This window comes from Caballeronia fortuita, assembly GCF_001544835.2.
GTDB lineage: Bacteria > Pseudomonadota > Gammaproteobacteria > Burkholderiales > Burkholderiaceae > Caballeronia > Caballeronia fortuita.
Window position 1 is genome coordinate 54,511 of the sequence record NZ_FCNX02000013.1, and the last position, 54,205, is coordinate 108,715.

General features: G+C 61.4%; 64 protein-coding genes and 1 pseudogene (2 of these 65 running past the window's edge). 17 read left to right on the forward strand and 48 right to left on the reverse strand.

Going from position 1 to position 54,205, the window contains the following annotated elements:
* The 30 genes from AWB77_RS23585 to AWB77_RS37055 form a co-directional block, all read right to left on the reverse strand.
* On the reverse strand, window positions 1–1,052 hold the 5' portion of the coding sequence (locus tag AWB77_RS23585; protein ID WP_061136860.1) for an acyltransferase family protein. The gene continues 58 nt to the left of window position 1, outside the view; 1,052 of the gene's 1,110 nt are visible here — the first part of the coding sequence; the start codon lies at window positions 1,050–1,052; its stop codon lies beyond the left edge, outside the window.
* Window positions 1,053–1,057: 5 nt separating this feature from the next.
* The gene (locus AWB77_RS23590) at window positions 1,058–1,294 is read right to left on the reverse strand and encodes a hypothetical protein (protein ID WP_061136861.1); all 237 of its coding nucleotides are present in this window, start codon (window positions 1,292–1,294) and stop codon (window positions 1,058–1,060) included.
* A gap of 11 nt (window positions 1,295–1,305) precedes the next feature.
* Entirely contained in the window at window positions 1,306–2,280 is a 975-nt protein-coding gene (locus AWB77_RS23595) for a hypothetical protein (protein WP_061136862.1), read from the reverse strand.
* An 8-nt stretch (window positions 2,281–2,288) separates the two neighbouring features.
* A complete protein-coding gene (locus AWB77_RS23600; protein WP_061136863.1) occupies window positions 2,289–2,885 on the reverse strand; it encodes a YmfQ family protein in 597 nt (198 codons plus the stop codon).
* A 7-nt stretch (window positions 2,886–2,892) separates the two neighbouring features.
* A complete protein-coding gene (locus AWB77_RS23605; RefSeq protein ID WP_244158627.1) occupies window positions 2,893–4,026 on the reverse strand; it encodes a baseplate J/gp47 family protein in 1,134 nt (377 codons plus the stop codon).
* A gap of 31 nt (window positions 4,027–4,057) precedes the next feature.
* Window positions 4,058–4,504: a phage GP46 family protein gene (locus AWB77_RS23610; RefSeq protein WP_034473985.1), complete on the reverse strand. Its 447-nt coding sequence runs from the start codon at window positions 4,502–4,504 to the stop codon at window positions 4,058–4,060.
* A 3-nt stretch (window positions 4,505–4,507) separates the two neighbouring features.
* Window positions 4,508–5,071, reverse strand: a complete 564-nt coding sequence (locus AWB77_RS23615) for a phage baseplate assembly protein V (RefSeq protein ID WP_063936552.1) — start codon at window positions 5,069–5,071, stop codon at window positions 4,508–4,510.
* An 11-nt stretch (window positions 5,072–5,082) separates the two neighbouring features.
* Window positions 5,083–6,165, reverse strand: coding sequence for a phage baseplate assembly protein (locus AWB77_RS23620; protein ID WP_157694909.1), 1,083 nt, complete (start codon window positions 6,163–6,165; stop codon window positions 5,083–5,085).
* A 14-nt stretch (window positions 6,166–6,179) separates the two neighbouring features.
* Window positions 6,180–7,793, reverse strand: a complete 1,614-nt coding sequence (locus AWB77_RS23625) for a phage tail tip lysozyme (RefSeq protein WP_061136866.1) — start codon at window positions 7,791–7,793, stop codon at window positions 6,180–6,182.
* 3 nt (window positions 7,794–7,796) lie between these two features.
* Complete coding sequence (locus tag AWB77_RS23630; protein ID WP_061136867.1) at window positions 7,797–9,224, reverse strand: DNA circularization protein; 1,428 nt, start codon at window positions 9,222–9,224, stop codon at window positions 7,797–7,799.
* Window positions 9,225–9,387: 163 nt separating this feature from the next.
* Complete coding sequence (locus AWB77_RS23635) at window positions 9,388–9,948, reverse strand: phage tail assembly protein (RefSeq protein ID WP_061136868.1); 561 nt, start codon at window positions 9,946–9,948, stop codon at window positions 9,388–9,390.
* Window positions 9,949–9,951: 3 nt separating this feature from the next.
* Window positions 9,952–10,326, reverse strand: coding sequence for a phage tail tube protein (locus AWB77_RS23640; RefSeq protein ID WP_061136869.1), 375 nt, complete (start codon window positions 10,324–10,326; stop codon window positions 9,952–9,954).
* 68 nt (window positions 10,327–10,394) lie between these two features.
* Entirely contained in the window at window positions 10,395–10,793 is a 399-nt protein-coding gene (locus tag AWB77_RS36090; protein ID WP_157694911.1) for a hypothetical protein, read from the reverse strand.
* A 318-nt stretch (window positions 10,794–11,111) separates the two neighbouring features.
* On the reverse strand, window positions 11,112–12,599 hold the full coding sequence (locus AWB77_RS23655) for a phage tail sheath subtilisin-like domain-containing protein (RefSeq protein ID WP_061136872.1): 1,488 nt from the start codon (window positions 12,597–12,599) through the stop codon (window positions 11,112–11,114).
* Window positions 12,596–12,892: a DUF2635 domain-containing protein gene (locus AWB77_RS35190; RefSeq protein ID WP_061136873.1), complete on the reverse strand. Its 297-nt coding sequence runs from the start codon at window positions 12,890–12,892 to the stop codon at window positions 12,596–12,598. Before AWB77_RS35190 ends, AWB77_RS23655 begins: the two co-directional genes overlap by 4 nt.
* Before the next feature lie 9 nt (window positions 12,893–12,901).
* The gene (locus AWB77_RS23665) at window positions 12,902–13,555 is read right to left on the reverse strand and encodes a hypothetical protein (RefSeq protein ID WP_157694912.1); all 654 of its coding nucleotides are present in this window, start codon (window positions 13,553–13,555) and stop codon (window positions 12,902–12,904) included.
* Entirely contained in the window at window positions 13,500–13,838 is a 339-nt protein-coding gene (locus tag AWB77_RS23670; protein ID WP_061136875.1) for a head-tail joining protein, read from the reverse strand. Before AWB77_RS23670 ends, AWB77_RS23665 begins: the two co-directional genes overlap by 56 nt.
* 3 nt (window positions 13,839–13,841) lie before the next feature.
* A complete protein-coding gene (locus AWB77_RS23675) occupies window positions 13,842–14,087 on the reverse strand; it encodes a hypothetical protein (RefSeq protein WP_157694913.1) in 246 nt (81 codons plus the stop codon).
* Between the two features lie 7 nt (window positions 14,088–14,094).
* Window positions 14,095–15,141, reverse strand: coding sequence for a major capsid protein (locus tag AWB77_RS23680; protein ID WP_061136877.1), 1,047 nt, complete (start codon window positions 15,139–15,141; stop codon window positions 14,095–14,097).
* 77 nt (window positions 15,142–15,218) lie between these two features.
* Window positions 15,219–15,632 (reverse strand): head decoration protein, encoded by a 414-nt coding sequence (locus tag AWB77_RS23685; protein ID WP_061136878.1) that lies wholly within the window; start codon window positions 15,630–15,632, stop codon window positions 15,219–15,221.
* Window positions 15,633–15,659: 27 nt separating this feature from the next.
* Window positions 15,660–16,256: a hypothetical protein gene (locus tag AWB77_RS23690; protein ID WP_061136879.1), complete on the reverse strand. Its 597-nt coding sequence runs from the start codon at window positions 16,254–16,256 to the stop codon at window positions 15,660–15,662.
* A 23-nt stretch (window positions 16,257–16,279) separates the two neighbouring features.
* Window positions 16,280–17,164: a S49 family peptidase gene (locus AWB77_RS23695; RefSeq protein ID WP_244158628.1), complete on the reverse strand. Its 885-nt coding sequence runs from the start codon at window positions 17,162–17,164 to the stop codon at window positions 16,280–16,282.
* A gap of 25 nt (window positions 17,165–17,189) precedes the next feature.
* The gene (locus tag AWB77_RS23700) at window positions 17,190–18,848 is read right to left on the reverse strand and encodes a phage portal protein (RefSeq protein ID WP_061136881.1); all 1,659 of its coding nucleotides are present in this window, start codon (window positions 18,846–18,848) and stop codon (window positions 17,190–17,192) included.
* A 3-nt stretch (window positions 18,849–18,851) separates the two neighbouring features.
* Window positions 18,852–19,127 carry a gpW family head-tail joining protein gene (gpW, locus tag AWB77_RS23705; protein WP_244158629.1) on the reverse strand — a complete coding sequence of 92 codons (276 nt, stop codon included), beginning with the start codon at window positions 19,125–19,127 and terminating at the stop codon, window positions 18,852–18,854.
* A 17-nt stretch (window positions 19,128–19,144) separates the two neighbouring features.
* Window positions 19,145–21,166 (reverse strand): phage terminase large subunit family protein, encoded by a 2,022-nt coding sequence (locus AWB77_RS23710; protein WP_244158630.1) that lies wholly within the window; start codon window positions 21,164–21,166, stop codon window positions 19,145–19,147.
* Window positions 21,144–21,722 (reverse strand): hypothetical protein, encoded by a 579-nt coding sequence (locus tag AWB77_RS23715; RefSeq protein WP_061136884.1) that lies wholly within the window; start codon window positions 21,720–21,722, stop codon window positions 21,144–21,146. The genes AWB77_RS23710 and AWB77_RS23715 overlap by 23 nt, the downstream gene beginning before the upstream one ends.
* Window positions 21,719–22,372, reverse strand: a complete 654-nt coding sequence (locus AWB77_RS23720; RefSeq protein ID WP_061136885.1) for a hypothetical protein — start codon at window positions 22,370–22,372, stop codon at window positions 21,719–21,721. The genes AWB77_RS23715 and AWB77_RS23720 overlap by 4 nt, the downstream gene beginning before the upstream one ends.
* A gap of 8 nt (window positions 22,373–22,380) precedes the next feature.
* Window positions 22,381–23,070, reverse strand: coding sequence for a hypothetical protein (locus AWB77_RS23725; protein ID WP_063936554.1), 690 nt, complete (start codon window positions 23,068–23,070; stop codon window positions 22,381–22,383).
* The gene (locus tag AWB77_RS23730) at window positions 23,070–23,819 is read right to left on the reverse strand and encodes a hypothetical protein (RefSeq protein WP_061136886.1); all 750 of its coding nucleotides are present in this window, start codon (window positions 23,817–23,819) and stop codon (window positions 23,070–23,072) included. Before AWB77_RS23730 ends, AWB77_RS23725 begins: the two co-directional genes overlap by 1 nt.
* 111 nt (window positions 23,820–23,930) lie before the next feature.
* Complete coding sequence (locus AWB77_RS37055; protein ID WP_157694914.1) at window positions 23,931–24,521, reverse strand: hypothetical protein; 591 nt, start codon at window positions 24,519–24,521, stop codon at window positions 23,931–23,933.
* A 470-nt stretch (window positions 24,522–24,991) separates the two neighbouring features.
* Between AWB77_RS37055 and AWB77_RS23735 the strand changes: the two genes are divergently transcribed.
* A complete protein-coding gene (locus AWB77_RS23735) occupies window positions 24,992–25,762 on the forward strand; it encodes a hypothetical protein (protein ID WP_157694915.1) in 771 nt (256 codons plus the stop codon).
* 110 nt (window positions 25,763–25,872) lie between these two features.
* Here AWB77_RS23735 and AWB77_RS23740 read toward each other — a convergent pair whose 3' ends face one another.
* The 9 genes from AWB77_RS23740 to AWB77_RS23780 form a co-directional block, all read right to left on the reverse strand.
* On the reverse strand, window positions 25,873–26,133 hold the full coding sequence (locus AWB77_RS23740) for a BrnA antitoxin family protein (RefSeq protein WP_082852752.1): 261 nt from the start codon (window positions 26,131–26,133) through the stop codon (window positions 25,873–25,875).
* 7 nt (window positions 26,134–26,140) lie between these two features.
* Window positions 26,141–26,407, reverse strand: coding sequence for a BrnT family toxin (locus AWB77_RS23745; RefSeq protein WP_061136889.1), 267 nt, complete (start codon window positions 26,405–26,407; stop codon window positions 26,141–26,143).
* A gap of 60 nt (window positions 26,408–26,467) precedes the next feature.
* A complete protein-coding gene (locus AWB77_RS23750) occupies window positions 26,468–27,133 on the reverse strand; it encodes a hypothetical protein (protein WP_061136890.1) in 666 nt (221 codons plus the stop codon).
* A 584-nt stretch (window positions 27,134–27,717) separates the two neighbouring features.
* Window positions 27,718–27,957: a hypothetical protein gene (locus AWB77_RS23760; RefSeq protein ID WP_061136892.1), complete on the reverse strand. Its 240-nt coding sequence runs from the start codon at window positions 27,955–27,957 to the stop codon at window positions 27,718–27,720.
* Window positions 27,958–27,980: 23 nt separating this feature from the next.
* Window positions 27,981–28,169, reverse strand: coding sequence for a DUF5710 domain-containing protein (locus AWB77_RS37520; RefSeq protein WP_374728712.1), 189 nt, complete (start codon window positions 28,167–28,169; stop codon window positions 27,981–27,983).
* Window positions 28,170–28,540: 371 nt separating this feature from the next.
* Window positions 28,541–29,371, reverse strand: a complete 831-nt coding sequence (locus tag AWB77_RS23765) for a primase/helicase family protein (protein ID WP_061136893.1) — start codon at window positions 29,369–29,371, stop codon at window positions 28,541–28,543.
* Window positions 29,361–30,899, reverse strand: a complete 1,539-nt coding sequence (locus AWB77_RS23770; protein ID WP_061136894.1) for a DEAD/DEAH box helicase — start codon at window positions 30,897–30,899, stop codon at window positions 29,361–29,363. Before AWB77_RS23770 ends, AWB77_RS23765 begins: the two co-directional genes overlap by 11 nt.
* Entirely contained in the window at window positions 30,892–31,803 is a 912-nt protein-coding gene (locus AWB77_RS23775) for a hypothetical protein (RefSeq protein ID WP_061136895.1), read from the reverse strand. The genes AWB77_RS23770 and AWB77_RS23775 overlap by 8 nt, the downstream gene beginning before the upstream one ends.
* A complete protein-coding gene (locus AWB77_RS23780; protein WP_061136896.1) occupies window positions 31,800–32,048 on the reverse strand; it encodes a helix-turn-helix domain-containing protein in 249 nt (82 codons plus the stop codon). Before AWB77_RS23780 ends, AWB77_RS23775 begins: the two co-directional genes overlap by 4 nt.
* A gap of 98 nt (window positions 32,049–32,146) precedes the next feature.
* On the opposite strand from AWB77_RS23780, the gene AWB77_RS23785 reads away from it, so the two are divergent.
* The 8 genes from AWB77_RS23785 (at window position 32,147) to AWB77_RS23820 (ending at window position 36,583) form a co-directional block, all read left to right on the forward strand.
* Window positions 32,147–32,851, forward strand: a complete 705-nt coding sequence (locus AWB77_RS23785; RefSeq protein WP_167354175.1) for an XRE family transcriptional regulator — start codon at window positions 32,147–32,149, stop codon at window positions 32,849–32,851.
* Window positions 32,852–33,125: 274 nt separating this feature from the next.
* The gene (locus tag AWB77_RS23790) at window positions 33,126–33,536 is read left to right on the forward strand and encodes a FadR/GntR family transcriptional regulator (protein WP_061136898.1); all 411 of its coding nucleotides are present in this window, start codon (window positions 33,126–33,128) and stop codon (window positions 33,534–33,536) included.
* A 124-nt stretch (window positions 33,537–33,660) separates the two neighbouring features.
* Window positions 33,661–34,083 carry a hypothetical protein gene (locus AWB77_RS23795; protein ID WP_061136899.1) on the forward strand — a complete coding sequence of 141 codons (423 nt, stop codon included), beginning with the start codon at window positions 33,661–33,663 and terminating at the stop codon, window positions 34,081–34,083.
* Between the two features lie 179 nt (window positions 34,084–34,262).
* Complete coding sequence (locus AWB77_RS23800; protein WP_061136900.1) at window positions 34,263–34,781, forward strand: hypothetical protein; 519 nt, start codon at window positions 34,263–34,265, stop codon at window positions 34,779–34,781.
* Window positions 34,774–35,061 (forward strand): hypothetical protein, encoded by a 288-nt coding sequence (locus tag AWB77_RS36100; RefSeq protein WP_061136901.1) that lies wholly within the window; start codon window positions 34,774–34,776, stop codon window positions 35,059–35,061. Before AWB77_RS23800 ends, AWB77_RS36100 begins: the two co-directional genes overlap by 8 nt.
* A complete protein-coding gene (locus AWB77_RS23810) occupies window positions 35,054–35,368 on the forward strand; it encodes a S24 family peptidase (RefSeq protein ID WP_063936555.1) in 315 nt (104 codons plus the stop codon). The genes AWB77_RS36100 and AWB77_RS23810 overlap by 8 nt, the downstream gene beginning before the upstream one ends.
* A 105-nt stretch (window positions 35,369–35,473) precedes the next feature.
* On the forward strand, window positions 35,474–35,677 hold the full coding sequence (locus AWB77_RS23815; protein WP_061136903.1) for a hypothetical protein: 204 nt from the start codon (window positions 35,474–35,476) through the stop codon (window positions 35,675–35,677).
* Between the two features lie 27 nt (window positions 35,678–35,704).
* Window positions 35,705–36,583, forward strand: coding sequence for a prohibitin family protein (locus AWB77_RS23820; RefSeq protein WP_061136904.1), 879 nt, complete (start codon window positions 35,705–35,707; stop codon window positions 36,581–36,583).
* A gap of 73 nt (window positions 36,584–36,656) precedes the next feature.
* On the opposite strand, the gene AWB77_RS23825 is transcribed toward AWB77_RS23820, so the two are convergent.
* Window positions 36,657–36,896 carry a hypothetical protein gene (locus tag AWB77_RS23825; protein ID WP_063936559.1) on the reverse strand — a complete coding sequence of 80 codons (240 nt, stop codon included), beginning with the start codon at window positions 36,894–36,896 and terminating at the stop codon, window positions 36,657–36,659.
* Window positions 36,897–37,481: 585 nt separating this feature from the next.
* Here AWB77_RS23825 and AWB77_RS37575 point away from each other — a divergent pair.
* A pseudogene (locus AWB77_RS37575) lies at window positions 37,482–37,550 on the forward strand (DUF4399 domain-containing protein); the annotation flags it as partial.
* Between the two features lie 109 nt (window positions 37,551–37,659).
* Here the strand turns inward: AWB77_RS37575 and AWB77_RS23835 are convergent.
* Together AWB77_RS23835 and AWB77_RS23840 are read right to left on the reverse strand one after the other, a co-directional pair.
* On the reverse strand, window positions 37,660–37,899 hold the full coding sequence (locus AWB77_RS23835; RefSeq protein ID WP_061136907.1) for a hypothetical protein: 240 nt from the start codon (window positions 37,897–37,899) through the stop codon (window positions 37,660–37,662).
* Between the two features lie 62 nt (window positions 37,900–37,961).
* A complete protein-coding gene (locus AWB77_RS23840) occupies window positions 37,962–38,228 on the reverse strand; it encodes a hypothetical protein (RefSeq protein ID WP_061136908.1) in 267 nt (88 codons plus the stop codon).
* Between the two features lie 45 nt (window positions 38,229–38,273).
* Here AWB77_RS23840 and AWB77_RS23845 point away from each other — a divergent pair, with 45 nt between their 5' ends.
* Window positions 38,274–38,507, forward strand: a complete 234-nt coding sequence (locus AWB77_RS23845) for a helix-turn-helix transcriptional regulator (RefSeq protein WP_074168957.1) — start codon at window positions 38,274–38,276, stop codon at window positions 38,505–38,507.
* Here AWB77_RS23845 and AWB77_RS23850 read toward each other — a convergent pair.
* From AWB77_RS23850 to AWB77_RS23860, 3 genes are all read right to left on the reverse strand, one after another.
* Window positions 38,491–39,753, reverse strand: a complete 1,263-nt coding sequence (locus AWB77_RS23850; RefSeq protein ID WP_061136910.1) for a tyrosine-type recombinase/integrase — start codon at window positions 39,751–39,753, stop codon at window positions 38,491–38,493. The genes AWB77_RS23845 and AWB77_RS23850 overlap by 17 nt on opposite strands.
* Window positions 39,754–39,974: 221 nt before the next feature.
* Window positions 39,975–40,643 carry a GTP cyclohydrolase II gene (gene ribA, locus AWB77_RS23855; RefSeq protein WP_061136911.1) on the reverse strand — a complete coding sequence of 223 codons (669 nt, stop codon included), beginning with the start codon at window positions 40,641–40,643 and terminating at the stop codon, window positions 39,975–39,977.
* A 154-nt stretch (window positions 40,644–40,797) separates the two neighbouring features.
* Complete coding sequence (locus tag AWB77_RS23860) at window positions 40,798–41,493, reverse strand: NADPH-dependent F420 reductase (RefSeq protein WP_061136912.1); 696 nt, start codon at window positions 41,491–41,493, stop codon at window positions 40,798–40,800.
* Between the two features lie 216 nt (window positions 41,494–41,709).
* On the opposite strand from AWB77_RS23860, the gene ahpC reads away from it, so the two are divergent.
* Entirely contained in the window at window positions 41,710–42,273 is a 564-nt protein-coding gene (gene ahpC, locus AWB77_RS23865; protein WP_061136913.1) for an alkyl hydroperoxide reductase subunit C, read from the forward strand.
* 145 nt (window positions 42,274–42,418) lie between these two features.
* Window positions 42,419–44,005, forward strand: a complete 1,587-nt coding sequence (gene ahpF / locus AWB77_RS23870; RefSeq protein WP_061136914.1) for an alkyl hydroperoxide reductase subunit F — start codon at window positions 42,419–42,421, stop codon at window positions 44,003–44,005.
* 58 nt (window positions 44,006–44,063) lie between these two features.
* Here the strand turns inward: ahpF and AWB77_RS23875 are convergent, their stop codons facing one another.
* Complete coding sequence (locus tag AWB77_RS23875) at window positions 44,064–45,293, reverse strand: sensor histidine kinase (RefSeq protein WP_061136915.1); 1,230 nt, start codon at window positions 45,291–45,293, stop codon at window positions 44,064–44,066.
* A gap of 315 nt (window positions 45,294–45,608) precedes the next feature.
* On the opposite strand from AWB77_RS23875, the gene tam reads away from it, so the two are divergent.
* The gene (tam, locus tag AWB77_RS23880) at window positions 45,609–46,388 is read left to right on the forward strand and encodes a trans-aconitate 2-methyltransferase (RefSeq protein WP_061136916.1); all 780 of its coding nucleotides are present in this window, start codon (window positions 45,609–45,611) and stop codon (window positions 46,386–46,388) included.
* A gap of 3 nt (window positions 46,389–46,391) precedes the next feature.
* Here the strand turns inward: tam and AWB77_RS23885 are convergent, their stop codons facing one another.
* A complete protein-coding gene (locus AWB77_RS23885; RefSeq protein ID WP_061136917.1) occupies window positions 46,392–47,327 on the reverse strand; it encodes a LysR family transcriptional regulator in 936 nt (311 codons plus the stop codon).
* Window positions 47,328–47,475: 148 nt separating this feature from the next.
* Here AWB77_RS23885 and AWB77_RS23890 point away from each other — a divergent pair, with 148 nt between their 5' ends.
* The 3 genes from AWB77_RS23890 to AWB77_RS23900 all read left to right on the forward strand — a co-directional run bounded on the left by AWB77_RS23890 (window position 47,476) and on the right by AWB77_RS23900 (window position 52,857).
* Entirely contained in the window at window positions 47,476–49,059 is a 1,584-nt protein-coding gene (locus tag AWB77_RS23890; protein WP_061136918.1) for an aldehyde dehydrogenase (NADP(+)), read from the forward strand.
* A 543-nt stretch (window positions 49,060–49,602) separates the two neighbouring features.
* Window positions 49,603–51,516 (forward strand): zinc ribbon domain-containing protein, encoded by a 1,914-nt coding sequence (locus tag AWB77_RS23895; protein ID WP_061136919.1) that lies wholly within the window; start codon window positions 49,603–49,605, stop codon window positions 51,514–51,516.
* 204 nt (window positions 51,517–51,720) lie between these two features.
* Window positions 51,721–52,857 carry a TAXI family TRAP transporter solute-binding subunit gene (locus AWB77_RS23900; RefSeq protein WP_082852747.1) on the forward strand — a complete coding sequence of 379 codons (1,137 nt, stop codon included), beginning with the start codon at window positions 51,721–51,723 and terminating at the stop codon, window positions 52,855–52,857.
* Window positions 52,858–52,867: 10 nt separating this feature from the next.
* Here AWB77_RS23900 and pdxR read toward each other — a convergent pair whose 3' ends face one another.
* Window positions 52,868–54,205: the 3' portion of a MocR-like pyridoxine biosynthesis transcription factor PdxR gene (pdxR, locus tag AWB77_RS23905; protein ID WP_061136920.1), read on the reverse strand. 114 nt of this gene lie beyond the right edge of the window; the window shows 1,338 of its 1,452 coding nt (coding positions 115–1,452); its start codon lies off the right edge, out of view; its stop codon occupies window positions 52,868–52,870.

Genomic DNA, 54,205 nt, shown 5'->3' on the forward strand with positions numbered 1-54,205 from the left:
CGGCCAACCACGTACCGGTCAATCAGTAATGGAACGACTACCCCGAAGATGACGTAAAGCGGCCATGTTTTTTCTGTATGCCACTGGAAATACTGCCCGGTAATATCTCCGGGTCTTATAAAACCAAGACCACACAAGATCAGGTTGAGCACAAAAAAACCGAACAACTGATGCAGCACAATCGGCAACCCTTTCCCCCCGATGTAGGCCAGCGGACTCGCACCACGATGAGCAGCAATCAGTTGCGATATGCCGAAGAAGAATGCAACGCCAGTCAGACTGGTCACGATTGGCAAGATGGGACTCTCGAACTTCATGATCTGCATCCAAAAATCGAGAACTGTCCCCGTTGCCCAGAGGTGTTGCTGAATTACATATAGGGCGAAGAGCACGAAGACACCGGCCATATACCGCTGCAATCGATACTTCGCGCAGACGAACCCGAAATAGTAAAAGAATGACGCGAAGGTGATATGTAGGATCCCGATCTTGATCAAGCTCATCGACTTGACCGCATACAACTCGCGAGACAGCACAATAGACCCGACCGACATCGACAAATACGCGAGGAGGAATAACCCTTCCACAATTGCCAGCGACCGTCCTGTCCCGCCGCCGGTGAGGCGGATGAGACGTGTATGAACGCCCCCGAAATACACCCGAACAAGAAAAAGGCTTGGGATGAACCAGTATGGCGACGTAAAAGGGTATGCCCCAGAGGTGCTGAACTGCGTAAGGAAGAGATTCGTGAGCGTTATCGGACGATCTAGCGCAGCAAATCCAAACGCTGCCAAAAGCTTACACAGGAACGCGTAAAACACAATGCACGCCGTGGTAGGCAACAAAAAGGTCTTGATGTGCGCGGCAAGCGATCGAGCGCCCTCGATCTCTCCCTCGCGGAAAAACATTCCAGAAAGAAAGAAGAAGAGCGGCATATGAAAAGAGTAAGGGGAAAAAGGCGCCAGGCCCATCCCGCTACTTGCATGCCCAGCCACCACAGCGATGATGCCGATGCCGCGAAGCACGTCTACACTTCTGTCCCGCTCTTTCATGACGATCAATCCCGTTTGGAAACGGGATTATATCCGCCTATGAGAACCTCATTCGCACCGCCGCCGCCGAGAAGAGAGCTGACGTCGAACTGATCTGGAAGCCCGTTTTGGAACGCCTCAAGGCGGGGATCGTCGTCGCCAACTTGGCCTTGATTAGGCCAGACGCTCGGATCCTGCTCGCAACCGAAGACAGACACAATCCTTTTCTCCGTCGAGTCAGCGAATTGAACGAACACAGTCATCGCGTTGCTCCTCAGAAATCGTAATTGTTTAGCGAGATCGTAAACGCTGGCGTCCCCGCCCCATTGCTCGATGTGTAGAAAAGCCGTTGCGGAGTGCTAATACCGAGGCGCTCGAAAGGAACTGCCTGAGACTGCCCAGCTCCCACGTTCGCCGCCATGATCTTTCCGCCAAGGGCAACAGACGTGGGGTACACCGCGATGCCGACGGCGGAAGCTGCCGTTGATCCTGCCTGGATAAATCCGCCTACGGTCTTGGCGTTCATCGGGATCACTAACGCATTGACTATCGTCGGACTCGCATTAACGACGGCCGATGAGGTGAGTATGTTCGACCCGCCGAAGGCCACGTTTCGGTCATTTTGGAAAACCGGAGAGAACTGCGAGCTCGCGTTAGTCGGGACGACCGAAACAAGCGCCGAGGCGGTGTATCCGAGGCTAGGGATCGCCGATCCGTTGTTGTAGATGTTCGGCAACAGTACATTTGCGCCCTGTGCGACGAGCGCACTCGCTCCGGTGGTCGGGTTGTAGATCGCGTATATGCCTACAAATCCGCTCGCCGGAACAGTGCCGGCATAGTCAATCCCACCAGGCCCCGTGGTCGCCAAATTGATCGTCTTGTTGAAGCCTGCCAGCTTATACGTCTGACCACCAAGCGCGCTCTCGACGATGATCTCATCTGCCGTAAGCGTCGCTGTGCTGCTGGCAGTCGCGATGGCCATCGACAAATTGCGAGCAGTCCCGACGACAGGCGAGAACATCGAGCGGATCGCTGTCAGCACTTGGTTATATGTCGTCTTACTGGGCGTCAACCCGCCCGCGACAACAACCGCGCGTAACTCTTCCTGAACCATGTTGAGCCACGACCCGCGGACGTTCGTCGCAGGCGTGCCCGCCGCGGGATTCCCCTCTGTGAAATAGCCCTCGGTGCCCGCAGCTTCCGGCGTCGGCAGTGAAGTTGCCGCAGTTACGTCGTCGATTCGAAACATGTTGCCTCTTATGCGTAAGCAAAAATTGGGATCGTGTGTGCCGGCATCACCGCGCGAAACTCACACTCAAGAACTGCGTTGCCCCACGACGCGAGTGGATCACCTGCCGCCATCGAACCCGCGACCGCCCTCACCACCGTATTGAGCGGCGCAGCGATCTTCCACGCGAAGTTCCAGTCGTAGCCGTTTACTGGCTGCCCGGCACGCAGCATTCCGGCGCGTGCCTGCGTGTATTGCGTGATCGTGACCGTGTAGCCAAGCGACGCCGCGAACGCGGTGAGCTGCGGGATGGATGCGCCACCCATTGCGGTAAGTCGCGCTATTACCTGCGCGCGGCGCGCCGGAATTGTCGGCGCCGTGCCCGCGCACGGATCAGGCAGCCCTAGCGTTGACTCCCATTCCGGCAGCAGCTCGTACGTCGTCGTAGGGAAGGCGTCGATAAGCAGATAGTTCGCGCGCGCGGTCTGACGCTCGTATGAAGGTGCGAGCCCCGAAAGCACCTTCGTCTGAACGGCATCCGGATCGCGCGGCCAGACGCGCCCGCGCGGCAATAGCGCCTGCATCGCGGCGAGGAAATCAGCCGCCTTGAAGTTCGGTGCAAGCATGGACGCCTCAAACGTAATTCACGCCGGCAAGCACCGCAAGCTGACCGAAGCCGCTCGTGATGTTTCCCGGGTAAGTCGTCGTCGTTGTGCCGACCACGCCTTGAACGAGCGTAATGACGAACCCACTTGTGCCGGACACTGACGCGATCGCTGACTCGATGTCGGAGCGATTGATCGTGCCGCCGCGCGGATCGCCATTTCGGAAAAGCACGTCGGAGATCGCTGCAGCGATTGCCGCGCGTGTCGCAGTCGACGCGCTCAACAGGCCCGACAGCGTGAACGTCAGATTGTTCGCGAGCGGAGCGCACGAATACACGAGCGCGGTCACGGGCTGCTCATTGACGATGGCGTCAGCGACGACGAGCTGATCACCGGTCGCGACAGTGCCGCGCGGCACGCCGCCTGGCCCCTTGTCATACTGCGAGCATCCGTTCGTTCCCTGAGGGAAGCCGCCGTGTGACGCCTCGGCCACATCCCACATGGTGTAGATGACGACTGTTCCGGCGCCAAAGCCATTGGGCGCGACCCACGCGCGCGTCACACCCGGCACGGCCAGCGCCCACCCGACATAGTCGTTCAGGTCGCCACCCTGTGGCGTGTTTTGGTACGCCGCGAGCATCCGATTGCGCAACGAGTCGTTATCTTCAACGTCAGCGCCCGACGAAACTGTTCCCGTGATTGCTCCGGACGACTGCAGCCCGGGCACCGCAGCGCCGAGCGCGACCGTCGTGCCCGGGTCGGCGTTGCCGGCCGCACCGGCCGTGGTCGCGACGATTGTCACTGAAAGAGTCCCAGTGCCGCCCGCCGTTGCTGTTGCAGCCGTCGTATATGTCGCGCCATCGCTGCGTACGACCGGAGTCCCCGCATTGAGCACTGTTCCCGTGACGCCAGCGAACGACGCAGCTAGCTGGGCGGGCGTCGCGGCCTTGCGATACACCTTCTTCAGCGCCGCCCACCCTTCAAGGTATTCGTCCTCTGCGGTGAACGGAACCGCCTGCTTCGCGATCCAGTCGAGGTAGCCCATCTGCAGGTTCGACATGCCGGCCTGCACTTTGCCGACGACCTTGAGAACCGTGCGCCGCAGCGTTGCATCAGCACCCTGCAAGGCCGAGTTGATGTCGGCCGCCACCTCGCTGATCAAGGTGGAGAGCGTTTTTCGTTGGAATGGCATATCAGGTGAGCTGTTGCCACGCCCATGCGTACGTCAGTGAGACGCTCGGGCCGGCAGGTTGATAGAGCGTGATCTGCGCGCCGAGAAACGTGTCGCGCGTCCATTCCGTCTGAACATCCATGCTCGCGACGACACCGTCATCGACGAGCCATTGCAACGCCTCGACGATGTAATCGCGCGCGTTGTTGAGCACTTCTTGCGTCTGCTTCGAGCGATCGAGCAGCCAAAGCCGCGAGCCGATCGGGCTGTCCTCATCGAGATCGCCCCACCAGCCGCGCGGGTCGCCGGTGCCATCAGGAATGACGTCGTCGGCATTCGCCGCGCGGTCGGTGAAGAGGCTCAGCAGAACAGCGGTTTGCAGATCATTCCCGGTCAGCAGATCGGGGCCGAGCTGCTGCCAATCACCGCGGCTGTTCGCGGTATCCCAGACGATGCTGATGTCAGGCATCTATTACTCCGGCTGTGTCGGCGGTTGCGTGTTGATCGTGCTGGTGCCCGTCTGCACGTTCGTGATCGGATGCGTGTGCAGATTGGCTACTGCTCGCATGCCCGCCATCGTGCGGGTGTTCGTGTTGCAGTTATCGATGATGTCGCCGGTGCACTTCAGCATTGGCGTGTCTGCGAGGATGTCAGGTGTGTTCGTGATCGTTACAGGCTTACCTCCGCCGTCGAGGACCATGCCGGCCTGCGATAAATAGACCTTCTGCCCCGAGTTGTCGTGGATGCATACCTCGCCCGACTTCAGCGCCGTCACTCGGAACTCGGCATTCGAGGTTGCTATCACGAACCCGTTCGTCCGCTCGCCGTTGCCGAAGATCATCAGGACTTCGGACCCTGTCGGCGGATTTGACGTGAATCCATATTCCGCATAGCGGGGCATGTCCCCGGTGGTTTCGACCGCGTTGATCCGCGCCTGGACGTATTGCACGGTGCGCGTGTCATCGACGAATGAGATCACCGCGCGACTCACGAACAGACGAATCCGTCGTGAGAGCGCGTTCAGTGCGTCGAGCATTTAAGGTGTCCTCAGGCCGGCGCGATGTCCGGATCAATGCGTTGGAGAACGAGCGGCTCCGGCAGATACGCCTGGCGCGGCGCGAGCAGAAGCTCGGTATGAGTTCCGTTCTCGTCAAGAATGAAGCTGATCTCGGTGATGAGCAGAAGCGTCTTCTCCGGAATCTTGAGCAGCGGCATGGTGACCGGCACCTGATAATTCAGATACCACGGAGAGCCGCTCGAATCAGTCCAACTGTCCACAAGCACGCGCACCTGCCGAGACATGCCGTACGCACGCGCAATCTGCCAATCGACGCGCCGCTGCAAATACGTTCGGTCGGACGAAGGTTGTTCGGACACGATGAACTTCGGCCGGTACCGCTTCACGCCGGGGTCGTATGCCGTGTACTCGGGCAGCAAATTAACGCCGATGTCAGTCGCGTTGTTGTAGTTCGTCAGCACCCCGGAGACGCGCGAGAAACGACCGAGCGAACTCTTCACGGACACCGCGGACTCGACGTTCTTCCCGATTTCAAGCCCGGTCGAGCCAAGCGCGTCGCCGGCCAGTGCGAGGCATAGCGAGCCGTCCTCGAGCTCGAACGCGAGCACGCCGCTATAGCGGCAGCACCGTTCGATGATTTCCCACGGCGTTTCTGTGATCGAGATCAGTTGAAAGGGGATCGTGGGCAAGTCGTCGATGACCGCCTGCAAGCTCGCACTCACGACGACATCAATCTTTTGCGTTTTAGATTCGCCGAAGTTCTGCACCAATTCGCGGCACACGGCATCGATGCGGCTGTTCGCCAGAATCCGATCGACCGGCGCACTACAGTCGATCAGATCTTGGCATCTGCCGCGACCCGTCGCGCGGACTAGATGCTCGTGCGGCGTGATGATGTACTCGACAGTATCGACATAGCCCGTCAGCAACAGATTGTCGGCATCAATAGCGATTCGAATTGGCGTGCCGCCGATCAGTGAAGCTTCGTCAACCTCTTCTGGAAAGCGCTCTGTCATTTCCAACACGAACGAGCCGGTGCAGCTCTCGATCGAGCGCGTGACGCGCGCGCTTTTCCATCCGGTGATCGAGATATTCGATTCCGGCAGCGTCACAACGAGCGAATTCATCAGTACGTCGCTCCAAGCGCGAATTGACTGGTTGAGCCGGTTGAGCCTCGCTCTACCGTCGATTTCACGTTCGGCGTACCCGACACTTCGGCGCGCGATCCCTTCGGCAAGTTGCCTAGTTCGACCTTGACGCGAAGCTCGCCGTCCGAACGCGCTGGTGACGCGTCTTGCTGTGCCGCGCTTGGCGCTTGTCCGCCAGAATAAAGCCCAGCGATACGGCCGGCCGTGGCTGCGCGCCGATCAGCTTCTGCTGCTCCACCCGCCGGCCGCTCATACAAAAGCGATGCGATTCGGGCTGCCTCCTCCGGCGTCTTGGCCATCTCCAACATCGCGCCCGCGCGCTGCTCCTGAGGCCCACCGTGATAAAGCTCTTGCATCACGTATGCGAGCTGCTCATCGAGCGTAGAAGTCCGCAACGAGTGCCCAGCAAATTTTTCGAATCCTGCGGCACGGTCAGCATGCCACTGCGCAGCGCCGTATGCCTTTCCGTTGTCACCCTCCGCGAACGGATCGAGTTGGCTCTCGTGCAAGAGACTAGCCGTCATTCCGATCGCCGCCGCGCGGGTCATTCCGTGGCGCTGGAAGTAGTCGATCGCATATGGGACGTTCTTGTTCGGCTCCGCACCGACTTGCGCATTCGTGCGCGCGCCGTTCCCGCGCAAGAAGTTGCCGAACTTCTCAAGCCCATCGATCGCACGGTCGCCCAAGTTCGTTGCGGGCGGTGCGTCCGGCGACGAAGCAGGAACATTGCTGCTACCGTTCCAGCGCGTCGGTACAAAGTCCTGTCCGTTCACGCGCGCGATAACGCGCTCGACGCCTTCCAGAAATGTCGTCAACGCGGGAGCAAGCCCGCCGAGTATGGTCTGCTTCGTCTTGTCGAACTGCGCGTCGAGTCGGCCCATCGCTTCGGCATAGTCGTTTGCGTGACGAATATCGTCCTCGCTGGGGGCAAGCGCGACGCCACGCGCGTAACGATCGCGCACGCCACCAGCCCCCTTATTCAATAGATCTTCCAGGCCCCCAGCGTCCAGCGCTTCAAACAGGCGATGGCGCGCGAGTGGACCGTTTCGGCCGTTCACACTTTCGCCGGCTGCAGCGATCTGTTCGAGCAGCCGCTCGGAACTGAACTGCCCGCGTTCGTCCAGCCCGTTGATCCCGTACGCCTGATAGATCATCCGCTTCTGCGGATCGCGACCCTGCGTCGACTCATAGTACCCGCGCGTCACACCCTCCACCGACGAGGTAGCCTGCTCCGCGCTCAGGCCGACCGACTTCGCCGCGTTCTGAATGCCAAAAAGCTGCTTGGCGTCGATGCCGAGCGTCAGCGACTTGTTGCTGACGCTGCGGACGGTGTTCGCCCATGCCGATTCGATCGAAAGAATCTTCGACGTGACGAGCGCAGCCGCGCCCACAACGCCCGCGAGCAACGCGCCGCTAAGCGCGCTCGCGCGCGTCGCGCCGGTCACGAAGCTTTGCACTGCCGTCATGCGCTGCGAAGAGCGCGTCGTGCGCATCATCGCCTGATCGATGGCGCGAAGGTTCCGGTTCGCCGAAGCGAAGCCTGAGCCCGTCCTGTCGAGCGCGGAGATTACGATCGTCAGGTTGTTTGCCATAGATCAGGTTGCCAGTGCCTTGAAGCTAGTCGGGAAAAATGCAGGGTGGACCGGATCCGCCTGCGAAACCAGTTCGTCCGCTCGCGCCGCGTCGCGATAGATGCGATTCGCGAGCGTCAGAGACGGCAGCGGCGTTGCGAACGCGAAGGTCCGCATCGCCGGCAAGCTCGCTCCGCGCTGATTCAAGTCCGATACAACGGCATGCCGCAGAGAGCGCAGGGCGTCATACGTCTCATCGTCGCCTTGATCGCCCGATATGGTCATCTCTGCGTCGATCAGATCGAGCACCTGACTGCGCACGCGCGCCGCGTCGTCGCTCGACGTAGGCTCGTAATTCGATGCGGCCACCGCGATCGAAGCGATGGTCGCGCGCCGGAACAGATCGGAGCATGCGGCTTGCATCGTCGCCATCGCAGTGCCAATCGTCGACGCCGTTGTCGCGCCACTCGGCTCATATCCGGCCAGCGAAGTGAGCAAGCGCATCGAATCAGCCGGATCTGGCGTCGCCGCCAACATCGCGCTCGTGACCCCTTGTACTGCCGTGGTGAATTCGTCAATCGTCGAGGCGTCAAGATTTCTCGCCGCCGAGTCGAGCGTCGCGGACGCTGCGTCGACATTCGCGCGCGCGAGGGTCGCCGCCTGGGTGAGGCTTTCGACGGTTGCGCCGCTCGTGTCCACTGACGAGCTCGGGAACTTGCTGAACGTTGGCACCGTGGCACTTCCGGCGAACCGACCAAAGTCACCAGGCAGGTTCGTCAGAAGCCGGAAGAGGTTCCGCGCGTCGCCAACGAAGTTCTTTGCCGCCGTGTACCAGCCGACGGCCGTGCTCACCGCCGAGCCAAGCACCGCCGCGCCATAAGCGATCGCGGTCAGCGCCGTGCGAGCGAAGTTGAGCGCGGCCGCGACGTTCAGGTCGCTTGCGGCGCTTTCGACAAGACTTCCGCCCGCCACCGACGTCGCAGGGAAGACACGCGGGCCGCCCTCGATAAATTCGAACTCGAACTCGAAGTATCGGCCCTTCTCCCACCGCTCGATCCAGCGGCTGTCCATCAAACTGACGTCTCGCCGACCGTACGTCGGATGCACGAGCGAGCCAGCGCCTTCCTTCTCGCAGGCTGCAATCAGCAGGTCGCGCTGCGCGATGACGTCGTCGCCAACGACGAACCCGAAGACACGGAAGCGACGGGTACCGCGCCCGAGATCCTCGACCCACGGCGTGTCGCGCAGCACGTATTCATGCACCTCGTTTCGGCGCCCGAAGGCGCCTTCGCCACCAAGCGATACGAAGGGCACCCCACGAAATGACGCGGGCCGCAACTGATCGAAGTACGAGCCCGCGGATCCGCCGAGCCGCGCGGCCAGCGAACTCGCCAGATTGGAGATGCCCGAGGTGGTGCCGAGCACTGCGCCTGCGCCGCCTCCAATGTTCATGCCTTTGCTCCAATCTGTTGTTTCATGCGCTTGGCCTGATCAAGCCAACGCAATGTCTCGGAAAACGTCATGCCGTCGGTGTCGTTCGGCCCCCACCGCATGAAATGCGTCAACTCGGCGAGGACATCATCCCAGCCCTCCGGCATGGCCGTGACGGCGGCAATCAGTCGTCCGAGTTCGCTGTCCGCCGAAGCTGAAAACCGTTGAAGTACGCGCACGCGGCCATGAAGTCGCGCGCGGTCAGCGCGCGCACTGCGTTCTTCGGCACTTTCGACACGATGCTGATCAGCGCGATACTCGAGGCGAACGTGCCTCCAGCGGCCGACGCTTTACGTTTCTGCTGATTCGTCGGCTCGCTCAATTCGAGAGAAGCGACATTCAACGGGCTCTCGTCGGCCGTGAGTTTTACCGGCGACCGGAGAACGAGCTCGAACTCGTCGGCGCTCGCCTTCATACCGCTGATGGCTTCCTTGCCGAAGGAACCGACGAAGTCAGCCGCCTCGTCGATCTGGCTCGTGTACATCTGATCGATCACATCGACCGGCACGCCGCTAAGCAGCGCGATGAGGGCGATCTGCAGACCGTAGACACCGGCCGCATTTTCCGCCTTCTCGTACTCGCCTGCGGTCGGCTCGCGCAGCGTGATCGAGTCGACTGTCTTAGCCTGATCGCCCTTGCCGTAGCTCAGCGCCTTGCGCAGCTGGATTGTTTTTGTGTCGCTCATCGCTTACTGCTCCGTGACCGAGCCCTGCAGGCCTTCCCACTTGACCGTGAACTTTGCTTCGGTCGTGTCAACTTCCTGTGCTTCGACCGTCCACATGTTGCGTCCGATGATCGTCTTGCCGTTCGCGAGCTCGAGCACCACCGTGTTGCTGCGCATGGCGTTGATCGCAGCGAGACTGACGCCACCTGAGTCGCGGATCGACGCCGAAATAGACGGTGCTTTCGGCTTTTCGCTAAAGCCATGCACCGTATCCTGTCCTGCGAGCGACTCGCGCGTCACAGTGCCGACGTCGTACCGCAACTCGCCTTCGAGCTGGTAGTTGACGCCGTCGATCGTGATATACGCGGTGCCGGCGATGAAATTCGTGTTGTTCGCCATCGTTGGCTTCTCCACAAATGAAAAAGGGCACCGCAAAGGTGCCCTATGAATATTCGCTTCAGGAACTGCTACGCCGCCAGCAATTCGGCAATCAATTTGTTAGCTTTCCGCTTGTTCTGGTCCGCAGTGATCACGCGGAGATTTGCCAGTACGTGCAGTCCACAAACCGCTTTCCCACGAAGCGGCACAATATGATCGACATGGTGTTCAATTCCCGTCTCTTCCGTGATGCGACGCGCCTCTGTGTAAAGGGCAACGATTTTATCCCGCTCCGACCAAAAGGGCGTCGCTTTAAGTTTCGCCGCCTGGCGCTGCATTACATGAAAGACTTGCAATGCCCCGCACTTGTGCTTGTACTTTTTAACGCGATTCCAGTTGGCTTTCCGCCATTCCCGATCTTTTGCTAAAAGCCGCTCTGCATATTCCGGATCTGAACGAAGCCTGCGTTTCAAATGACGCAGCCTCACAAGTTCAGCCTTTCTGAACTCCGGATCAGAGTCGTATCTCTTCTTCGCACTCCTCGCCACAGCGCGGCAGTGCTTTTCACGCTCGATCGGATCTTTCCGCTTCTCGACGGCTTTTCGCAGCGCATTCTTTGCAGGCAGATGCCAGTCTCAGCCTCCCCTGCGCGCGGGGACTATAAAACTGCGTGGTCGCAGGCTTACTAAGCCCGCACCCGGTGCAAGCCTTCATGGCAAAATCTTGGTCAGCCATCTTTCACTCGGCGAAGTGGATGCTGGATAGGAAGCCCCGATCGTGTTAGCGCACATCGGGGCTTCCCCATTTTATGATGCCGACAGCCTGAACTGGGCAAGCAGCGCAAAAATTCTGAGTTGGTTAACGAGAACTCCTGGCCATAGCACGTCGACCCGATTCGGGTTCTGCGCGTTTTGCTCGACGATGATCGACTGAGCGAACTTATCGCTGCCCTGCACGTAGCCTTCGTATTCCATCGCCTGATATTCAGCGATCTGATCAGCCTTGATGATGTTCGGCGTCACGATGCCGGCGCCCGGGCCGAAGCGCGTGCCGTTGGCCGCGAGCTTGACGCGCGCATACTTCGACGTCACCAGCGTGCGCAAGCGACGCAGCACGTACGCAAGCAGGAACATCGTCTCGACTTCGAGATAGCTGTTGTCCGGCTGCCCGAACGCATTCGTCTGGTAGCTCGTGATCAGGTTCTCGATTGCGACCGTGCCGTCGTCACCGACCGTGAACGTGGCGATGCCGTCATAGAGCAGCGTATTGCGTTGGCTCAGGTTAAAGCGCGACTGCAGCGGCGGCGCCAGCACTCCCGTCAGCGCGACGGTCTGCATCGGCACGCCCGGATCAGCGCGCACGCTCACCGCGGTCACCGCCGCAATCGCGGCCGCCCATTGCCATGCAGGCGTCGGCGAGTCGTTGAAGCCCATGATCGACTCGTGCTGATTATTCCGCGCCGTGCCGAACATGGTGAGCCCTGCCCATGTGCTGCGGTACGCGACAAACACGTGACCGTACACCTGCTGTTGCCAGCTCCAGCGGCCGGTCGAGTCGTTCAGGAACGCCTTCAGCGCGTCGAGCGACGTCGTATCGGTGAACGCGCACGCGATGAAGTCGAACGGCATATCCTGAAGATTGCCGAGCGCCGTCGTGAGAGTCGGATTCGTCGTACCGCCCGCCATCGCCGTGATCGTCGCGACGAGACCGGTCGGCAGCGCCTCGCCAGCCGTCGTGCCGATGTAGTTGAAGCGGACATCGATGTCGTTGCCGACAAGACCCTTGTTGTCGGCCGTCAGCGTTACGGTGCTCGTCGATGCGGCTGCAGTGACGGGCATCGACGGAATCAGATTGATCGCCGCGGCGACAGCGGTCGCAATCTGTGCAGTCGTCTGGCCGGCCGTCACCGGCACGGTGACAAGCTGACCGGCGATATACAGCGAGATCGTGCCATTGGCCGTCGGCGCCGACGTAAAGGCGATCGTACCGCTCGCCGGCACCGCGCCGCCGGCGTCCTGGACCGGCAGATACCAGAGTTCGCCGAACTGATCGTTCTGACGATATGCCGCTGTCATCAGCGCGAGCACACTGTTCGCGCCGGCTTGGACGTTCGCGTCGCCCGTGCCCGATGAGATGAGGGGCACATTCGGCGTCGCGATGCCGGCCGACGTCATCGGACCGATGAGCAGCGCGCGCTGGTTCGCAACCGCGGAGTTCGCGTGCGAATTGTCGATCTCTGCGAAGAACAACGGCGTGCGGATGTTCTGCGGGATTTGCTTGAACGGGATGGTCATTGTTTTTCGACCTCTTCATCAGTTGCCGCCGCATTGGCTGCCGGTTGATCGCTCGACGCAGCATTCGCGTCAGCGGCGGCTTTGGCTTGCGCTTCGCGCACGGCCTCTGCATCGGCCTCCGCCCTTTCTTGCGCTGCTTGGAATTCCTTCGCGCTTACCTCGACGAGGTCACCGTCATTGAGCACGCGGGTCCAGAAGATGTCGCCGTCCGGCACCACGATGCCTTCGTCCGGCAGCAACTGCTTCGTAACCGGATGCCGCACTTTGAGGCCCGGTGCAGGTTTGACGATCATTCGTCGCTCCTATTGAGGAAATTGAACGTTGACCTCGCCTTCCGCGCGGCCGTCTGGGCCCTGCGTGCGCGGGGCCGGCGTGACAGCGTCGGGGAATGGCGGGTTCGGGTATGTGCCGTTCGGATCGGCGACGTTTGTGAGGTCCGCCGTCACGTCCATCGCGAGCAACTGCGTGTTGATGTCGGGATAGAACGTCTCTACAAACTCAATGCCCAGAAGGATCGAGAGGCCGCCTACGTGCGTCGAGCCATCAGCGGTCACTTCCGTTTCGGTGTCGCAGAACGGGAAGTCCTGCGCGATGCGGCGCAACGGAATACTCTTGAAGATCGCCTCTTCGATTTCCGCGCCGAGCGTTTCCAGCGCGAGAAGCGCGGCCGCCCCGGAAGCCGCCGACACCTCTGCCTTGATCTCGAAGGCCGCCACCGTCGTGAACGCCGTCGGACCATTTCGGCCATTCGACTGCTTCCGCTCCTTCGCAGGCCGCATCTTGATCGCGGGCAATTTGGGCGTCGCTACATTCCAGTCACCTGGCGAATACACAGCCACGTCCGGAATCGACTGCAAGATCGAGAGAAGCACGCCGCGCAATTGCGCGCGGCCGGTTTGATCAGGCATCGGTTTGTCCCGGAACGTTGAGCATAAGCCGGCCGCCGCCGTGGCCATCGAGATGGACCTCGCGCACTTGCCACTGCTCGCCCGTCTTGTTGATCATCAGCGTGTCGTACTGCTGCGGCTCAATGGGGAACTGAGAGACCTGAATTCCGACCGTCGGTTGCTGCGTGACGACCGTCGACCCGGTCACCGGATCGACGCCGAAGAACGCCTTGTCATAAGCGCCGGTGATCTGGAACGAGCCACCGTCGACAGGCATATAGGTTATCGCCGTCCCGAACTGCGCCATCAGAGGGCCGAGGATCTTGCCGTCGACGATGTCGTCCCAGTCCATCGTTCACTCCGTGCGGTCGATTGATACCTGGCCGCCGGTGATCTGCGCGCCTTCGAGCTTCACTTCCTCGACCCTTTCGGGGACGAGGTAACCAAGTTCGCGCAAGCGCTTGACCTCGGACTCGGGCAGCTTCACCTTTTGACCAGTCGTGCGGATGATGTCGACGACCTCGTCGCCACTCTTGACTCGGTCGTGGATCGTGCGATTGCGCGCGACAACGGCTTCAACCATCTTTTCGTTGGTAGCCATAGTCACCTCACGCGACGGTTGCCGCGAGCGCAGCATTGACGCGGCTCGGGATGATGACCGGGGCCGACTGCATCATCATGAAGCGTTGCGCCGGATCGTTTTCAAGCCACGTCTTCGGAGCGAACGGAAGCGCCGCATAGTTGAACGCCGGGTCTTCGATGATGCCGAAGCCACGCGTGCCCTGAAGGTCGGGACCAGTCATGATCAGCGAGCCATCGGGGAGCATCGGCTGCTCAACGTTGTTGTCGTCCACGTACCAGTCGTTGTACAGCCAGAGGTTGTATTGACCCCACACACCTTTTGCGACTGCGCCACGCTGAATCTGCGCGCCGACGTTCAGCACATTGCCGTTCTCACCGAGGGCCGGATAGAGAATCGCGCCTTTCAGGACAGGATCCAGCTTGAAGCCATTCCACGCTTTCGGCGTGAAGATGATGTCCGTTGCGACCGCGCCCGACGACTTCAAGATCTGCTGTTGCCACGTCTCGACGTTAGCAGTCGGGTTCGCGGTGCCGGCCGTGATGTTCGCTGCCGTCCACTGAGCGCCGCCGGTCAGCGCGATCGTCAGCGAGCCATCCCGGCCGAAGTCGATCACGGTTGTCGGGAAGCCTTCACCGGAAACTGTCAGCGTGCCCGTCAGCAGCACCTGCGCGGCCATCCATTCGAGACGGCGCGTCAGCATGTCGATCTGGTCGTTGAGCTCGAACTCCAAGTTCATCTGTTCGCGGACTTCCGGGTCCAGCGCGCCACCGATGCGCTCGCCGATCATGCGTCGGACGGGCTTGCGCAGATCCGGTGCGCGCTTGTCCTTGATGTAGGGCGGCTTGAACGTGTTCGTCTGGTAACGGCGGCTCTCGACGAGCTTGCCTTCAACCAGCGGCGAGCAGAACGGCGACATGCGACGCTTGCCGACATCCACGTCGATGGAGACGAACTCTGAGTCCGACATCACGATGTTCGTGAAATAGCGGTCCAGCAGCCAGCTCTGCGCCAACTTCAAGTTTTCGACAACCCCGATCAGGGTGTTCGTATCAAAAATCAGGTTTCCGGGCATTGCTCTCTCCGAGTGTGTGGCCCAAATGAAAAAGCCCCGCTCGGTGGCGGGGCCTTCACATCAGTTCGATTAAGGGTTTAGCTCGGGTCAGCAGCCGTGACCGAGGACTTGAGGTGGATGCCGAGCGGGCGCAGCACGTCTTGTGCTGCGGTCGCGGTGATACCCGTGCCGAGCGTGACCGCGTTCACGTTGAACTCGCCTTCGAGGAACGCGCCAGCGACAACATCGCCACCGCTGCCGTCAGCGTTGTCAGCCAAGATCGCCGTCGGCGTTTGGCTACCATCGGACGATGCCGCCAGTGCGATGGTGAACTTGCCGCTCGCCGTGATCTTTCCGAGCACGGTACCGCGCACGAACGGGCCGCCGGTGATCGTCACATTCCGGGTGACGAGCTGCTTCGGGCCCGCGATCAGTTGATCGGGAATGAAGGTCTGCGCGGATGCCGACGGGACCTGGGGGTTCTCCCCGACCGTGGTAGGAGTCAATGCCATCTGAGTTTCTCCGGGTGTGGGGAGGGTTTAGACTTCGCCGCGACGGAGCTTGCCCGCCGCGAGAATCTTTTGAGCAAGCGTCGGCTCGGCCGCAACCGGTGCCGACGCGCCGGGATTTGCCGGCCGAGCATGTGCCATCCGCTCGTCGAGCGACCTACGCTGCGGCGCCGCCGGCGCGGCGGCTGCCGGAGCCGCGGCGTGTGCGCCCGAGCCGAGGATCGCGATCGCGTCCGCCGACGAAAGCTTCGTATTGAAAGCGAACTTCGCAGCTTGCTCGACGTTGCCGGTCGCAATGCCGTGCGCCATGATCCGTGCGCAGCGCGCGCGCTCAGTCGCGCGAGCGGCCTTCTTGGAGTCGTCGGTTTCGTCGTCGCCGTCTTCGGCTTCGGTGTCGTCATTGTCGACGTCATCCGCCTTCGCTTTCTTGGCCTCTTCTTCCTTGCGCTTTTCTTCTTCGGCCTTTTCTTTCTCGTCGATCTCTTCCATGCGCTTTGCATAGTCCTCGTCGGACTCGTCCTCACGCTGCTTGCGCTCGTCGTCTTCTTGTTCGGCGCGCGCGGCGCCGGCACGGCTCAGCAGGTGGGCGAACGGCGCCACGCCCGCAAGGGTCTTTTTCAAACTCATTGCATACCTCGTGAGAGTGTTGTTTAGGCCAGCTCGGCTAGCAAGGCCAGGAGCGCCGCATCTGGCGCCATCACTGCGTCTGCAAGCCCTCGGCTGACGCCGTTTTCGCCCATGAAGCAGGCGGCCTGCATCTCGCGCACAGCATCGGCGGCGAGATTCCGGTTACGGGCGACTGTGCTGACGAACAGTTCGCCCATGGTGTTGATGTCGGCCTGCGCGGCTTCGAAGGCTTCCTTCGAAAGCGGAATCTCCGGGTGGAAGTCCGCTTTCCGATCGCCGTACGTGATGAACGTGACCTGATACCCAGATGCGGTGAGGGCTTTCGACCAATCGACGTGCATCGTGATCACGCCGATCGAACCCACGCCGCCGGTGCGCGGCACGATGATCTTGTCGGTCGCGCTCGCGAGCGCATACGCCGCCGAGTACGCCGACTCAGAAAGAATCGACCACATCGGTTTGTCGCCGCGCAACGCATACACGGTATCGGCAAGGTCGAAGCAGCCTGCGACCTCACCGCCAGGCGAATCGATGTCGAACACGATCGCGCGCACGCCCGGATCGGCATGAGCGGACAGAATGCTCTGCCGAAGCCCGTCGTATCCGGTCATCCCAGAGTACGGCCGCAGTGACCGGAGCTTTTGGACGAGCGTTCCGCGCACGGTGATCATCGCGATGCCGGTGTCGGCAATCATGTCGTAGCCGGGATCGACAACACGGCCGGCGCGGGTGTCGGACTCGTATTCCTCGTCCCACGCGCCGAACGCCATCGGGCTGATGGTCGATCCATCGAGACGCCCGATGTGCGATATGCCGAGCCGGTCGGCAAGAGACGCCATAACGACTTCGGCCTTCTCTCGCTTGATCGCCAGCGGAGTGTTGAACATCCGCTGGCTCAGAAACGCCAATTGGCCGTGCATAGCCTCTCCAATATCATTGCGCCTTCGGCTCCTGTGTAACCTCGTCCGCCGTCGCGTCTTCTTTCAGCGTCGACGGAAGAGGGATGCCGCGATCCTTGATGTACTGGATCTCGACCGCGCGCTGATCGATGTTGTCGCGCCAATCGTTGCCCGACAGCTGCGCCGATTCGTCTTCGAGCGTCGACAGACCCGACTCAATACCGAGCGCCGCGCCCTGGCGTTCCTTCATCGGATCAACGTAGCCGCGGCCCGGACCGATCCACCACGCACGCGTATATGCCGCACGTGCCATCGCGAACTCGGGCGCACCAGATGGAAGCGGAAGCTCGCCGATGTCCATCATTTCCTCGACCATCGCGCAAAGAATGGGCTGACCGAACCCGCGACCGAAGTCGCTACGACGGCGATCGAACGTCTTCCACGCCTCCAGCGCCGCAGCGCGGTACGAGGAATAATTGACGTCCGCCCAGTTCTGCGTGATCTGCTGCGCCGACATGCCGGTGCCGGCCGCGACGTTGCGCAGCATGGCGTTCTCGAACTCGGCGAAGTTGCCCGCCGGTCGCGTAGCCGAAACCGTGTTGATGGTTTCGCCGGGGAAGAGGATCGGCAAGCGCGCGCCGCCGAGCCGAAGATCTGTCTTGTCGTGGAACTCGGTTCGTGCGTCCTGATACCCGTTGTATGCCTCGGCGTCTTCGCCGTCGCCGAGAGCTTCGGTCACTAGCTGCTTGTCGAACGGGCTCGTGACGTAGGCGCCGAAGATTGCATTGATGATCGCCGCGTCGAGTTCGGTGCCGTCGTACTTGATCAGCATCTTCAGCCGCTGCAGCACAGGCGTCAGGATGCCCGCGCCGCCGCGGTGCTGCGACGCCCGGTCGAAATCATAGTCGTGGACAACGATCGGACGGCCCCAATCGGTTTCGAACGGGATTCGCTCCCACGAAACCTGCTTGTTGCCGCTGAACCAATCTCCCTGGTGCGCTTTCCGGATGTGCGCGGCTACCGGCGCCCCGTACTCGTCGACCTCGATACCGCCGCGCATCGTCTGATTGTCGAAATTCTGCTGCGGGTTCGACAGGCGGTCAGGATCGATCAGTTGCAGCACGGTCGCATAGCGCGCACCGCGCGGGAGGCGCTCCGGCATCCACTGAAGGATCGCCAGAGCATCGCCGTCGACGATCTTGTGGCGGAAGGCCAAGCGCATCATCTGCGGGATCGTCAGCTTGCGCTGCGCATCGCAGAAGTGCGCCGGATCTTCAGACCACGTGCGCCATCCTGCCTCGAGCGCGCGACCGAATTCGTCCGCCCACATGTGGTCGAACTTCTTGTTGCCCGTCATGGCTGCGAGCGCGCGATGATCCGGCTTCGAGATCGGGCGGAAGTCTGCGCCGATTACATTGTCGAGCGTGCGCGTGACCGCCGCCGATGCCCACCCGTCATTGCGCACCAGATCGCGTACGCGCGAGACGATGCGATCGCGATATGGGTTGAGCTCTCCATCGGGCGACCACAGCACCGGATTCCACTCGCGCATATGCTGGCCGTACATATCGGCCGCGTCATACGCGGAGTGCCCACCGAAACTGTTATAGCTGCCGTTTAGCGCGAGCGCACGGCTCTTGCGCTCCGGCAGCGGCTTCCCGTCCGGACCAAGTAGCTGTACGTTCGATTCCATGCGTTATCGCCGTGTGAAGGAGATTCGGTTTGCTCTTCGCGGCGAGTCGACGATGCCGAGCTGCGCCTGCATTAGTTGGATCGCCGCCGCCAATTCCGCGAGATTCGCGCGCGTGTACGTGACAGATCTCGTGCCGTCGCCCTGCGTGTACGAGTACGACTCGCCCTGCGCACCGGTCGACAACTGGATGTAGATCTGCTGCGCGTTGGCGAGTGACTGCCGCAGCGCTGTCTGATCCATGCCGGCGAGCAGGCTGCGGCTCGGGTCAAAGCATCGCAAAGTGGTTCTCCTATGCTTCAGCCGGCGAGCCGCCGAATCCGAGAGCGTTTCTCAGGCTGCGCCTGTTTGATGATCGGTCCATCCGGGCGCACCGGCCGTGCCGCGCTCACGACGTCGAGCTCGACCTCCCGCGGCGTCTCCGGAGCAGGCGGCTCAAGAGCAGACGGATCCGCCTGCACCGCTTCGACGCGCCGGTTCAACTTCAGGCCCATGTGCATGAGGCCGCAAAGCGCCGCATACCCGTACACCCGAATATCGAGCGCTTCGTTCGCGCGGCCAGGTGGCAACTCCCACACGCGAAACTTCTGCCCGTTGGCGAACTTCGTCACCGAGCGCTCCGAGATGAGCTGCGCGAAGTAGTTGATGTCGCGATCCGTCGGGAAGTGCATGTACCCCGCGGGATACGTCAGCACGCCATCTGTGTCTTCGGGATCGCGGCGCAACCGCTCGCGTATCACGTCCTTCGCCGCATTCACGCCGATGATGACCGGTCGGAACGTCGATTTAGTTCGCGACGACGGGCGCTTCGTCGGCCACACAGGTGAACGCGCGCCGCCGCGCGCCGACTCGCCCTTGATGGCCCAGATACGGCGACCGAGCCGCGCTTTCGCGAACTCGTACACCTTCTGCGTGTGGTGACCGCCGGAGTCGATACAAGCAGCGGAGACAGCGAAGCCGCGACCGTCCGCGCGCCGCCAGACGCGCTTCAAGTATTCGTCGACGCGTTTCCATAGCTCAGCGCTCTCCGGATCGCCCTCGATGACCGCGTGGTCGATCGACCAGCTTTCCTCGTTGTGCCCCCAGCCGATCGTTTCGAGTTCGACGCGATCGTCTTGCACGTCGCCGCCGACCGTGATCAGACCGACGCCGTCTGGCACCTCCGCATCCCATACTTCCGTGCGCGCCGCCAGCCGCGTCTCGCTCAGTGCGCGGTCGCCGCGATCCTCATACGGCTCGCCGAGCACGAGGTTGATGAACGTCTGCCGCGCGAGCGGGTCGTCCTTCACGCGAAGCCATTCGGCAACGAGGTTCGACCAGCATGCGTTCGGAAAGAGGCTATACCCGGCCCAGATATGGAACCCGGCATGCCCCTTGAACGGCTTCGTCGCACGCCACTCGCCGTTCGTCACCATGTCAGCCTTATCGGCCTCGTGGATGATGCAGCCGTTATGCCGACAGACGTAGTAGACGCTGTCAGGAATGCCGTTGCCGTGCTCGTCCTTGTCCCACTTCATGCCGTACGGCGTTTCGGGACTTCCCCACTCGAGCACCTGGTGCTCGCCGCAGTGCGGGCAGGCCACGAAGAAGTAGCGCTGGTCGCTCTCGCCGAAGCTCTTCTCGATGCGGCTATAGCCCTTCACCGTCGGCGTCGAGCCGAGGACGATCTTGCGATTCCAGAAGGTTTCCGACCGCTTCGTGCCGAGTGCGATCTGATCGCCTTCATTGCCGGCGCCGTCGACCGGATACGCGTCGACCTCGTCGAACATTACGACGCGCGACGTAATCCGCCGAAAGCCGGCCGGGCTGTTCGCGCCGACGAGCGTCAGGCTCGAACCGTTGCGGAACGTCTTCGCGAGGATCGTCTGATCGCTGTTCTTCGCCTTCTGGTCGCCCGCGATCGCCGCGAGCACGGGCGTGTCGCGCAGCATCGGCGCGATTTCCGTCTTCGAATAGCTCTCCGCATCCTCGACGCGGGGCTGCACGACGAGGATCGGCGAAGGGTCCTGGTGGATGAAGAAGCCGACCGCGTGATCCATCAGCTTCGTGTAGCCGACGCGAGCCGACTTCATGACGCTGATCTTCTCGACGCTGGGGTCGGTTACTGCATCCAGCATGCCCCTCTGATAACCGAACGCCCGGAAGCGGCCGGTCTGCGCACTGGTCTCACGCGAAAGCACCGCATAGCGCTCGGCCCATTCGCTCAACGTCAGCTTCGGCGGCGGCGTCAGGTTCTGCCGAAGCGCCGCCACGAGGCCCGCGCGCAACGCTGCATAGCCGCGCGCGTATCGCCGGGTGCTATTTAGGGTTGCCTGCTCCATCGCGAGTGAGTTCTTCGAGTGCTTCTGTGATGACCTCCTGCAACATGTCCTGCAACTCGGCAGGCGTCTTGCATCGATGGAGACGCGGAGCCTGTTCCGCGGGAATTGACAGCAGGCGGGTTCGAACCTTGGCGTATTCGGTGCCGACGGCTTTCGCCACCTCGGCGACGTCGATCACCAGACCGGAATCGCGGTCGTATTCGAGCTGCGCCTTAAGCCCGAGATAGTTCTCTTTGAAGCAGCGCGCTTCGTCGAAGTCGAGCAGCTGCACGTTGCCCGACAAGATGCGGTCAGCGGCATCCGCCGCGCTCTCGCGCTCGCCGAGCGTTAACTCGCTGGCCGCCTGGGTAACGGTTTTGCGTTTGTTACCTGCGGGCGGTTGGGTAACAGGCGGGGTAACAGCCGGCGTGCCGTCGCGCCGGTATCTTTTCAGCAGCGCGTTCGACGCCTCGACATCGACCTCATCGCCTGCAAACACAAGCCAGCCGCGCTCTTTCCACTTCGTGACCGTTTTCCGGCTGACGTTGTGAAGTGCCGCGAACTCGCTCTGGTTCATAGCCCGCTGGTGTTACCCAAATTTGAATTTTTCATGCCTAGAGAAAGATCGCGCGCGCGCAGTGCCCCCGGATGCGGAAGGGCACCTAAGGACCCGCGACGCCTGTAGCGGGCACGACATCGACATGCCTCGGTGCAGAAGAGAGCCCCCGCCTGTCGCGCGGTGAAGCATTCGCCGCACTCAACGCAGACCGGGAAGTGCACGACGCGATGCGGCATGCCGGCTGCGTGGTCACGGATGCAGTCATCACAAGACATTGCAGTCTTCGCATGAGACAACGTCACGCGGCGCGTGAATGAAACGCTGCAGTGTTGGCACGTCGTCTCACGCTCCATCATCAACGTATTCAGAGCGTTGGTACGTCGATCAACAGCCCGTAAGTTCGCGCGACGATTGTCTAGCGCATCGCGATTGATGTGATCAGCGTCGCGCGCGTCGCTCGCATCCATGCCGAGCATTAGGCGATGCATTCTGACCGTGCGGTTCTTGCCGTTCTCGACAACATTGCGCACGGCGTACACGTGATTACCTGACCCGTTCGGCTTGGCCTTCCACTTCCATTGCGACAGGAATTCGAACATGTCGTCATCCACGAGGGCGAACTCGTGCCGTCCGACAGCATGTCTGCCAGACAGTTTGATTAGTGCCATGAGAGTTCCTACCGTTTGGCCGTTGCCAGCGCCTGTGCGAATGCGGCCGCGAACTCGCGTCGAAATCCAGCGTTGATGACCACGCGCGCGCGCATCTCGAAATTCAAGTGCTGGTGCACGGGCATCGCATCTCCAAACCGAATGAGCAGCTTCAGATGCCCCGACTTGTTCACGCCGCGCAACGCAACGCCGCGCTTGCCTGCCGTCTTGACAGCCTTCACGTCAGTCGGGCGCTGCCACACACCGCCGATCGATTCACCGCTCTTCGTCTTGATCGATCCTACGAAGATGTCCGGCCGCCCTTCCAAGCGCTTCAACGTCGATTTGCTCAGGTTGCCGTATTGATTCAGCAGCGCCCTATCCTTCGGGTTCAGCCATGTCTTGCCGGAACCGATCAACTTGTGCGTGCCACCGAACTCGTACGGCGCGAGATACGCTGCGGCGATGTCTTTAACGAAGACGACCGCCTCTAGATTGTTCTTTCGAGCGGCCTTCACGCCCACGGAATTGACCGTAAATGGCGTGGGCCGATCGAAGACCTGCCGTATTGCGCCCTTTTCCACGACCTGAACGCTTTTGGCCACAGCCGTCAGCGCCTGCGCGGTCGCGAACGGCAGCTGCTTGCGCTCCAGATCATTGAGCGAACGTGTCAGGCTGCGCAGATCCGCCGAGATGTTGATGCGGACCGGCGCGGCCATTACTCTGCGCCGTCCTTAACTTGCGGATGATTCTTCAAGTCGGCCAGACGCTGAATCAGGCGCTGATACTCTTGCACAGCGCTGTTGCCGATCATGCGCACCAGCGCCTCGATCTCGCCGATGATGGTCAGCGGATGCTCATCCGAGACAGAGCCAGTCGGGGAAGCAGAAAGCGCCGCCCCGGGCTCCCCCGCCTCAGCACTGCCAGCCTCCGCATCAGCGGCGCCACCAGCGTCCAAAGGGACGGCCTCCGATGACACGCTTGCAGGCGCTTGCGCGTCGAGGTTTGGCGCGGCGGGCGTCGGGCTCAAGTCAGCGGCACCCGCGCCGCCAGGATCAGCCTTAGCGTCGGCAATCACAGCGGGCGCAACGACATCGTCTCCCCGCACGTCTGCCGTGTTCAACAACGGAATCGGCGGATCGAACGCCACATATCGGGCCTCAGAAGTCTCGTTCGCGGATTCGTCGCTGGATGGCGGCAGCGAGGTCGAGGATGTCTCGACGGGCTTTCCCGCGTCAGCGTCCGTATCCGAGCCGGTCACAGGCGCAGCCGGGTCCCGAGCAGCCTGGGCATCGCCAGCCGTCGTCGACGCTGACGAGTTTTGCTCCCCCACGTTCGCACTCGGGTCAACGCCCGCTCCGTTTGCGATTAGATCGGGAATCTCGTCGCGAGTGATCTCCCGGATCGGGGCAACAGCCGCCTCGTCATTGTTGAAAATGACCTTTGTATCCGCGTTGTACTTCAGCATCGTGGGCTCCAAATAAAAACGCCCCGGCAGATGCCGAGGCGTAGATGGACCATTTCTTTTTTCGATTACTAGGAGAACGACTACACCGCCGCTTCCGACAGCTTCGTTCCGCTATTTTGCTTGTTTGAGGATCGCGGCTTTAGCAGGCGAGATCTCATATATCGCGTAGCGTCCCGGTTTTTCGATTAGGAGGTCTGGACGTTTGTAAATCAGCTTGTCGTCTCGCTTCGCGTTGCATCCAATTGGGCCGTCAGGGCAATTTATCGGCCCCGGCGGCGCCCCAGGCACTGGCACCGGCACAGGATCCTTCGGCTTCGGTTCCGGAGCTGGCGGCGGCCAGCCCGGCGGCGTCCCCCAAGGTGCATCGGGCTTATCCGGTTTATCTGGCGTATCCGGTTTATCTGGCGTATCCGGCTTATCCGGTTTATCTGGCGTATCCGGCTTATCTGGCTTATCCGGTTTATCTGGCGTATCCGGTGTATCCGGGCGATCGGGATCGTCGGGCGAATCGTTCCGGAAGGCATCCCGAATGCTCGGCTTCTTAACGATTTTGTCTAATTCCCCGGGCCGAAATCGCCGTATCGGGACGGAGTCTTGCACAAGTGAGCTAGAGCCGTCCGGGTTCGTGATGATTAGGTATTGCTGCGCATTAGCACTCATTGCAACAAGCGATAACACCACCGCCAATCTTCGCTTTTTCATGGCGCCCCCTGTTAGGTAAGTCGAAGGTAGGCGAGATTTCTATGAAAGGCAAGAGGAGGAAGGCAGCAGGGCTCTGAACGCTACGACTCACCCTTGCGGACGCGCGAAGACCTTGGGTTTAATGTGATGCTTGATACCTGCGAAGTTCCGATTGCAGCGCGCAATAAGAAAAAGCCCGCTCAGTGGCGGGCTTGAACGGACTTTTGCAATCTGACGAGAATTTACCACTAACCCGCCAACCGTGCAAGCAATCTACTTGGCACGAGCGAGCAAGAGAGCAAGGCGGCGAGTGCACTTAGCTTGCGCGAAACATAGCCATATGTGTGTTGCCGCACATATTAAACTCCCGGCAGTGAGGCACTTTGCCGCTGTATTTGCAACGAAAGCGCGCCTTCGGCTCGTGTTCTAGACGGTTCGAGTTCAACTCATGTTGTCCCAATACTCCCAAACTCGCATCTGTGAGGTGCAACATGACTCCTACGGAACTCCTCACCGCGGGACAACTACTTTTTTCTGTGATCCTTGCCGGCATCACCGTGTGGTATGCGTCAGAGACCGCGCGCCTTCGTAGAATTAGTGAACGTCAGGTGGCAGCAATGGAGGCTTCAATCAACCTGACGAAGGCATCATTTGACTCGACGCTCCTTCCGTATCTCATCCTCGGGATTCTTCCTCTTGAGCAAGCTACGTTAGGCAAGCTGGACGCTCAGCCTCCTACTAGCTACATCGACTTGCCAGGACTCTCCGCCGGCGTTCTAGTACGCGACAAAAGACTTGTCTTCTCGGTGATAAACGCCACTGAAAAATTGGCCAGCCACATTTTCATGATCTACGTCGATATGAATCACATGATTTATATCAGCTGCATGGTAGCCGAAAGCATCGGTCCGAAAGAAGAGCTGCTCCTTCCAATGACACGCGAAAGCGTGCCCCTAGCCGAGGTCAAGCGCATGATCACGGAGATGTACGAGGGGCGCGGTGGGTATCTCCTTGAGCAGTCGACTTTATCGGACGGAACGAGGACATCGATAATCGACCAATATGCGCGCGCAGGTGGACACCTGCTAACCATATTTTTTGATTTGGCGGGAAAGCTCTACGCAATACCTAGAGTCGTCACGGAAACAGTTGATGACGAAGGAAAAATTATTCTGCGTTTTGGTAAGAGCGACCTTATCCAAGATAAAACAACATGGTTCGCGCCCACCTTCGATACTGCTGTCGGCCGACCGCAAGTCTGAATTCGCAGAATGATGGCTCGCCGACATGGTTGTCGCAATGTATCGGAGACGCGATCGGTGTCGGATGGCTGCGCGCTGCCTGGCCCCCGGGCACAGGCGAACCACGCCACTTATACCGGCTGATGATCCTTCAGCCAGTCACGCAGCGCATCGTTCATTCGCGTCTGCCAGCCGTCACCAGTCTTCTTGAACGACTCGACGATGTCCGCATCGTATCGAACGGACAGCAACACCTTGGGCGAGTCCAGACGCGGCCGGCCGCGCGCACCGAGGCGCTTCATCTTCTTGAAATCCTCGGTCGGCACTTCATACGTGTCCGGATCAGCAGCGATGCCGCGGTTGATCGCTTCGTTTTCTTCGTCCGTCGGCATGATGATCTTAGGCTTGCTCATAGTCTTTCACCTCGCGCTTGTTTGCCTTACGCATGCTGATGATGTGCATGCTATCGCCACGCTGCGTGAACACCACGCAGTAAAGGCGCTCGTCGATGATGCCGAAACCGACTTCGCGCACTTCCTTGTAGTCGTGGCGATCATCAACATAGGCCAACACTTCGGACCAGTTAAGGCGACCGGCGAGCCCGAGCGAGACGCCATGCTTGGCAACGTTCGCTTCGTCTTTGGTCGGGTCGTATGTGATGTCCATGTAGATAATTGTAGCTACGGTTATTGGATTGCGCAAGCTATTTTTTGTAGCTACGAGCGATTATGCTGTTTCGCAACACTCTTCTGTGCTCACCAACCCGTCGCGTTCGAAGAGCAGGTGCAGGCGGTCGATCGCCTGATGCTCGAGCACCCGAAGCCGCTTCCTGATCGTGAACGCCGCGCGCTCCAGCGTTCGAACCGGGATACCGAATTCTTTCGAGAGGTTCGCGTACGAGAATTCCCTCTCGCGCTGGTGTGGGAATGCATGCGCGGCGATGAGCGCGACGATCGCATCACGATTCGAGATTGTGAGCGTGGTGCGCATTTCATTGGCGACGCCGAACACGCCGCGCTTCCACTCCTTCGACGGCGGCACGCCGCAATCGGCAGCGACCGTGGCGCTCTTCGGCCGCGCCGGGATTCCGCGCGCAAATCGAATCCACAGCGCGTTGCGTTCATTCTCGGGAAGTTGGTCAGCGACGGTGGCCACAACCATCGCGCACTGGGCGCGCACTTCGTCGGCGGACAGGCCCGAGAAATCGACGCTGCCGCTTTTTTCTCCGCGCAGATAGGCGAGGAAGGATTCTTGGCGATCGCTCAGGATACCGACCGACTCCAAAATCTGAATCAGCGCCATGCGGAAGGTGTTCCGCTGACGGGCCGGCATCGACGTCACCAGAAAAGAAACGTGCAGCGCCTGCTCGACAGAGTCAAAGATTCCATTCATTTTTTATAGATCCCGAAAGATTTCAAATCGGCGCCTCGAAGCCGATGCCCTTCCAACAAAACGAACTTGCCGGTTCGCTCTATGAACTTCGCTACGATCACGTCGCCAGTGCGGAGAACTACGCGGACTCGCGTCCCGCGAGCGCAGCTCGTGTGCGGGGTCTTCATGCAGCCTCCGGCTCATACTTCCTGCATCTGCGCATCGCCGACCATTCCGTCGACGCTTTCTGAAAGCCATTGCTGCACACATATTTCCGCGCGCCGCCCCAACGAGAGAGTTGCAGCGCTGCGCAGCCAAGACACGTTTCGTCCTGCTTGCGCTCCAAGACGATCGCCGGATCAAAGAACTCGAAGCGCCTCATTCGTCGCCTCGCGGCGGTCGTGGAGCTCGCTGGACCGGCGGTCGCTCCGGCGTCACGCGCCCCTCGGGAATGTCGAGAACGTCGCGAAAAGTGGCATCGCGCCACCGCTCGGCCCACGGAGCGGCGCCAGGCCAGCGGCCGGCCGTCCACTGTCGCGCCCAGCATTGCACCTGCAGCACGACCTTTCCGCGCCATCCGAGTCGATACCGCGTCCGGCCGGTGATCATCCTTGCAACTCCGCTTCGCGCGCCGCCGATCCTCGGATCGGTTGCAGAAGACTGTCGTGAATGCCCGTGACGCGGGTCTTTTCGCCGTCGATGCGCATCCAGAAAGGGCTGCGAATCGTCCAGCAAACCTCAGTTCCCTGCATCTCCCACTTCGTCACGGTCACTACTTTGCCGATCAAGCGCTTCGTGTACTTGCGATACGCCTCGTCGCCCTTGGCCGCGGCTCGCACGATCACTGCAAGGTCACCTCGCCTGCAATTCATCGCGCGGCCCTCGGCGGCGCCTTCGACGCGGCCGGACGCTTGAGGCGATCATCAATCCACCCAATGAAAGGCTCAAGGTCTTCGACGTTTTCGACGAACCATCGCTTGTGCGCTGCAGACCACCTCGCACCCTTACGCCTCGCATCGTCCTTCTGAGAGAACGGAACGTTTAGCCACACGATCATGTTTTTCGCCCTTCACGGAAAAATTTCTGTCTCGCACAGTTCCCGCATACACAGAACAGAGCCACATACGCCGGAACGCTTTTCCTTACTGCACCTGCCTCACGAAGGCATAACCCCTGCGTGGCCACTTCCAAAGAACCACACCCGTAGCGCGGCTCTCAAAAACTCTTGAGCCTCGTCGCGGTGGGTATATCTCGTCTAAACCGACTGCCGCGCCCGTGTGCGGTGGCCATCCATCGGTTCCAGGGGTACATCCCCACTGTTCGACATCGTTTATTGAGCTGGCGCGACACCAGTTATTCAGGGCTGGGTTAGTGGCCCCCCATCGGCTTTCTTCTATTCCGCTCTGCCTATTCGCGGCCCGCCGCCTACTACTTGTCGCCGCGAATCACCCCTCGCAACATCGTTACAACCGATCCCAATCCAGAAGCTCTGTGCATGTCGTTGGCGTCCTGCCCTACCATCGAGGGCATTCCCCACGGCAGGCCCGTCGCCTCAGCAGCGCGCCGCCCTGTGTCGCTTTCATCGTTGTCTGCGACTACGAAGCGACGGCCAGCTATCAGCGAAGAGACGTGCTTGAGGTTTCCTGCGGAAAAGCAAACAACGACTCGAGCCGGCCGATGCAGCGATCGAAGCGCCTCGCGGACGCTCAGGCCCGTGGCAAACCCTTCGACGAGCCAATGCTCGCGCCCTACGCCCATCGTGAAGATTGCGCCCTTGGCAATGCCTCCGGGCAGAAACTTCTTGGAGCCATCCTCAGCAATCCATTGGACGCTGTTGATCGTCGAGTAATCGGCAGCCGAACGCATCGGAATGACCAGCCGCCCGTCGGTGTCGACAAGGCCGCGCTCGTTAGGAAAGCCCTTGCGTGTCAGGTAATCGTGAGATGTGTATTCACAGCGCCGGACGATCTCCGCAGCCTCCGAGCGTGCGCGAGCGCGCCGCCGCTCTCCGTCGCGCGCTTCAGCAGCGCGATCGCGCTTGGGCAACTCCATCGGTCGAGCATCGACACGTTCCGGGCGCCAGGCGATGGCACGCTCATGGACGGCCCAGTTCTGAACCCAGCCCGAGCGGCCGTCGCACATATACGCGCCGTTGCGCTTACGCGGATGATCTTCAGTAGGCACGCGGTGCGGCTTACCGTCATACACGACGTCACGAATAAGCAGGCCGTGCACACGGGCGAAATCGTCAAACTGCATTCGACCTCCCCGCCTGATGCGCGCGACGAATAAGCAGTGACTGAACCTTTCCCTTCAGTTCACGCGACGGCGCTTCGAGATCCACGGTCGAGAACTCGCCTTTGGGCCAACAGCCGTAGAGGTTTCGAAACTGGGCAAGTGCGAACTTGCGCGCCGCCTCTTGATCCTTCGGCCGACGCTCGATCGCCAAGCAGCAGAGTTGACGCCATACCGATGTGCGGTCGCGGAGATACTCAGGGACCTTCGCGCGCGCGGCCGACACATCGCCGACCGCCTCCATGACGCCCGCGACGTTCTCGACCATCGATCGACGCTCGCGCTCTTTCCCACAGGCCGGGCACGCCGTGCATGCCGGCGGCAGCACGAATCCGCAGGAGCAGACGATCTCCTTCTTTTCCTTCTCGGTCGGCTCGGCCCGCACTTTCGCGTCAAGCGCGCCGTCGTCGAGGCGGTTCAGGCCTTCAGCGAAGATGCGCTGAGTGTCAGCTCCGAAGCGCATCACATTGCCGCAGTGATCGAGCCAGAGACCGAACGTCTTTCCCTCAGACGGCCGCATCACGCGCCCGAGTTGCTGTATGTGGCTCGAAAGGCTTTTGCGATACGGACGCGCGCCAATGCCGCACAGAATGTCCGGTACGTCGAAACCCTTCGTGAACACCTCGCAAGACACAAGGCCAGTGATAGTGCTGTCCGGCTTGCGGAATTCGTCGATGATGGCGCGCCGCTCGTCGTCGCTGCCATCCAGATAGCTGATCTGCTGGAAGTTGTAGCCGTGCTCATTGAATTGGCGACAGAGTTCATGCCCGTGCTCGACCGTCGCGCTGAAGACGATCGTTTTGACCGGGCCGCCAAAATGAAGGTTGGTTTTGTCGATCCACTCGGAGACGACGTCGCCGACGATCGCCATGCCGCGCTGCTCGATTTCCTTGTCGGACCATTCGCCTGCCACGACTTTCGCGCCCGTCATGTCGATGGCGCGCGCCGCGTACGTCTGCAGTGGTACGAGGAAACCCTCTTCGATCAGTTCGTTGGTCGTGCAGACGTTGACCAAGTTCGTGTAAAGCTCAGCCATCCCTTTGGAGAATGGCGTAGCGCTCAGACCGATAACCCGAAGATCGGGCCGGTTCTGGATAAGCTGCGCGGTCGCCTTCCGGGTGGCGTGGCACTCGTCAACGATAAGGAGGTCGAGTTCCGGAAAGAAACCGCGTTTCTCGATGGTCTGTGCGGAACAGATCTGGATGCGCTCGTAGGCGCGATTTCGCCAATGGCCCCCTTGCACCACGCCATGCGCAATGCCGTACCGATCGAACAGTGCGCTGGTTTGGTCGACGAGATTGATACGATCGACAATGAACGCGGCGCGCCGACCTTTGCGATCGACCTCTTGCGACAGATGCGCACCGATCACCGTCTTGCCTGCGCCAGTCGGCGCCATCAACACCTGCGCGCGGTGCCCGTCGCGCGCGCCGACGCGAAGACCTTCGATCGATGCCAACTGATACGGACGGAGCTTGATTTCTTCAGGCATGTCCGCGCTCCAACTGGCGTTTGAGGCGCTTGATTTCCTTCAGCGCTTCGGCGTGCTTGTTCATCCAATCATCGCGGATAGTTTCGAGCCGGCGGCATTCCGCTTCGAGCTTCGCAATGCGCTTGTTCGCTTCGATCAGCTTTTTCTCGCCCTCGCCCGTCTCGCCCGATCGATAGGCGTCCAATTCGAGCTCCAAGTCGCGCGCCGCCTGGCTGACGTCGGCCAATTGCTCGCGAAGGTCCGAAATGATGGACTGAGCTTCCGCCAGCGATGCATCTTCTTTTCGCGGCAGACGCGGTGAGGACTGCTCATCGCTGTGCGGCAACGAAAACGGCTGAACTGCCGGCGCCCCATCCGAACCCTCTTCGCCGTCGATGGCCTGCCCAACCTCGGCCGGCTTGCGCGCCGCCTTAATCTGCGCATCGGCCTGCTTTAGCGTAATCGCGCCGGCGATCACGGCGTCGCCAAGACCAGCCTCGTGCGCAGCTTTCGCGTGACTGATGGTTCGGGGGCTGACGTCTGCTTCGCGAGCCAGTTCGGAGTTCGTCATCAACCTCGCACCCGGTGCGAGGTTGGGATTTCCGGCCGGTGCCCATTGCGCGCACGCGACGACGGCGGCCGCGCGCTGGGAGGCCGTCAGGTGCCGCCGATGGAGGTTTTTCGAAAGCACGAACGCAACCGGATCAACGTCCGGATGCTCGTCGTCGAACTCGATCCAGTTGAATTCAATGCCAGCGAGCTGACAGGCGCAGTAACGGTTCCATCCGTCGAGCACCATGCCGTCGAGCATGAGGCCGGATTCGCGCTGGCCAAACTGGCGAATGTCCTCCGCCAATGCAGCGAGATCCTCCTGTGCGAAAGTGGGAAATGCCGCGGAAAGCGGATGGCGCTTGAATTCGCTCATTCGGCACCCCGCGTCCCGACCGATTCGAGCGCCCGCTGTCTCTGCTTCCGGACAGCACGGGTCCTCTTCTTCGTCTCGGCCAAGTAGAAGGCCTCGAGCTTCTTGTAGTTCTCGACGAGGACGGACTTTATCCGTCCGGTCTCGATGTGGCTAATCGCCCCCTGCGAGAGATCGCAAGATTCCCCAATTTCCCGCTGCGTCAGGCCAAACCCGCGGAGTGCTGTGACCAACTCTTTCGCGTCCATGTGATCCGTCACACACTGATTGAATGTTGGTCATCATAATAGAAATCTATTCGTGGTTCAATACCACTCTAGTTATTTTTAGTAGCAAAATCCATTACATGACTACTCTCGCCGAAAAGATCAAACTTGCGCGCCTCGCGCTGAACATGTCCCAGAGTGACCTGGCCAAGAAATCCGGGGTCACGCAAGGGACTATCGGCCATTTAGAGACGGGACGTAGCAACGCAACTACGAAACTGCCGGCGATCGCCAAGGCTCTTAATACGACCGTCGAGTCCCTCGTCTCGGGAACGAGCGACTATCAGCCGAGCTACAAGTTCGCCGCGCGTCTGGCCGCCACCGAGAACGCAGCAGCACTCGCCGAGCTGAATGATCCGGAACACATCTGGATTGACGGCTTCGAGTACCAGTTCGACGCGGACGATGGCTCTATCCACTGGAACCGCCTCGAGAAGCGCGTGCTGCGACTACCGCTGCCGTTCTTCGCATCGCACGGCGCTGATCCGGCGCGATGCAAGGTGCTGACAATCAAGAGCGATAGCAGCATGGAGCCGTTCCTGTTCGATCACGATCAGATAGTGATCGATACCGGCCGTGTCGAGCCGCGCGAATCGAAGATCTTCGCGATGACCTTTGAAGGCGAGGCTCTCGTAAAACAGGTATTTAAGGAGGCCGGAGGCGCTCTTCGGCTGCACTCCCTAAACCCGCGCTATCCCGACAAGATCATTGCCGCCGAACACTTGGATGGTCTCAAGATCGTCGGACAGTACCTCTATCGCGCTGGACCCGGCTTCGCCGTCTGACGACTACCGCGCGCGGAATCGGAAAGAAAAATACAAATCTATTTGACACACAATAAATAGCACACTACTATGGTCTTACGGTAACTCAAGTGAGACCTGAATGTCCTCCACGCTGCTTCTCGTCCTTGGTGTCTGGCTCATAGCCAGTTTCTTCCTCGGCGTTTGCGCTCGGTTCGGCCAAGTAAGAGAGGCCCGCCATGCGGCGTGGATTGAGAGCATGTCTCGCGAGATCCGTGTGCCCATTGGGCGTTGATCCACGAAACTGAGACTAGACATGCACACGCATAAGCCTGCCGTCGCACGACCACATTCGTTAGTTGCCAAAACCCTCGATGGTCTGATTGAAATCGTCATTGCTACCGGTGCAGGCGGCCGAATCCCGACCCAGGACGAGATCTCAAAGCGGTTCCGTGTTAGTCGGACCGTGCTACGCGAGGCACTCAGCAAGCTTGAGCTCTTGAACGTCATCACGGTTCGTCCGAAGACCGGGACAACGGTGAACGCCTCGGCAGAGTGGCACACCGTAAATGCCGACGTAGTTTCGTGGCGCGTTCGCGCCGGCGAGAAATCAGAGGACGTCATCAACGGTACGGTTTCCCTCGCGCGGGAACTGGTGATGCAACATCGCGCGCCTGTGGCTGAAGCGGTGGTCGCGTCATTCCGTGCGAAGTCCCGACAGGCATAGCTTGGAACGTTTGCCGAGACAGCGCAGACGCCGCTGATCACCCTCGTTCATTCGGCCAGGTTCTACAACTACCCTTTTGTCTGTTAGATTTAAGTCAACGCAGAATGCATCAAGGAGCATCAACATGAAGTTCCCAGTTCCGAGAACCAACTACGACGAGAGCGGCTGCGCTGCAAATCTCGCCGCAGAAATCCATAAGTCAGGGCTGGCGTTGTTTGAGATCGTGAACGCCGACAAACCCTCGTCTAAGGCGATGCTCGACGGAGCAAAGGAGATTGCCGCCAGCTTGGCGCAAGCTCGCGACCGGGCCGTGCTGAACATTGGTATTTCCAACTATTCGTCGAGTGGCTCGCCCGCCAGTGTTTCGGTCGTGGCCGCGATCTTGGACGCGTCAGCCTACAGCCAGGACATCCTGCACAGCTTGAACGAATTGAGCGAGCACGACTCGCCCGAAGACATCGGCTGCATCCTCAGCGATTTGGCGATTGAGCTGCACTCGCATGACCATGCCGAGTCGACGGCCGATTGGGTAAGTAGCCCGGCATAACAACGAACTAGTCCTGTAACTAACGCGTTACAAATACTCAGTACTACTACTGAGGGAGAGCGCTCGTACCTTCGATGTTGAGTACTTGAATTTTTTGAGGGGGCCGGAGGCTTCGCTTTTTTTGAGATTGACGCGCCACCGGTGGCAGCCGAGGCGCGTCGCACAACGAGGATTAAGACATGATCGGGACAGATTTTACACAACTTGCTAGCGATGGCAAACGGGCGGCCGATTCTGAGTATGAGGTGCCGAACCAATACAACGAGATCTATGCGCGGATCGACCAAAAGAGTTTGGCGCTCGACGAAAGGGTACCAGCTCACACAATGAACTCAGTCTTCGTCGCGCTCAGCGGGATCTCAGCCATCACACAGATCCTCACAAACGACGCGACGAGTAAGGATCAAGGACGAGAGCCGCTTTCCGCATATCTGACTGGCGGCCTCCACTCGGCTATTCAGGCGCTTGCGGACTTGTCGATGCACAAGATCGAGGAATTCGCTGATCTCGCCGAGCGCCGTCAGAGCCGGGCGCGCGCGGCCGAAAAAGTCCTGAGTTCGATCAAAGGCATGCAGCACGCGCTCGACAACATCAGGTCGGAGGTCGGAAACACCGCAGTACAAGGCTCTGCGTTTGACAACGCTGACCAGACGCTTAGGGCCGTCAAGGAGTCGGTCGAGGAGGTCTGCCGTGTCTGACCTGAAAAAAGTTCTTGTGAGCTCGGCCGAAGACGTCGACTCGCTTAGCGCCGTTTTCGACCAACTCGAAGGGATGTTCCGTGCGATCGAGATGGCGACGGAGAACCTCCCGGCAGAACACCCGCGCGCGCAGATGAATCAGATCAAGAAGCTGGCGGCGTTGGGCCGTTACGTCGCCGGCGACTGGTCGAACACTGCGGATTGCATCCGCCAGAGTATGTGTGATGCAGCGGCAGAGTCTGCTCCGGCTTCGAAGTCCAAGGAGCCTACTCATGCCTGACCGCTACATGGCGCTTTGCGTCGAATCGCGCGATATGCATCCGCGGATCAAGATCAATGAGGTCATTATCTACGACGTCGAAGACGCAGCTCAGCCCGACGACGATGTCGTGATCAGCCTCACGAACGGCCAAACGATCGTGCGATCACTGGTGTCCTTCGATGGCGAAAAGTACCGGCTGCGCTCCTACTCGCCCGCCGCCGCCAGCACCTTGCGAAGCGAGGACGTAGAAGCATGCCATCCGATCATCGCCCGGTGCCGGGCATCCTTTTTTGACGAGATCGCGGCGCAGCAGGAGGCGGCGTGAGAACGGCACTCAAACGGTTTTTCGTGTGGCTGTGGTGCAGGAATGTGCTCGGCGACAGCGAGCTGTCGTTCCTCATCCGGTTCTTTGACCTGAAGGATGCGTGACATGACCCGCGAGCAGATTGAACACATCAAGCGCGCCGCCAGTGCAGCACAAGCAATGAAGATCGATCCCGCGTGTCCGGATCAATTCAAGTTCCGTGCGCACGCGCTTTTCGCGCAGATCGTGACCCCGGAAGCAGTCGTCGCCTTGTGCGACGAAGCCCTTCGACGGCAGTACTTCAACGTCGACACGGACAAAAACGCATAACACCACTACCTTTCGAACGAGAACAACATGGCTCAGATCGTCTTCATCATCTTTCTTGCATGCCTGGCAGCAGCACTTTCGGCAATCGGGTCCGCGCATCTGCGAAAGGATCGACAGCCCCAATATCGTTACAGCATAGTCAGCTTCGCAGTGATCGCCGTTTCGGGCGGACTGCTGTCCTGCTTCACGCAAGTGTCGCAGTCGCACGTGGGCATCGTAACCACCTTCGGACACGTAGAGGAAGACACGCTCGGCGAAGGTCCTCACCTGGTCAATCCCGTATCGCGAGTTCACGAGGTATTCATCGGACTCGACGTGGCGAAGGTGCAAAGCGCGCAAGCAGCATCGAAGGATCTTCAGTCGGTCCACACTGACCTGACGATGAACTACCGGGTCGACCCGGCGAAGGTGCGCGCGCTTTACTCGATGGCGCCGTCGCTTGAATACGAGGCGTCGTACGTCCAGCCAGCGATGTTCGAAGTGTTCAAGTCTGTCGCAGCGCGATATACAGCCGAGGAACTTGTGACCAAGCGACAGCAAGTGTCGAGTGACATCCTCGCCGGCCTCGTTACGAAGCTCAAGGGTTACGGTTTCCTGATCCAAGACATCAACATCACCAACTTCAAATTCAGCGCTGCTTTCGATCAGGCGATCGAGGCAAAGGTGACGGCGAGCCAACGAGCAGAGCAGGCCGAGCGCGAGCTCGCGCGAGTGAAGTTCGAGGCTGATCAGCAGATCGCAAAGGCTCGCGGCGAGGCGGAATCCATCGCGATTCAAGCTCAGGCCGTAAAGACGAATGGCGGCGCCGAGTATCTCCAGCTTCAAGCAATCAACAAGTGGGACGGCCGCATGCCAACTTACATGGGCACTGGAACCCCGATGCCCTTCCTGAACGTCTCCAAGTAGCTGATCTGAAAAAGGTCGGCCGTCGCTTCCCACGCGACGTCGCGCAACCTGGGCTGTATTCGCACGGTTGGCGTCAATTGTCGCCCGATCTAGGAACCTCAGTGAGATCGTCGTCGCCAATGCCTAACGCCCAACGCAAATCGCGAGCGAATGCCATGCAGGTGTCCTTCCACTCAGGCGTACCAAAATCAACGTCGCGCGGATTTTTCTTTCCGCGTGCGCGCCGGATGGCTTCGATGCTTTCAGCCATTGCCCGAGCTTCTCCAAAAAGCTGCTCGTCTTCCATTAGTCGTTGTTGTTCTTGATTTTTCATAACTTGGATTTTCGGCATTTGCTTCAGAAACTTTATGTGCCCAAACGCACACGTGAAACGTAATAGGAGTTTCGGATGGGCAAAACCTGCGTGTTCAAAAGATCCGACAGTTTCGACGACCGCGCGCGGTCACAAGACGGGAAGTACGTCGGTGTACAGGAAGCTCTCGAGCCCGAAGCCGAGCGGCGTCGAGTATTACAACGACGTCATGCTGCAATTCTCGCGATCCAACTGTTTGAGCCTATTCGTGGCTTATCTGATCCCGAAGCGTCGACTCAAGCCGGATTAACGCGTGTAAAGGTTTTCCCGCCTGCGACTTGGCGCGAGCTAGGAGCAGTTCCCGCGCTACAGGTTCTGTGGCGTCTAGAGCAAGCGACGCCTGATCAATCAAATGAGAGACAGTTCGAATCGCGTCGTTTTCATTCCAAGATTGCTCTCGCAGGCCCCTTTCCGCCGCGATCACCAACACAAGTAGATCGTGTACGTCCACGCTCGCCTCCAGTCCGTGTCCGTAATGGTTTCGCATCGTACGTGCCAGGTTCGACGGGTTTGCGCGGTTTGTATTTGGATGAAGCTCTCGCCACGTCGCTGCACTTCGGCAAGCGCCAGGTCGAAACCGATGTGAAACTGCCGCCCGGCGATCACACGCTCACCGACGGCAAGAGCGTCGTTGTGTTCGATGTCGGCGGCCAGTTTCGTGGCGGCCGAGACATCACAGTCGCAGTCGACGCCGCTATTGCCAAGGAGAGAATCGATGGGTGACTCAGGAAGCGTCGTCGCTTTTTCCCTCGAGCAAATTCAAAAGATCACTGCTCGGGCCTGGAAAAGAGACGGTCATTGCGATGCTCGACGTCGCGGTATTCATCCACGTAGCATCAGGATCGGTGATGAACTCATTCACGTCGACAGTAACGCGGCGGCCAGTCAACTCCCCAATCGTCTTAGCCAGTGCGCCTTCGAGGTCGATAAGAGAAACAGCTTTAAGCGGATGCGGTTTGGACATAAAACATGTCTCCGGAGGTAGGAACCTATCGTATCAGAGCCATGCGCGGATGGTGCCAAGCCTCAGAGACCAACGAGTCTCCAAAGGTCCGGCAGACGCAAGTTCGGATCGTGCTCGGCCAGCAGTGCGACCGTCGCCGTGCAGTAGACGTCGCCGTGCTCGCGATCTAGATCGTCATAGTAGCCAAACTTGGCAGTGACGATTGCGACCGCAGCGGCGTCGATGGAGTCGATGAGAGTTTGGGCTTCATTTTTGTTCATGCCCGCGTTATCGGCAGCAACGGACAGGACTTTAGGCAGGGAAATGTACCAGCAAATCGAAGAATTCATGCGCGTGAGCCGCGCATATCGGACGGGGAAAAGATGGCAGCAAGCATGAAACCTATCTATCTGGATCTGCAGGCCGTCGCCGAGGCAGTGTCGCTTTCGGAGGCAAGTGTGAAGCGGCTAGTGCGAGAAGATAAATTCCCGAAGCCGCGAATGCTGTCGGGACGTCGCGTAGCTTGGCTGACGTCAGAGGTCGAGGCATGGGCTCAGTCTTGCCCGGTGTCGGACATCCTGCCGCCGCCGAACACCGGCAATCGGAAAGGCATTACGAGGGCCGCGTAATGGCAAGTTGCTCAAGTCGCTCGGAAAGCCGTGTGAGCCACACGCGGCGTTCCTTGTCATAGCTGTGCCTGTTGTAGACGCCGGTCACGCCCGGAAGCACGTGTCCTAAGATCGACTCCGCGACCTCGTGCGGGCATTCCATAGATGCGAGCATCGTGCGCACCGTGCGACGCAGATCGTGTGGTGCCCAGTGGCTGACCGGCAGCCTTGTGCGCTGCTCCTGCGGAGCGTTCTTGCAGTAGGGTTGCCGGTAATAGACCGACTGCTGGATCAGCTTCTGATCTTTGTGGCCGGCCGCCGACTGCGACGGGAGCAGGAACCCGGTCTTCACAGCTTGCAGACGCCGCCGCACGATCTGTTCGGCGCGACCAACGAGCGGCACCCGGAGATCCGTCGCACTCGGCCGGTTCGCATTCTTGGTCTTGGACTTCGGCACCGTCCACCAGAAACCGTCTTTTTCTTCCGAAAGCTCACCCGCTTCCATGCTAACGATCTCGGACCCTCGCGTGCCGGTCCAGAGATAGAGCGTCAAGACATCGTCTAGTGTCTGACTGAAATTCGGCAACCAGCGAAGCAGCTCGCCTACTTCCGCATCAGACAAAACTCGCTTCGCGGTCACACGCTCGCCGTCCACCTTTTTGCCCTTGCTGCGCAGCCTGCCACGCATTACCAAGCGCCACCAGTTGGGGCTCGTGTCGGGAATCCGGCCCGCATCGAGCGCATATTCCCACGCGCCGCCGAGCGCGGAGCGCAGCGCGCCGGCGAGCGTTGGCGTCGACGAACAGCTTTCCAGCAGATCGAATGCTTGCTTGCGCGTGATCGATGCCGCTGGCAAATGAGCGATCGCGCCCAGTTTCCCCGCAAAGATGCGCCGGATGATGTCTGCGCCCTTTGGCTTTCGATGGCGTTCGATGTGGCCCGCCAAGAAGTCGTCGCAAAGGTTTCGCACGGTGTACTCGGATGAAGCGGCAGCCGGGTTTTTGGCAACGCGCTTCGCCGCGGCCGGATCGTCGCCTGCATCCCGTGCAGAGCGTAGCTTTTCCCATTCGGCAATAGCTGCAGCGTAGGACATGGAAGGCCATTCGCCTAACTTGATTTGGCGCATCCGATCGTCGACTGGGGACTTATACCGGTACGTCCACGAACGGCGAGTCTCCGTTGCCTGCAGGCGCAGACCGGGAAATCCATCGATGGTGATGTGCTCTCCCGGCGGAATTTGCTTGGCTTGACGAGCATCGAAGCGCATGAGATTTCGGCGTAAGTTTGTCGCCGCAAGACGATCGAGCGGCGTAGTTTTTCCGAATCTTATCTCAGAAAGCTACGCCAAACATCGATCTAACGCTATCCGTTGTGCGCTTGTATGACCTGACCGACATTTCTGCAAATCCGGCTTGGAGCCTTTGTGCATGGGAGTCAGGAGGCGCTGAGGCTTATCCAGAAAGGAACTGTCGATACTCGACTTATTGATTATTCGTTTTCGTCGAAGTAATGCCCGAAGCGCGCCTGCTTCGTCTTGATGTAACGCTCGTTCTCCTCGCGCATCGGGATGGCGAGCGCGACGCGTTCGGACACGGGAATATCGTGTCTGAGCAAGGTATCGAACTTCGACGGATTGTTGCTCATCAGGCGCACCGACTTCACGTTCATAGACCGCAGGATCGCCGCGGCGGAATCGTATTCGCGGGCATCGTCGGGCAAGCCGAGATGCAGATTGGCATCGACGGTATCGAGCCCCTGCTCCTGCAATGCATATGCGCGAATCTTGTTCGCCAGGCCGATACCGCGCCCTTCATGTCCGCGCAGATACAGCAGAATCCCGCGATTCTCGGCGGCGATATAGCGCAACGCGAGATCGAGCTGCTCGCCGCAGTCGCATCGATAGGAGCCGAAGACGTCGCCCGTCACGCATTCGGAATGCAGGCGCGTCAGCACGGATTCGCCGTTGCTCACGTCGCCCATCACGAACGCGATGTGCTCGACATCCGTGTGCTTCACGCGATAGACGTAGGAATCGAACGTGCCGTAGCGTGTCGGAATGGTGGCGGTCGCCACGAGTTCAACGTCCGCGCACTCGTCGCACACGCCGAAGCCGTGTTGCGGGGTTTGCACATCCTGCGAGGGAGAAGCGGTTTTCATAGATCAATCTGCGAGTCCACGACGCCGGGCCTTGCTGTTCTGACTGCGCGCGTTCACGCAAGCCCGGTGCGTCATGGTAAAGCCCATCGGGAAAGTTTGCAGATTGTCTCATGGCGCGCGCCGCTTCCCGCGCTTCCCGTACGGGCTTGCGCTTTTACGCGGGTTGTTCGAACGTGCCCGGACTCTTGTCCGTCGCGCGCCACTCGGGCTTGCGCGCCGGATCGGCCTGTTGCAGCCCCGCGCGCACGCCGGCGGCATCGAGATCGGCGGTGTAGACCGGCGACGCGGGCTGCTGGCGCCAGGAATCGTCGATCGTGCCGGCATCGACCGGATCGAAACCGATTTCATCGACGAGCTTCATCACGACGGCCTTCGCTTTCGCGTCGTCGCCCGCGACCGGCAGCGCGATGCGCCCCGCCGTGCCCGCGGGCTTGCCGAAATTCCTGAGATGATCCGCGTAAATATTGTTGAACGCCTTCACGACCGGCCTTCCAATCTGCTGCTCGACCCAGCGGCTTTCCGGCGTGCCGCTTTCGATTCCGCCGATACGGCCGTCGCGCTGCTGCGGATAATAGTTGCCCGTGTCGATCACAACGACGCTCGCCGGCACACCCGCGAACAGGTCTTTCGGCAGATTCGGCACCTTGGCCTCGGGAATCGTCACGACGATCACGTCGGCGTCCTCGACGGCGTCGCGCGCCTCGACGGCCTTCGCGCCGGTTTCGCGCTCGACATCCGCAAGCGATGCCGGCCCGCGCGAATTCGCGATGAGCACGTCGTGTCCCTTTTCGCCGAACCGCAGCGCCAGCACCGAGCCGATATTTCCCGCTCCGATGATTCCGATTTTCATAACGCCTCCTTGAAATGAGATTGAAAACAACAAGCTATATCGAAGGAACCAGTGACGCCTTCTCGCAATCTCAATGCCTCATGCGGGAAAACACGAAATATCGGCGTGATAGGCTCGATCTATCCCGACAATAAAATCAATCCACTTCGCAGATACGATAGCTTTACTGTATAGTTCACTTACTTCTTCAACACCACTCCAAAAGGAAACTGGTAAATGCCCATCATCAACAGTCAAGTCAAGCCGTTCAAAGCAACCGCCTACCACAATGGCGAGTTCGTGACCGTCACCGATGAAAGCCTGAAGGGCAAGTGGTCGGTGTTCGTGTTCTATCCCGCCGACTTCACGTTTGTGTGCCCGACGGAACTGGGCGACCTGGCCGACCGTTACGAAGAATTCAAGAAGCTCGGCGTGGAAATCTACTCGGTCTCGACCGACACGCACTTCACGCACAAGGCATGGCACGACACGTCGGACACGATCCAGAAGATCGAGTATCCGATGATCGCCGACCCGACGCTCGCCATCTCGCGCAACTTCGACGTTCTGATCGAAGAAGAAGGCCTGGCGCTGCGCGGCACGTTCGTGATCAACCCGGAAGGCGAGATCAAGCTGTGCGAAGTGCACGACAACGGCATCGGCCGTGACGCGGGCGAACTGCTCCGCAAGGTTCAGGCTGCTCAGTACATCGCGAAGAACCCGGGCCAGGTGTGCCCCGCCAAGTGGACGCCGGGCGCTGAAACGCTGACCCCGTCGCTCGACCTGATCGGCAAGATCTAAGCCTCGTTCTAGCGAGCGCTGCATCGAATCTGCCGCGAGTCAGCGGCAGGTTCACCCAGAAAACGTGTCCGTCCGGCGCTGCGATTTTCGCAGCGCCGCGGCGCGACGCGTCTGCAACATCCCAAGTCAAGGAACGGACATCGCCATGCTCGACGCCAACCTCAAGAATCAATTAAAAGCGTATCTGGAAAAAGTCACCCGGCCGATCGAACTCGTCGCCTTCCTCGACGACGGCGACAAGTCGCGTGAGCTGAAAGGCCTGCTCGACGAGATCGCTTCGCTGTCCGCGCAGATCAGCGTCGTCGAGAAAGAGGACGCCAGCGTGCGTCGTCCGTCCTTCACCATCGGGGAAGCGGGCAAGGAAGCGGGTGTCCGCTTCGCCGGCATCCCGATGGGTCACGAATTCACCTCGCTCGTGCTCGCGCTTCTGCAAGCCGGCGGCCATCCGGTCAAGCTCGACGACGCCACCATCGAGCAGATCCAGAATCTCGACGGCGACTTCGCGTTCGAGACGTATTTCTCGCTGTCGTGCCAGAACTGCCCGGAAGTCGTGCAGTCGCTGAACGTGATGTCGATCATCAACCCGCGTATCAAGCACGTTGCGATCGACGGCGCGCTGTTCCAGAAGGAAGTCGAGGAACGCCAGGTCATGTCCGTTCCGATGATGTTCGTCAACGGCGAGAGCTTCGGCTCGGGCCGCATGGGCGTGAAGGAAATTCTCGCCAAGCTGGACACGGGCGCATCGGCGCGCGCGGCGAAGGAACTCGAAAACAAGCCGGTATTCGACACGCTGATCGTCGGCGGCGGTCCTGCCGGCGCGGCGGCTGCGATCTACTCGGCGCGCAAGGGCATCGCGACGGGCGTCGTCGCGGAGCGCTTCGGCGGTCAGGTGCTCGATACGATGGCCATCGAGAACTTCGTCTCCGTCAAGGAGACCGAAGGACCGAAGTTCGCGGTCGCGCTGGAGCAGCACGTGAACGACTACGAAGTCGACATCATGGACGTGCAGCGCGCCGAGAAGCTCGTGCCGGGCCGTATCAACGAGATCCATCTCGCGAGCGGCGCGGTGCTGCGGGCGAAGACCGTGATTCTGTCGACGGGCGCGCGCTGGCGTGAAATCAACGTGCCGGGCGAGCGCGAGTACCGCGGACGCGGCGTGGCGTACTGCCCGCACTGCGACGGCCCGCTCTTCAAGGGCAAGCGCGTCGCGGTGATCGGCGGCGGCAACTCGGGCGTGGAAGCGGCGATCGACCTCGCGGGCATCGTGTCGGCGGTGACGTTGATCGAGTTCGGCAACGAACTGCGCGCCGACGCCGTGCTGCAGAAGAAGCTGCGCAGCCTGTCGAACGTGACGATCGTCACCGAGGCGCAGACGACGGAAGTCACCGGCGACGGCAAGAAGGTCAACGGCATCACGTACACGGACCGTGCAACGGGCGCGAGCCATCACGTCGAACTGGAAGGCGTGTTCGTGCAGATCGGCCTCGTGCCGAACACCGAATGGCTGAAGGGCGCGGTGGAACTGTCGAAGCACGGCGAAATCGTGGTCGACGCGAAGGGCGCGACTTCGGTGCCGGGCGTGTTCGCCGCCGGCGACGTGACGACCGTCCCCTACAAGCAGATCGTGATCGCGGTCGGCGAAGGCGCGAAGGCGGCGCTCTCGGCGTTCGATCATCTGATCCGCGCGTCGGTGGAAGACGAAGCAGTGGTCGAAGAAGAAGCGGCAGCCTGAGCATCGCTCGGATGTCGTAAAGACCGGAAGGCGAACGGGGCGACCCGTTCGCCTTTTTTTATGGGCCGTCCGCCGCTTTCGGCACGAGCACCGTCGGGAAGGTGACTTCGAACACGCTGCCGTGCCCTTTCGACGACTGGAAGCGCAAGTCGCCTTCCAGCGTGCGCGACAATTCCTTGACGATGGCAAGCCCGAGCCCCGCGCCGGGGATGTCGTCATCGGCGGCGCGCTCGAATTCTTCGAAGACGCGCTCCTGATCCGCCGTGCCGATGCCCACCCCCGTATCGGCGACGAGCAGTTTCCAGCGCTCGCCGGGCACTTCGGAAATCGACAGCAGAATCTCGCCCGACGACGTGTACTTGATCGCGTTCGACAGCAGATTCAGCGCGACCTGCTTCACCTTCAGCCGGTTCGACGTCACCATGTCGAGCGCCGGATCGAGCTGGCCGACGAGCTTCAGCCCTTTCGCCTCGGTCGCGACTCGGCACGCCTGCATCAGTTCGTCGAAGAGGCCGACGAGATCGAACGGTTCGACGCTCGGCGCGGAATCGTCGCCGAGCACTTTCGAATATTCGACCATTTCGTCGACGAGCGTCGCCATGTCGGCCACCTGACGGTTGGCGAGCCCGAGCGCCGTCTCGCGCTTCGCGGGCGAGCGGCCGGCGAGTTGCAGCGCGGTCGAGAAAACGTTGAGGAAGTTGCGCAGATCGTGCGCGACGCGCCGCGTCACCTGCATGCGCGTCTCGTAAAGATCGCTGATGAGTTTCTGCCGCAGCGTCAGTTCGTAATTCGCGCGTTCCAGCATACCGGTGTATTCGTCGATCTTCCTGTCCCGCTCGCCGATCGCCTCGCGAATCGACGCGAGCGTGACGAAGCTCACGACTTCGTCGGTCATCAGGCGCGCGCGCTCTTCGTCCGCGCGCGGGAAGTCGTCATGCGTGCCCGCGTATTCGCCGATCGCGAGCAGCAGTACCTGCCGGAACAGATCGAGCTCGCGCACGAGTTCATCGACACGATAACCCTGCTGCCAGCGCCATTGCCCGTGCTGACGCGCGTCGCGCTCGATCGCGCCTTCCTGGTCGCGCAGATTGCGCGATTCCAGCACGACGCAGATTTCCTCGAAGATACTCGGCAGATGGTCGGCGAGCTGCCGATACGTGAGCTGGTCGGAATGTTCGACTTCCTGATCGCCGAACACGAGCTTCATCCATCGCTCGGTCAGTGCGTGTTGCTGCGCGCGCAGCGCGGCCACGAGACCCTTCAAGCCGCCGACCGACGTGTCGCTCATCTGCGAGTTCCCGATTGCTGAAGGCGCCGGTGGGCGGCGCGCATGGTGATCGTGGTTTGCAGTCGAAAGCAATGTCCGATGCCGTCCGGAGCCGACCGCGAATGCTTCGCCAGTATAGGCGCGATGCCCGCACGAAAGCGTCATATCCGAGTGTTCTTTCCAACTTTCCGAGACTTTGCCCGCAGCTTCGCGCGCTCGCACGATTCAGCGTTCTCTTCAAACTTCGAACATCTTTGCGCGATCCGGTTTTACGCCGGGCGCGCGCCGGTTCAGAATCGCGCATGTCATCAACAACGCACGCCAGGCAAATCCGACATGACCACGACATCGGCCGACTGGCAAGCCAGCCAATACACGCTCTTCGAGGCGCAGCGCACGCGCCCTGTTCGCGATCTGCTGAGCGCGGCGCAGGGAGAAACCGCGCGCACGGCCGTCGATCTCGGCTGCGGGCCCGGCAACTCGACGCAAACGCTGATCGCGTACGCGCCGCACGCGCGCGTGACCGGCATCGACAATTCCGGCGACATGATCGACGCGGCGAAGAAGCGCCTGCCGCAAGTCGAATTCGAACTCGCCGATATTTCCGCGTGGGAAGCCAAAGAACCGTGCGATCTGATTCTCGCGAACGCGGCGCTGCAGTGGGTGCCCGACCACGAGACGCTCTTTCCGGCGCTCGTCGGCAAGCTCTCGGCGGGCGGGCGGCTTGCCGTGCAGATGCCCGATAATCTCGATGAGCCTGCGCATCGCCTGATGCGCGAAGCCGCCGCCGACGGCCCGTGGCGCGACAAGCTCAAAGGCGCGGAGCGCACGGAGCGCCACCCGGCGCAATGGTATTACGCGCTGCTCAAGCCGCTTTGCACGTCCGTCGACGTATGGCGCACGACTTACCATCATCCGCTGGAAGGCGGCGTCGATGCGATCGTCGAATGGTTCAAGGGCACGGCGCTGCGGCCGTTCCTCGCGAAACTCGACGAGAAAGAAGCGGCCGCGTTTCTCGACCGCTATCGCGCCGGGCTGAAAACCGCCTATACCGTTTTCGACGACGGCAGCGTGCTGCTGCCCTTCCCGCGCCTTTTCATCGTCGCGACACGCTGACGTTCAATGCGCGCGGCTGCCTTCGCGCAACATCTGCGCGAACTGCCGCGCCGCCGGCGACAACTCGCCGCCCGTGCGCGTGACGATGCCGTACGTCTGCGATTTCGACTTCATGCGCACCGGCAGAATGCGCAGCATGCCGTGACGCTCGAACACCTTCGCGACGCTCGCCGGCAGAATCGAGACGAGTTGCGGGCTTTGCTGCAGCAACGTTACCGTCATCAGCGGCGACGCGGTGGAAATTGGATTGGCGGGCATCGGCAGGCCGGCGAGATCGAGTTCGCGTTCGAGCAGCGCGCTCATCGGCATGAAGCTCGGATAGGTGACCCAGCGGTACCGCGCGAGGTCGGCGAAACCCACTTCGGGCTCGCCCGTGCGCTCGTGACCATGACCCACGACGATGCAAAGCGGCTCGTCCGCGAGCGGCTGATAGTGATATTTCGACGGCTGATCCGACACGCTCGACCGGCCGACGACGAGATCGACGCGGCCGTCGTCGAGCATCGGCAAGAGGCGCGCGCTCGTGTCCTCCACGACTTCGATGGCCAGATCCGGATGCTTCGCGTGCATTTCGTTGACGATCGGCGCGACGACGTCCGGCACCGCGCCCATGATCGTGCCGACCGTCAGCCGCCCGCCCGTGCCCGCGCGAATCTGCGCGACTTCCTGACAAAGCGCGTTCAGATCGGCGGCCAAGACGCGCGCGTAGCGCACCACGCAGCGGCCGAACGGATTCGGGATCAGCCCGGTTTTCGCGCGCTCGAAAAGCGGCGCTTCCAGCATGGATTCGAGTTCGGCGAGCGCCTTGCTCGCGGCGGATTGCGTCATCGCCATTGCGCTCGACGCCTTGTGCAGCGATTTGTGGTCGTCGAGCGCGATCAGCAATTGCAGCTGCTTCATGCGCAGCCGCGACATGAGCACGTCGAGCGTGTTCTTCATGACGAGGGTGATTCCAAAAAGCGATCAAGCGATGGAAAGGTTTCACTATACAGGCGCACGCGCGAGGTCGTATAGTCGGGCACGGGGCAGTCATCGTACAACTGGTGCGAGCATTGCCGCGGATCACTCCAAGCAAGGACGAGACAACATGCAACTCACTGGCAACCTGCTCATCGGTCAGGAATCGGTTTTCGGCTCGAACGGCTCGATCAAGGCCGTCAACGCGTCGACCGGCGCGGCCATCGAACCGGCCTTCGGCGGCGCGACGCTCGCCGATCTCGACCGCGCCTGCGCGCTCGCGTGGAGCGCGTTCGACATCTATCGCGAAACCGCGCCGGAAGCGCGCGCGAAGTTCCTCGAAACCATCGCGCAGAACATCCTCGATATCGGCGACGATCTGATCGAACGCTGCATGATAGAAAGCGGTCTGCCGCGCGCGCGTCTGGAAGGCGAGCGCGGCCGCACGGTCGGCCAGTTGCGCATGTTCGCCGATGTCGTGCGCAACGGCGATTTCCTCGGCGTGCGCATCGATCCGGCTCAGCCCGAGCGCAAGCCGCTGCCGCGCGTCGATCTGCGCCTGCGCCATATCGGCGTCGGTCCGGTCGCCGTGTTCGGCGCGAGCAACTTCCCGCTCGCGTTCTCCGTCGCGGGCGGCGACACGGCGTCGGCGCTCGCCGCGGGCTGCCCGGTCATCGTCAAGGCGCACTCGGCGCATCCGGGCACGGCGGAACTCGTCGGCCGCGCGGTGCAGAAGGCCGTGAAGGATTGCGGCATGCCGGAAGGCACGTTCTCGCTGCTGTTCGACAGCGGCCGCGACGTCGGCCAGGGACTCGTGGCCGACAACCGCATCAAGGCGGCGGGGTTCACCGGCTCGCGCGGCGGCGGCACGGCGCTGATGAAGATCGCAGCCGCGCGCACCGAACCGATTCCCGTCTATGCGGAAATGAGCAGCATCAACCCGGTCCTGCTGTTCCCGAACGCGCTCAAGAACCGCGCGGAAGGCATCGCGAAGGCGTTTGTCGGCTCGCTCGTGCTCGGCGCGGGCCAGTTCTGCACGAATCCCGGCCTGCTGCTCGCCGTCGACGGTCCCGATCTCGACAAGTTCATCGCGGCGGCATCGGCTGCCTTGCAGGAAACCGCCGCGCAGACGATGCTCACGCCGGGCATCTGTAAGGCGTACCAGGGCGCCGTGTCGCGCGCCGCCGAACACGCGGACGTGACGACCGCTGCGCGCGGCGTCGAGCCGAAGGGCGACAATCAGGGCCAGTCGGCGCTGTTCGTCACCACTGCCGACGCGTTCCGCAAGAGCCACGAGCTGCAGGAAGAAATTTTCGGCGCGTCGTCGCTCGTCGTGCGCTGCCCGGACTTCGACACCATGATCGCGCTCGTCGAATCGCTGGAAGGTCAGTTGACGTCGGCGCTGCATATCGACGAAGCCGATTACGCCGATGCGAAGCGCGTCCTGCCCGCGCTCGAGCGGCGCACCGGCCGTCTGCTGGTGAACGGTTTCGGCACGGGCGTGGAAGTCGGTCACGCAATGGTTCACGGCGGCCCGTTCCCGTCGACGGCGGACGGCCGCTCGACCTCGGTCGGTAGTCTCGCGATCAACCGTTTCCTGCGTCCGGTGAGCTATCAGGACCTGCCCGACGCACTGTTGCCCGACGCGCTCAAGACCGGCAATCCGCTCGGCCTGAACCGTCGTATCGACGGCAAGCTGCAACTGGCCGAGTAAGACTGTCCGCAAGGCCAGCGAAGGCCGCGGCGCGAAACGAGCGCCGCGGCCTTCGCATTTTCACGCTTCCATTTCGATAAACGTTTCGGAAGCCTTATCGATATTCAACAGCATTCGCCGGCTCTGCCGCGCGCCCGGGCGCCCGGCGTGGGGCGGGAACAACGCTTCATTACGCGCCCGAATCGCTTTGACATCAGTGGGTTATCCGGCGATCGCGCGGCCTTGTCGGTTAAGGGCTAAGGATTGGCGGTTCAAAACCGCCGCTGCGATCCCAAAATGTCAGAAATATCGTGAGCGAGAGGAGCGAGTTGCAGTCGCTTGGCGCGGCGGCCCCGAGTAGGTGCGAAAGGCAATTGACGTCCGATGGTGGTTGAACCATAGTCGGAATGTCGTTTTTCCCGCTGGCGCACGCCGCGCGGGACAGAATACGAAGGATTGCTGCCGCGGAAACGGCGCTCCCGCGTACAGGCGCGACGACTCGGCGCGCATTGGCGGCCACGCGAATTTGGCAACCTCACGCACACGTCCTTCGAGGGCTCCAGCATGACCACGCGTCTGACGTTTCCCGCATCCATGTTCTCCGTCGTCTGCCAGCGGTGCGGCAGCACGGTGCGCAAAAACGCCGACAGTTGCCCCAATTGCGGCGCCGACCGCCGCGCCGCATTCGGCCAGACGCGCGAAACCGCGTCGGCCAAGCCGCGCGCGAATGTTTTCGAGGAAGCAACGTCCGCGCCGCTCGCATCGGCGGCTGCATCGGCGTCCGGTTCTTCCGGCTCTTCCACTTTTATGGGTCCCGATGGCGCCGAGCGCGTCGAGCCCGGTATGCGTTCGCGCTGGACCGAGCGCGCGAGCGAGCGCATCGCGCAGAAGGCGGCGGAATATCGCGCGCGGCGGGCAGAGGAATCCGCGCGCAACGCCTACGCCGAATCCAGCAACGATCCCGACGCCCTGCCCTCCGAGCGCTGGAGCACGAAAAAGACCGTGATCGCGGGCGCGTGCGGGCTCGCGCTGCTGATCGGCGCGACGTTCTACTATCAGCTCGGCGATTCCGATGGCAGCGGCGGCATCCCATCCGCCGCTCACAGCGTCTCGGGCGTGATCGATGCGAAGGTCGGCGCGCTCGTGCGCGGCGCGATCGATGCGCCCGAAGCGGGCACCCCGCCGGCGGTCGTCGAGCGGCGCGCACCCGCCGATCCCCGCGCCGCCTCGACGGGCAATGCGCTGCAGGACGCGCGCATCGCGCTGGACCAGCACGATCTCGCCACGGCCCGCGCGCGCCTCAAGGTGCTGCCGGCGCAGCAACAGACGCGCGCCGAATACGAAAGCCTGAAGGACGAGCTCGTGAAGCGCGAAGCGCAACGCGAGGCCGCGCTGCAACTCGCGCGCGCGTGCGAACGCACGTCGGCGTGGGCCTGCGTGCAGCAGAACGCCGGCGAGGCGCTGGCGCTCGACGGCAGCAATATCGAATCGCAAGTCATGCTCGAACGCGTGATCTCGCACGCGGGATGGCTCGCGCCGAGCGCGGCCGCGGCGCTCGCGAAGAAGGTGCCGGGCACGGGGCCGGCGGCGGCCGTGGCGAACGGGCCGGACACGGGCAATGCCACGGCGTCCGCTCAAACGTCCGCTCAGGCAAACGTTGCAGCGGCGGCGGCTTCGCGGCAGAACGCTCTTGCGCAGAGATCCGCTCAGGATCGTCGCGTGACGCAGCGCAGCGCGGTTGCCGCGCGTCAGAGCGACGACGATCTCGCGTACGAATCGCGTGCCGACAAAATCGCGCGTGGTCAGGCGGCGACCGCCGCGATCACCGCGACGACGCTCCAGCCGCCAGCGGCCCCGGCCGTCGCCACGACGATGACTAAGCCCGCGCCGGCGACGCCGTCAACGACGCAAACACCGGCGCAAGCGACAGCGCAAGCACCGGCGCAAGCCGCGCCCGCCGCACAGACGGCGCGCGCACCGTACTACCTCGGCGACGAAGACGCGCAGCCGTCGGCCGCCGCCAGCGCACGCGCTGCGAATCCGCGCACGCCCTACTATCTCGGCGACGAGCCGCAGCAGCAGCCCACCCGCTCGGCCAATCCGCGCGGCGCATATTACCTCGGCGAAGATCCGCCGAAGCCGTCGGCGCCGGGCACGCGTGCATCCGCGCCGCGGCCGCCGCCATCGGCCAACGGCAGCCAGAGCAGCAGCGCATCGCCGCCATCGACGGCGACAATGCAGGCAGCCGTGCCGCGTCCGCCCGCGGCTGTCGCGCAAGCGCTCGCCCAGCCCGTCGCGCAGACCGGCACGGCGGCGCGCGGCACACAGGCGACCGCCGGCGCCGGCGCGTCGCCGCAGTTCGCCAACATGCCGGCGGGCTCGCATCTCGACTCCGACAAATCCGAAGAACTCGAACGCGCCATCAAGCAATACGGCTGGAGCGGCGGCGATGCGGCTTCGAAGCCGCCGTCGCGCTAAGAAAAAGCACAAGAACACACTAGAAGACGACATTACAAGAACACGCGGAGACACAACACCGACGCACCGCAAGCACGCGCCACGCATCCACGCGTCGAGCCGCATGCGAGTGAGCGCGCACGAGCAGATTACGCGCGACGCGGACGATTCCCGCATCGCGTGAGTTTCAAAAAGCACCCGTCCAACTCAGACCAAGGGTCGATCATGTTCACCACGAAATGCATGCGCAACGCCGCACGGGGCGCGCTGACGCTTCTCGCCATCGCCGGGCTGTGCGGCGCGGGATCGAGCTTCGCCGCCGATCCCGTTCCTTACAAGATCACGACGGGCCAGGAACGCGGCACGTATATCCAGATCGGTCAGGACTTGTCGAAGTACGTGGCCGAGCCGGCGGGCATCGAGCTGGAGGTGCTGCCGTCGAAGGGATCGGCGGAAAACGTGCAGCGCATGCGCTACGAGCCTGGCGTGAAGTTCGCGCTGGTGCAGTCGGACGTGTATCAGGCTTATATGGACATGGCGACGTCGGGCAATGCCGATGCGGGCAAGATCATCAAGCCGCTGCGCCTCATCATGCCGCTCTACGATGAGGAAATTTACTTCGTCACGCGCGCGGATTCGCCGATGAAGTACATCCACGAGATCAAGGGCAAGAACATCAGCGTCGGGCCGATCGGCAGCGGCACGGCGCAATCGGCGGAGACGTTGTATCGGCTGATGTTCGGCGAGCCGATCGCCGATGCCAACGAGCAGCATCTGAACAACGAAGATTCGCTCGCGCGGCTGATCGTCGGCAAGATCGACGTGGCGGTGATCGTCGCGGGCCAGCCGGCGAAGCTCTTTCAGGACATGAACCCCGAACTGCTGAAGCAGATCAAGCTGCTGCGTCTCGATGCGAACGCGCAGGAAACCGCGCGCGCGAAGCAGACGTACTTCCCGGCGACGATCCGCACGACCAGTTATCCGAACTGGATTCAGGAAGACACGCCGACGCTCACCGTGAAGGCGTTTCTCGTGACCTACGATTACGGCTTGCGCGGGACGGTGGGCGCGCTGTCGAAGTTCGCCGATTCGCTGTGCTCCAACTTCGACACGCTCCAGGCGAACGGCCATCCGAAGTGGAAGCAGGTGCATCTGGAATTGCCGCCGCTCACGAAGGGCTGGAAGTACTATCCGCCGATGGAGAAGCACTTGCGCGCGTGCATCGCGCAGCGCACGGCGGCGGCCGAGCAGTCGCAAAATCCGGCGCGCAAGGTCGCGACGCGCGATGACGCCGCCTCGCAGAAGCCGAAGAAAGCGTCGTGCTCCGCGCAGGAAAAGCTGCTGCTGCTGTGCGATCAGTGATGCGCGGGAACTAGCGCACGAGCGCCGGCATGAGCGCGACCAGGCGCGCCGCGCCGCGTTCGATCGCGGCGGCGCTCGTCCCGCCGTAGCCGAGCAGCACGCCCTGCTGCGCCGGCGCGCCCGCGTAGAACGCGCGGATGCCATACAGCCCGACCGATACCGCGCGCGCCGCCGCGACGACTTCGTGTTCGCGCAACGAAGCATCGAGCCGCGCGACCAGATGAATGCCCGCCGTAGCCGGCAGCGGCTCGAACCACGGCGCGAGCCCGCCGTTCAGATGTTCGATCAATACCGCGCGGCGTTGCGCGTATGCCTTATGCATGCGGCGCAGATGTTTCGCGTATTCGCCGTCGAGCATGAATGCGCCGAGCGCCGCCTGCGTCAACATGCAACTGTGCCAGTCGCAGGTCTGCTTGGCGTTCCAGAGCGGTTCGGAAAGCGTCGCGGGCGGCACGACGTAGCCGAGCCGCAGATCGGGAAAGAGCGTCTTCGAAAACGTGCCGACATACGCGACCAGTCCGGCGCGATCCAGACTTTTCAGCGATTCGACCGGCCGGCCTTCGAAGCGGAATTCGCCGTCGTAATCGTCCTCGACGATCACCGCGCCGCGCTTGCCCGCCCATTCGAGCAATTCGACGCGCCGGTCGAGGCTCATCGGCATGCCGAGCGGAAACTGATGCGACGGCGTCACGTAGACGAGACGCGTATTGCGCGGCAGCTTTTTCACGACGATGCCCTCGCCATCGACCGGCGCATGCGCGATGCGCGCGCCGAGCGCCGCGAACAGCGCCCGCGCGGGCGGATAGCCCGGCTCTTCGACCGCGACGACATCGCCCGGCTGGATTGTCACGCGCGCGAGCAGATCGAGCGCCTGTTGCGCGCCTTGCGTCACGATCACGTCCTGCCAGTTGCACACGACCGCGCGGCTGAACGCCAGATAGCGCGCGATGCCGAGCCGCAACGCCTGCTCGCCGCCCGGATCGCGATACGCCGCGACGCCGCCGCCCGCGCGCGCCTGCGTGCGCAACGCCTGATTCACGCAGCGGCGCCAGGCGTCGTAGGGAAAAAGCGTCTTGTCGGTGACGCCGCCTTTGAAGTCGCAATCGAGCGTTTCGTGGACGGGCGGCATCGGCATCGCCATGCGCTCGGGCATCTTGCGCCAGATGCCGGTCGCGCGGGCGCGGGCGGAAATGGGCTCGACGCGGGCGGACGGCAGCCGCGCGAGGCCATCCGCGACGAACGTGCCGTCGCCCGCGCGCGTGCGCAAGAAACCTTCTGCGATAAGGCGTTCGAAGACATCGAGCGTGGTCTTGCGCGAGACGCCGAGTTGCACGGCGAGATCGCGCGT

Excerpts from the sequence above, each read along its gene's own strand:
- AWB77_RS23590 (WP_061136861.1), bottom strand. The coding sequence starts at position 1,294 with ATGACTGTGTTCGTTCAATTCGCTGACTCGACGGAGAAAAGGATTGTG.
- AWB77_RS23595 (WP_061136862.1), bottom strand. The coding sequence starts at position 2,280 with ATGTTTCGAATCGACGACGTAACTGCGGCAACTTCACTGCCGACGCCG.
- AWB77_RS23600 (WP_061136863.1), bottom strand. The coding sequence starts at position 2,885 with ATGCTTGCACCGAACTTCAAGGCGGCTGATTTCCTCGCCGCGATGCAG.
- AWB77_RS23610 (WP_034473985.1), bottom strand. The coding sequence starts at position 4,504 with ATGCCTGACATCAGCATCGTCTGGGATACCGCGAACAGCCGCGGTGAT.
- AWB77_RS23615 (WP_063936552.1), bottom strand. The coding sequence starts at position 5,071 with ATGCTCGACGCACTGAACGCGCTCTCACGACGGATTCGTCTGTTCGTG.
- AWB77_RS23625 (WP_061136866.1), bottom strand. The coding sequence starts at position 7,793 with ATGGCAAACAACCTGACGATCGTAATCTCCGCGCTCGACAGGACGGGC.
- AWB77_RS23630 (WP_061136867.1), bottom strand. The coding sequence starts at position 9,224 with ATGAACATTGGAGGCGGCGCAGGCGCAGTGCTCGGCACCACCTCGGGC.
- AWB77_RS23635 (WP_061136868.1), bottom strand. The coding sequence starts at position 9,948 with ATGAGCGACACAAAAACAATCCAGCTGCGCAAGGCGCTGAGCTACGGC.
- AWB77_RS23640 (WP_061136869.1), bottom strand. The coding sequence starts at position 10,326 with ATGGCGAACAACACGAATTTCATCGCCGGCACCGCGTATATCACGATC.
- AWB77_RS23655 (WP_061136872.1), bottom strand. The coding sequence starts at position 12,599 with ATGACCATCCCGTTCAAGCAAATCCCGCAGAACATCCGCACGCCGTTG.
- AWB77_RS35190 (WP_061136873.1), bottom strand. The coding sequence starts at position 12,892 with ATGATCGTCAAACCTGCACCGGGCCTCAAAGTGCGGCATCCGGTTACG.
- AWB77_RS23665 (WP_157694912.1), bottom strand. The coding sequence starts at position 13,555 with ATGGCCACGGCGGCGGCCGGCTTATGCTCAACGTTCCGGGACAAACCG.
- AWB77_RS23670 (WP_061136875.1), bottom strand. The coding sequence starts at position 13,838 with ATGGACTGGGACGACATCGTCGACGGCAAGATCCTCGGCCCTCTGATG.
- AWB77_RS23675 (WP_157694913.1), bottom strand. The coding sequence starts at position 14,087 with ATGGCTACCAACGAAAAGATGGTTGAAGCCGTTGTCGCGCGCAATCGC.
- AWB77_RS23680 (WP_061136877.1), bottom strand. The coding sequence starts at position 15,141 with ATGCCCGGAAACCTGATTTTTGATACGAACACCCTGATCGGGGTTGTC.
- AWB77_RS23685 (WP_061136878.1), bottom strand. The coding sequence starts at position 15,632 with ATGGCATTGACTCCTACCACGGTCGGGGAGAACCCCCAGGTCCCGTCG.
- AWB77_RS23690 (WP_061136879.1), bottom strand. The coding sequence starts at position 16,256 with ATGAGTTTGAAAAAGACCCTTGCGGGCGTGGCGCCGTTCGCCCACCTG.
- AWB77_RS23700 (WP_061136881.1), bottom strand. The coding sequence starts at position 18,848 with ATGGAATCGAACGTACAGCTACTTGGTCCGGACGGGAAGCCGCTGCCG.
- AWB77_RS23710 (WP_244158630.1), bottom strand. The coding sequence starts at position 21,166 with ATGGAGCAGGCAACCCTAAATAGCACCCGGCGATACGCGCGCGGCTAT.
- AWB77_RS23715 (WP_061136884.1), bottom strand. The coding sequence starts at position 21,722 with ATGAACCAGAGCGAGTTCGCGGCACTTCACAACGTCAGCCGGAAAACG.
- AWB77_RS23720 (WP_061136885.1), bottom strand. The coding sequence starts at position 22,372 with ATGGCACTAATCAAACTGTCTGGCAGACATGCTGTCGGACGGCACGAG.
- AWB77_RS23725 (WP_063936554.1), bottom strand. The coding sequence starts at position 23,070 with ATGGCCGCGCCGGTCCGCATCAACATCTCGGCGGATCTGCGCAGCCTG.
- AWB77_RS23730 (WP_061136886.1), bottom strand. The coding sequence starts at position 23,819 with ATGCTGAAGTACAACGCGGATACAAAGGTCATTTTCAACAATGACGAG.
- AWB77_RS37055 (WP_157694914.1), bottom strand. The coding sequence starts at position 24,521 with ATGAAAAAGCGAAGATTGGCGGTGGTGTTATCGCTTGTTGCAATGAGT.
- AWB77_RS23735 (WP_157694915.1), top strand. The coding sequence starts at position 24,992 with ATGACTCCTACGGAACTCCTCACCGCGGGACAACTACTTTTTTCTGTG.
- AWB77_RS23740 (WP_082852752.1), bottom strand. The coding sequence starts at position 26,133 with ATGCCGACGGACGAAGAAAACGAAGCGATCAACCGCGGCATCGCTGCT.
- AWB77_RS23745 (WP_061136889.1), bottom strand. The coding sequence starts at position 26,407 with ATGGACATCACATACGACCCGACCAAAGACGAAGCGAACGTTGCCAAG.
- AWB77_RS23750 (WP_061136890.1), bottom strand. The coding sequence starts at position 27,133 with ATGAATGGAATCTTTGACTCTGTCGAGCAGGCGCTGCACGTTTCTTTT.
- AWB77_RS37520 (WP_374728712.1), bottom strand. The coding sequence starts at position 28,169 with ATGATCGTGTGGCTAAACGTTCCGTTCTCTCAGAAGGACGATGCGAGG.
- AWB77_RS23765 (WP_061136893.1), bottom strand. The coding sequence starts at position 29,371 with ATGCAGTTTGACGATTTCGCCCGTGTGCACGGCCTGCTTATTCGTGAC.
- AWB77_RS23770 (WP_061136894.1), bottom strand. The coding sequence starts at position 30,899 with ATGCCTGAAGAAATCAAGCTCCGTCCGTATCAGTTGGCATCGATCGAA.
- AWB77_RS23775 (WP_061136895.1), bottom strand. The coding sequence starts at position 31,803 with ATGAGCGAATTCAAGCGCCATCCGCTTTCCGCGGCATTTCCCACTTTC.
- AWB77_RS23780 (WP_061136896.1), bottom strand. The coding sequence starts at position 32,048 with ATGGACGCGAAAGAGTTGGTCACAGCACTCCGCGGGTTTGGCCTGACG.
- AWB77_RS23785 (WP_167354175.1), top strand. The coding sequence starts at position 32,147 with ATGACTACTCTCGCCGAAAAGATCAAACTTGCGCGCCTCGCGCTGAAC.
- AWB77_RS23790 (WP_061136898.1), top strand. The coding sequence starts at position 33,126 with ATGCACACGCATAAGCCTGCCGTCGCACGACCACATTCGTTAGTTGCC.
- AWB77_RS23795 (WP_061136899.1), top strand. The coding sequence starts at position 33,661 with ATGAAGTTCCCAGTTCCGAGAACCAACTACGACGAGAGCGGCTGCGCT.
- AWB77_RS23800 (WP_061136900.1), top strand. The coding sequence starts at position 34,263 with ATGATCGGGACAGATTTTACACAACTTGCTAGCGATGGCAAACGGGCG.
- AWB77_RS23810 (WP_063936555.1), top strand. The coding sequence starts at position 35,054 with ATGCCTGACCGCTACATGGCGCTTTGCGTCGAATCGCGCGATATGCAT.
- AWB77_RS23815 (WP_061136903.1), top strand. The coding sequence starts at position 35,474 with ATGACCCGCGAGCAGATTGAACACATCAAGCGCGCCGCCAGTGCAGCA.
- AWB77_RS23820 (WP_061136904.1), top strand. The coding sequence starts at position 35,705 with ATGGCTCAGATCGTCTTCATCATCTTTCTTGCATGCCTGGCAGCAGCA.
- AWB77_RS23825 (WP_063936559.1), bottom strand. The coding sequence starts at position 36,896 with ATGAAAAATCAAGAACAACAACGACTAATGGAAGACGAGCAGCTTTTT.
- AWB77_RS23835 (WP_061136907.1), bottom strand. The coding sequence starts at position 37,899 with ATGTCCAAACCGCATCCGCTTAAAGCTGTTTCTCTTATCGACCTCGAA.
- AWB77_RS23840 (WP_061136908.1), bottom strand. The coding sequence starts at position 38,228 with ATGAATTCTTCGATTTGCTGGTACATTTCCCTGCCTAAAGTCCTGTCC.
- AWB77_RS23845 (WP_074168957.1), top strand. The coding sequence starts at position 38,274 with ATGAAACCTATCTATCTGGATCTGCAGGCCGTCGCCGAGGCAGTGTCG.
- AWB77_RS23850 (WP_061136910.1), bottom strand. The coding sequence starts at position 39,753 with ATGCGCTTCGATGCTCGTCAAGCCAAGCAAATTCCGCCGGGAGAGCAC.
- ribA (WP_061136911.1), bottom strand. The coding sequence starts at position 40,643 with ATGAAAACCGCTTCTCCCTCGCAGGATGTGCAAACCCCGCAACACGGC.
- AWB77_RS23860 (WP_061136912.1), bottom strand. The coding sequence starts at position 41,493 with ATGAAAATCGGAATCATCGGAGCGGGAAATATCGGCTCGGTGCTGGCG.
- ahpC (WP_061136913.1), top strand. The coding sequence starts at position 41,710 with ATGCCCATCATCAACAGTCAAGTCAAGCCGTTCAAAGCAACCGCCTAC.
- ahpF (WP_061136914.1), top strand. The coding sequence starts at position 42,419 with ATGCTCGACGCCAACCTCAAGAATCAATTAAAAGCGTATCTGGAAAAA.
- AWB77_RS23875 (WP_061136915.1), bottom strand. The coding sequence starts at position 45,293 with ATGAGCGACACGTCGGTCGGCGGCTTGAAGGGTCTCGTGGCCGCGCTG.
- tam (WP_061136916.1), top strand. The coding sequence starts at position 45,609 with ATGACCACGACATCGGCCGACTGGCAAGCCAGCCAATACACGCTCTTC.
- AWB77_RS23885 (WP_061136917.1), bottom strand. The coding sequence starts at position 47,327 with ATGAAGAACACGCTCGACGTGCTCATGTCGCGGCTGCGCATGAAGCAG.
- AWB77_RS23890 (WP_061136918.1), top strand. The coding sequence starts at position 47,476 with ATGCAACTCACTGGCAACCTGCTCATCGGTCAGGAATCGGTTTTCGGC.
- AWB77_RS23895 (WP_061136919.1), top strand. The coding sequence starts at position 49,603 with ATGACCACGCGTCTGACGTTTCCCGCATCCATGTTCTCCGTCGTCTGC.
- AWB77_RS23900 (WP_082852747.1), top strand. The coding sequence starts at position 51,721 with ATGTTCACCACGAAATGCATGCGCAACGCCGCACGGGGCGCGCTGACG.